Genomic DNA, 57,671 nt, shown 5'->3' with positions numbered 1-57,671 from the left:
CAACTTATGTATTCTTATTACAAGATTATCTTTTTGTTTTTATTGCTTGTATCTATTCCGAAAAGTATACAAGCCCAACAAAACGTTATTGATAGTCTGAAAAATGAATTAAAAATTCATCTTCAAAAAGATACAATTCGTGTAAGAATACTAAATAATCTAGCCTATTACACCTATCGAAACAACCCAACTAAATCTTTAGAATATGCTGAATTAGCTGGAAAACTAGCAGACGAAATACAATCTACAAAAGGAAAAGCTCGTAGTTTTTATATGAAGGGAATCACCTATATGGAACGAAGTAATTACGAGATAGCTATTGGAAATTATGAAAAAGCTATAGAACTATATAAGTCAATAGGTGATTTAAGAGGGTTAGCGGGTTGTTATAATGCGATGGGAGTTCTAAATAACTACAGAGGAAATCTTCAACCGGCTTTAGAGTATTTTGAAAAAGCTTTAGAAATAGATCAGAAACTTGGTGAGAAAAAAAATATAGCGAATTATCTTTATAACATTGGTAGTATTTTTTCCAGTACTGGAAAAAATGAGAAAGCGCTCGCCAATTTCCAAGAAGCATTAGAGTTGTATACCAATACCAAGAATCAATATGGTATCATTACCTGTTTAAATGCTATCGCCATTGTACATCAGGATCAAGGTAATTATCTATTAGCTTTGGAGTATCAAAACAAGGCACTAGAAATTGCCAAAAAAAATAAAGATTACAGCAGTATTTTCCAGTCTTTTAATAACATTGGTAACATTTATAGGCAACAGAAATTCTACGATAAGGCATTAAATTTTTACAATCAGGCACTGGCAATAAAAAATAGTAATAGTGATACCAGAAGTATTTATGCGATTAAAAATAATATAGCAGCTATCTTTATTGATAAAAAAGACTTTGCAAACGCGATCCCTTATTTCAAAGAGGTTATTGAATTTAGTAGAACGATCAAAAACAATGAACAGTTAGCCGTTAGTCTTAATGGGTTAGGGCATGCTTATATAGGAATTAAAAACTATCCAAAGGCTTTAGCTAATTTTCAGGAAGCACAGAAAATAACTACGATTAGCCAAAAGCAATATGATTTAACTGAATCTTACATTGGTATGTCTCTGACATATTACTATATGAAAAAATACAAGTTAGCCTTAACTAATGCCGAAAAAGGAGCTCAACTATCCCAAAAATATAAATTCTTAATTCATGAAAGAAATGCTTATGAATTACTTTCCAAAATAAACAAAGAATTAGAACAGCACGAAAAAGCGTATATCAGCAACCAACAACTAAAAGTACTCGATGATAGTCTTTATAACAGAGAAAATATTCAGAAGATGACAGAAATAGAGTATGAATACAAATATAAAAACGAATTAGAATCCGCTGAAAAAAGAGAACTCAAGCTTACGCAAACTGTAAAAACCACCACCAACGATTTAGAGAAATCGCAACGAAATTCTTTTATCGCGATTATCATCATCCTATTAATATCCATCGTTTTAGGAAGTATTATCTTCATTTTGAAATTAAGACATGTAAATGCTAAAAATCAAAACATACTAATCGAGCAAAAGTTATTGAGATCTCAGATGACTCCTCATTTTATTTTTAATTCATTGTCCGTTTTACAAGGGATGATTTTGGATAAAGAAGAAAAAAAATCAATTACTTATCTATCTAAGTTTTCTAAACTAATGAGACTCATCTTAGAAAACTCTAGAGAAAAAACAGTCTCCCTTTCAGAAGAATTAAAAGCTGTAGAAAACTATTTGGCACTTCAAAATCTAGAGAACTCTTTATACCAATATAGTATACATGTTGAGAACACCATTGATCCTTCTGAATTTCAAATTCCACCAATGTTAATTCAACCATTTGTAGAAAATTCAATCGAACATGCTTTTGAAAATCAACCTGAAAAAAGAGTCATTGAAGTAGAGATACTCTATAAAGATGAAGATCTGATTTGCAAGATTATAGATAATGGTATTGGAATCGATGCAAAAGAACCTAGTACAAACCAACGTAAAAACTCGGTATCCACGACTATAACTTCTGAACGATTGAAGATGCTATCCAAAGAATTCAAAAAACGAGGTGCTGTAGTGATAGAAGATCGAAAGAAATATAATGAGCAAGGAACAATCGTTATTTTGGTTATACCATATAAAACAGTAATAGACTTATGAAAGCACTAATAGTAGAAGATAAAGAATTTATCAGAAAAGGCTTATTAAACCTATTACGACTTATCGAAACACCTGTAGAAGTCATTGGAGAATGCGGATCTGTAAAAGATGCTGTAGTTGTAGCAAATGCTTGTAAACCAGAGCTGATTTTTCTAGATATTAATCTTACAGATGGCACTGGATTCGATTTTTTAACACAGACGGAAAACTTGTCATTTAAAGTTATTTTTATTACCGCGTTTGAAGAACATGCATTACAAGCTTTAAAATTTGGAGCTGTAGATTATCTGCTAAAACCAGTTGATATCGAAGAATTGGAGATAGCTCTAGAAAAAGTCACTAAACTGCCCATCAATACCCAAAAGGAACAGTTAAAAATTGCCAAAGATGCTTTAAAAAATGAGTACTCCAAAATCATACTCTCCTTACACGATAGCTTTCAAGTTATAAATCTAGAAGAACTTTTGTTTTGTGAATCAGATAAAGGATACACCACTTTCTATTGTAACAATAACAAAAAATATGTGGTTTCTAAAACGTTAAAAGAGTTTGAGGAACGTCTTTTGCAAACTCATTTCACCAGACCACATCAATCATTTATTGTTAATTTAAATTTTATCGACAAATACGACAAGTCAGGTGTTATCTATCTGAAAAACGGAAAAAAGATACCAGTATCCACTCGAAAAAAAGAACAGTTCCTGGAGCTATTCTTACGCTGGAATAAAAGTTAACACCTCACATTTACAGATTTTTTATAAAAATCTACACTTATAGGTTCTAAAGCAGCGAAAATAGATTCTCTATTTTTTAACGCAACTCTACACTATACTTTTAGCAGTGTTAACCTAAAATAACACTACTATGAAAGTTATATACAATGCAGCTATCATCATTTCTATACTAATAATAATCATCTCTTGCGGATCTGGAGATGAATATACTGCTGATAAAAAAGGTTTTGCTGCCATAGAAAAAGAATTGAAAAACAAATTTGGCGACAATGCTTATTTCACCGAACTATCTATCACCCATAATACAGCTGTAGGAAATATTGTAGGTGTTACAGTTACTGAAGCACCAGAATCCTTAAAAATGGGACAATGGAATTTATTACAAGCTACTTGGAAACAAAACTCTGAAATATCCTTAGAAGTACCAGAAGGAAGTAAGGCAGCAGACTTTATGTTTCAATTAAATGACAAAATTAATCTACCAAAACTAGGAGAATTGGTCGAAAAATCCAGTATCCAATTGCAAAACGAAAAAGACATTAAAAACCCTTTGCTAAACATAGCTTTTATAAAGTTTCCTAAAAATGGAGATGCTTCTAAAACAGAATACCACGTGAATCTAAAACCCAAAGATGGGGATACCAACTTTAGATTCAACTATGATTTAGATGGAAACCTAATCGAAATGGATTATTAAAATAAACTTAAAAATGGAAAAAATAATTACAACCAAAAACGAATACATTTCTTTAGATGCTTTGTATGAAGTTATAAAGACGATATCCACACTTAGTGCTACTAAAGAATATGACTCTTGGGAAGTACGGAGAGATTCAAATGGACAAATGGCGCAATGCATTGTAATCAAAAAAAGTGCAATGCATGCTATTAAACTCTACTTAACAAACACTAATGAAGTTAAAATTAACTATATTATACCAAACAAAATGATGCACGCATATTTTGGAAAAAGTGTGAAAGTAAGAAGAGATATTATCGAAATACTGACGGGAAAAATAAAAGATATCATTCTTGCTCCTTCTCAGAAAAAGGTTTTTGAAGAACTGCAAACAATTGTATGTAAAGTAATAACTTAACCTAGATTAACTTATAATAATGTGCAATTATTAAATCGTTTTTACAAAAGATTGAAAAATTACCTATACATCAATTAATGAAGATATTTAAACAAATAATAGCATACATTTTTTGGACAATTATATCCATAATGTTAGGTATTTGTTATATGAGAATTCTTGTTGGACCTTTTAACATTGCAAAAGAAGGAATAGGATATATACTATACATCTTCTATAACTTAGGATTATTTTATGTAGGACTTGCTGTGGGTATCGTTATAGCACTCTTTTTCATCCTGTTAGATGTTTTTTATCTAAAAGGGAAGTTACAAAATAACAAGAACGCTCAGTTAGTTCGAGTGGTATTACTCTTTTTTATCACAGCAATTGTGGCAGGTACCCACTTTTTATTAGAAAAAGTAATAGATATCATCTAAAAAAATGAATACAGAACAACTTAAAAAAATACTCTTGGAACATATTAAACAAGGGAATGCTTTTACACAAGAAGTTCGTGATATTTTGATGAATTATAAAAATAATGGAGGAACACAAAACAAAGTTGTAGCATTATTAAACCAAATAAAAACAAAAAATCCTGACAACCTATCTATCCAGGATGGAGCCGATGATATTTTAGATATAGCCACTGGTTATTGTGGACTTTCGATGCGTGTTTGGGATTAAAAATAGTGATATGAAATTACAACCTCTAAGAATCCCAGCAGGATGGAAAGTACATTGGAATTTGTTTTACGAGCAAGATATTAATGAAGAAAATTGTTTGCATGAGTTTTCGAGTTCAACTTTATTATCAATTTCTAATACACAAACTAATAAAAACATAGAGTTGATATGGCATCCAAAAGGTGATCTTAATGGCAGCTATATTTTGGAAGTTTATCAACTTATTGAGAAGTACAATACTAAAAAGAAAATAACTGAAAAAGTACCAGGAAATTTAATTCCAGAATTTTCTTTTGAAAGCAAAAACAGACTAGAAATAGCAGATAAAATCGAAACCTTAGTATTAGATCAGAATAAAGCGAAAAAGCACTAAAACAAAGAAGCATCAGATGGAAATAATACTAATTTTATTTGTGATCGCACTAATCATGACATCTCTGTTTTTAGTGTATCGATTATTAAAATGGTGTTTTGCAAAAAAACTAAGAGTAACCATAATATCATCGATAGTTCTATTCATATGCCTAAGTTTTGTTATCCATCGAATGTTTTTTGTGAACATGGAATTTATTCAATCTAAAGTATATCCAGATTTATATTTGGTAAAACACGCTGTTGAAGAAAAAGATAGTTTACACAAGGCTATAAAAAAAATTGTGAAACAAAATTTAATAGAACATCACCAAAAAGCAGATTTTAAAGATAGTTTTCAGTATTCCTTGCGTTTTTATACATACTATAAAAATTGGAATCCTCTAGCTTTTGGAGATTCTGGAACAGCATATTTCATAGATAATGAAGAAGATCTTGGAGGTATGATCGTTGAAGATTTATCCATGTATCCGCAATACAAACTTGCGATATTTACAATGACAGATTGTAAAAACACGAATACAAGCATTTGTGGGAAGCTAGATTATTATGAGAATGGATATGTATTGAAAACCGATATCATAAAATATAATTTCTAGAGAATAAAAATGTAATTTAAATAAAAGCAAAAGAAACCAATTCAGTAAACAACCATATACGATGAAAACTATTTATATACTATTCATATTTCTAATATTAGGTTGTACGGATGAACCAAAAGAAAAAACAAAAACCGAGAGTGAAGTTAAAGACACACTCGTGGAAAAAGTCCCCATAACAACTATACAAAAATCATTTACAGATCCCACTTTCCATAGCATTATCAAAAATTTATCTATCAGAAAAACACCCATTGTTGATAGTACAACCTTTGACAGCTATAAGGATGATTTCAAGATTTACACTAAAGAAGAAGTAACGGCTTTACAACTCGAGAAAATATATCCTAATTTTTATAAAGAAGGATATAATTATAAAGCTACTCCTTCTTACAAACTAGAATTTTCAGAAGAATTTTACTCGGCAGTGATTGTCATTTTTAAGGGAGAAAATGAAATGGAATCGCAGCTCATTAATTATAATATAGATGGAAACATCATAGATGCTAAAGTAATCGCTTATCATGAAACTGCTGAAGGAGTTTTTCAAAGAAAGTCAAAAATTGAAAACAACATCATCACTACCACCTATATAGATTGGATGGATGAAAAGAAAGAAACCATCGAAGTTTTTGAAATAACTGAAAATGGGAACATTAAACCAGTAATAACAGACTCAATTAATACAACATCACAAGAATCTGAACTTTTTGAAAAAGTAGTACAACAATTAGGATTAGAAAAAACTAGAGTGCATTTAGAAGGAACGAAAATTAGTTCCGCTAGTATTAACGAGCTTATTATGGTGTTATCTGAGCTTGCTGAAGAATACGATGATGACGATGAAGCGTATGGATTAAATAGTCATATTGTTATTGTAAACCCTAAAAATGGTAAGGTTATCAAAAAATTCTCTGAAAGTTCAAAAACAAATGGCTGGTTTTCGGATGCTGTATTTATTGATGGTATTTCTATAGATACTACAAACTACAGGTTATCTGAATCAAAAAGTGCTTTTGGTGTAATTCTAAAACACAGAACACAATCACAACCAAATCCTTATAATACCTCCACATTATCTCTTTTCATGAAAGATGAGTTTGGTATCCAAAAAATATTAGATAATTATACCATTTACGAAAGTATCGGAGAAGTCAATCTTAATGCATGCAATGCTGAATTCAGTATAATCGATAATTCATTGGTTGTTGACAACGTTACAACTAATGAGCTTTTTGATTTAGTAATTAAAACTAAAAATACACAACGCATTTTTGCCGAAGATAAAAACGGAGAATGCAATCCAATTGATTCCATTCTTTCTCAGAAAGATGTGATTCTAAAATTTGATGGAAAAATCTATAAAGAAATTAAAAGATGAAGTTAAGTGAATCCTTTAGCGGAGCCTTACGAACCTTTGCTTATTTTATGGCAAGCGGTACGCATTATCAATTGAAAGATATTGATTACCTTAAATTATACGGAGAAGAACCAAGCGCTATAGAACAAGCATATGCCATATTTGCTAATGTCATTGAATTAGATTCAGAAGGCAATGTACTGAACGCAAAATATGCTGAAAAAAGAGCCGCAGACTATATTCGATCCTATTGTGATCCTAATTTCAAAGTAGCACCTCCATATGAGGATTGGGAAATCGAATTATACTAAAACAATATCAACAAGAAAAATGAATCTATTGTATACTATTACGAAAAATAAAAACTTCCTCTTAACCATGTTATTAGGCCTATGTTTTTCTTTTGGATTTTCCCAGAAAATGAAAAATCATTTACATAAAAAATTGATCGCAAAAGTTGGTGGTATCTATGAAGAAACTCCAGATGATAATCCTTGCGCTGGAAGTGAAATCTATTTAGTACTGAGATTTGAAGAAACACAAATACATATAATCCAAATGGAAATCTCCTCTTGTAATAAAGAATCTCATCACAAAATAGGAACCTATAATTGGAAACTAGCATCTAATGGTGCTATACAAGTGGATTTTATTGCAAAGGAAATAGAAAACACATATGCAAACCAATTACAATTAAAACTAAAAGATGAAAATATCATAGGAAACATTACACACCAAAACGGAAAAGTAGTAGCGTACATTTTTAAAGAAGCGGCAGCATTATGAAATCGGAACATCCAAAGGATAACTTGAGATTTGAAGATGAGGAAGAGATTGTAATCTTTAACCATTACTCTTTCTGCGAACTGATTAAACATATTATGGTACAATATGGAAAAGTTACGTATGCCGAAGCTCAGGAAAAATTATATGCTTCTTTTTTAAAAAAAGCTCCTCAATCTCGCACTGAAGTAGAGCTTTTAGGACATGAATTAGAATACCATTGGGCTATGAATTGTCTATATGGTCATATGTATTGGTTAAAAGGAATCCCAAGTGATTTCAATGATTTTAAAGAGGAGTACCTTTCTTGGGAAAAGGAAATTATAAAAAAACATAACCTTAAAGAGTCTTTCGAGTATTATGAAAACAAATAAGAAGAATCTTCCATTCTTAGTGATCTTTTTGTTGCTTACTGCGGCTTGGCTGATCTATAACCAATATAGAGCGTTAAAAGAAGTTAGAACATATTACAGTCCTGATCGGAAGTATCAATTAATTATTACTAAAGAACCGAATATTTTTTCATCTACCATGCCTGGCGATGGTGGCACAAGTTCTGAAGTTACTGTTGTCTTAAAAGATGCCAAAGGCAATATCATTGGGAAAAGTAGTGACAACGAAAATTGTTCTGTATTACTTTTTAGTATAGATGTAACTTGGGATCTTGAAAACATGGAAGTATCCTATGCAAAAGCACGAACAATTAATCTAAAAACAGGTGAAGTACAATGTTAATAGCAAACAGGATTAAATAACTAATAATGGAAAAAGGTTGCAGAATAGCAGATGCTATGAATACATATAATTTGGCACTAAGCATCGTAAAATCCAAAGGCTATAAAATATTTGTGCTTCCACATGCCGATGAAGAGAATTTTGATTTTTGGGCTATTAAAGGTACAAGGCAATTTGCAGGAGGTGATCCCTTACGTCTATTAGGATTGGTTAGTATTTGGGAAAACACAGGAGACGATTGGCAAAAACATATGCCAGAAGAAGATATTTATGATCAAATTTTGTCACGAGCATTTCCTGATAGTGTGGAAGATTTTGATCAATTAACGAAAGAAGATTTTAACCAACTAGTTATTGATTACAAAAAATTTTTCCATGAAATTTTAGACAAAAAATTTCCAGAAGATCCAACCAGACAAGAAATGTTCGACTTGATCGATTCGTTTTACAAAGAATGATATGTTATTAGATAAAATGATATTTATAAGAGTATTTACGATAACCATATGCATATTAACTTATGTGAGCGGGAATGCACAAAACGATTTTTTCGTCACTGCAAAAAATGGATTAAATGTACGCTCCGAAGATAATTTATATGCAAAAAAAGTGGCTAAGATTCCGTATGGAGTTGTAATAGAGAAAATAGCAGATACCAATAAAGAAATGACCATTATGGATAATGGCATAGAAATCACTGGAAAATGGGTTAAAATAAAGTACAGAAACTATCCATATATAGTTTTTAAGGAGACCGACATCGATACAAAAGAAGGATATGTCTTTGATGGGTATTTACAACCATTCAAAAATAAAGACGCAATTACCATCTCTTCAATAAGTGAAGCGCAGTATAATGATTTAAAGAAAAAAGTATCGAAACAAATCGAAAAACCTAACAAAATTAATGATTTAGATTCGATTAAGATGTTATTAAAAAATCGAGTAGAATGGGTATCTCAATTTAAGAATGAAGACTACAAAAGAGAAGATCAAATTAAAAGCATAATTATTGACAATGGGCAAAAGTTACTAATGAATGAAAGTTATAGCGAAGAATATTATTTTTCACCAGATTCAAGTGGATACTATCCCGAATATGGTATTTTGGTTTTAGAAGGAGGACATTCAATGGATATGTCTTTTTCAATTAAAACAGGAGAAACATATATCACCGCAGGAAACCCTGAATATATACATCACTCCCCTCAAAAAAACTTTCGTTTAAATGGATCTTATGATGGACAAGAATGTATAAACTACTTCTTTCAGAAAAAGATAAATGGAGAATTTGTCTACTTGGTAGACTTTTATTGGGATTATGAAACTTGTTATTTTAATGAGTTTTATTGGATTAGCGAAACCGCATTTATTTATAAGAATGCAAGAGCTCTGGGCTTAGAAACCATGCCTGGATATTTTAAGGGGAAAATAAAATAGAATTAGGATATCGGTTATTTCGAATAAGAGAAATCTTTTAAATAATTTAAAATGTCTAAAGCTGAAAAACATCGACAAAAATTAGAAAAAGAACTTGCTCATAAAGCAAGCTTTATGAATACCACAAAATGGAAAGCTTTATTTGCTATATTGAAGGGTATAAATTTTCAATTTGAGTCCAAAGTGAAACTACTTTTAGATGCGGAAATCAGAACACTCTCTATACCTAACCCTAATAATTTGATTAAAGAAAAATACATAGAAGAATATTGGGGTGTGTTTGAATTGAAAGAAATTGAATGGATATTAATTTCATTAAAAACTGAATTTCAAAATATTGAAGAATTAGAACAAAAGCTTCAAGAAGGGAAGCTATTTGAATATGAAACATCCAAAGCTGAATTAAAAATCTATGGATATAAATAAAGAAGCATGAACATAAAATTACAAATACTTTTTCCTATCATCGTTGCTTTGAGTATCTGTCTAAATGCCTGCAAAGACAATTCCGAAACTTCCGAAAAAAACATCACTAATCCAGAGCTAACAAAAAAACAAACAAAAAATGACAGCTTGACCAATTATCAACCAGAAAACAAAGAAGATAAGCTTACCCTCTTATCCAGTAAACTGAGACCTAACGAACATCTTGAATTAGGTAAAACCTATACTGATACAATTCGTTTTATAAGCTTTGACGATAATTATGATTACTGGTATTTTTTAGCAGAGAAGAATAAGGATACGATAGACATATACTACACTATTGATGGTATTTCTCAACTAGCTACAGGAGATACATTAGAAATCCAATGGGAACTAAAAATCCTAGAAGAAGCAGGAGATCCCGAAATCACCTACACAAAACCATTTTTGATCTCATTCAAAAAAATCAATGCTGAACAATTCACCAATCAAAAAATAAAAGTTTTATGGAGAGAAACATTGTATGATGAAGCGCTAGAAACGGACATCAACACCATTGTTTTAAACGATGAATATCTTGGGAGGATTACCGAACCCGAAAGAGCTGCTTTGGGCTATGTTACAACCTTTATTGGAAATGAATGCGAATGGGATGGAAAAGCAAATGAAGACAGAAGTAATCTTAACTGTAAATTATTAACTCAGTTAAAACTAGGATATCAATGTTCAGAGAAACATCTTGGATTTTTGAGGACATGGTTTTCAACAGATACCTTAGCATTAAAAAAATTACAAAGCTGTCCAACAATTCCAAATACCGCAACCATACAAACAACTTTTGATGAGATTTATATAACTACAGATAGAACAGAGCAAATCATAAAGATAGCTTATCAATTTACAGGCATCAATACACGAAGAGGAAGTGTAAAAGAAAATATGTATACCGATACGTTTTCTTATAATGACCAGAATATTAATTTAATATCTTCTAAAAAAACCAACAATTCCTTTGTTATTTCTTGTGGTTCTGGTTGTGCCATGATCTATTCTGAACACCAAATAGTATCCAATCCAGATAGTGGTAAGATAACCTTTAAAGTAGAAATGTTTGTAAACGAACAATTATCTAATGAATATTATGAAACCTATATCTATACCTGTGATGAATCTATAGATAAAACTATGATCAAATTAGAAGGAACAAAGAACTTTAGCATAGAGATCTTACACGAAGACATGCAAGAAAAATTAAAATCATATGCATCAACGTTTTGTAAGAAATGAAGTTAATCATCCAGGATATAACGAAACAACAGATGGCAGAAATTAAAGTAGAAAGCCGTACGGATAACCTAGTACAAGGAATCATACTTTCTCATTCTTTTGATACTGAATTACTAAGTATTCTAACCGAATTCGAGGATCTGGTCAATAATTTTGTTATTGGGGAATTATTGGATAATATCACAGAAAAACTGGATGCGTATAATTGGAGTGTTGAACATAAAGATTGGATTATACATGATTTTCAGATCTTTGGCCTCAAACATATTTCTTTCAGGATAAAAGATACCTCTGTTTTTTCTACTAATGATTTCATCGCCGAATTGAAGTTTTTCCATCCTAATGAAGGTGGCAGAAAAACCGCAGTAACATCGGGCTATCGACCTCATATAAAATTTAATGAATATCCAGATCATATAACTACTGGGCAACAAATCTATGTAAATCAAGACACCGTTCAGCCAGGAGAAAAAGAGGTGATGACCAAGATTTCTATTGTAAATAAAGAGGTATTTAAAGGAAAGTTATGTAAAAATGTTTGTTTCGAATTTTGTGAAGGCAAACATCGTATAGGTTTTGGAAGAATCACAGAAGTTATTAACGACGATTTAAAAGTAAATTGGGATATTATCAAAAACAATCATACCATCATTTATCCTGAGAAGGATATAGCAATGTATACCTTGTCTAATCCAGAAGTAAGCAAACTTTGCTGGACCGATATTAGTTATGCTTTCTATAAATTTAGAAGTTTTTGTAAATATCATTTTGTCATTCAGTCGGAAGAAGTTGATTTACGAACAATGCGTTTTAATGATGTCGAAGCATATTTTAAAGAAAAACTTCGAGAAGTATGTGTAGCGCATATAGTAATTATAAAAAAAGCAGATAGAGGTTTTGAAACTAAATACAAAGGCTTTAAAACTGATATCTATGTAGATAATTTAGAAAAAGTAACCGAAAAGCTACATCAAATGCAAAACGAAACTTCCAGAATTTTTGATTTCGAGTATACGGTGTCTGAAGATGATAATTGGGAAGATTTGGGGATACTTTTATATTAATTTGATAACACTATAGAAAAGTGAATATACCACAAATAGAAATATGGGATAGCGTTGGATTAGGAATCATCATAGAATACCCCACAGGAATTATTATTTCAAATCAAACAGGTGGAACAGCTTGTGTACGTACAAAAATTGAAGGTGTTTTTTTGCCTTTGGCCAATGATTATCATGAAGAAACCAAAGAATTCTTAAGTCCAGAAATTAAATTATCTGATTATTTTAAAGGTGAAAAATATAAAGGTAATGGCGCGATAAAAGGTATTGATTTAGAAGATGTCCAAAATATAAACGAGATACTTAACAAAACAGGATTAGATAAATTAATAGAAATAGATGTGGAACGGTTAAAAGAATCTCATGAAGCTTGGATACACATAAAAATTAATGATAATAATGATTTTGGATTAATAAGTGGCTTTGACAATTATCCCTTAAAGGGAGTATTGACTTGGTCTAATAGCGATTAAAGTAATTGAAAGAATGAAAATAGAAGACATAAAAAAAGAAGCCGCTGCATATAGGTTTAAGGATGTAAAATCTCTTTCTGAAAAAGTTTTAGAATTAAAAAACAAAGGAGTTTCCTTTTTAGGATGTGTAGCTTTTGTGCAAACGAATCAGAATATTCCTTTAGATAAAGCTAGAGAACTAACCGCGAATTTAGACACTTATAATGAAGAAGAAAAAGAACGAATAGAAGCGGCATACCAATTAATGTTAAGTGAATTTAAAGAGGAAGAATAGAGCTTTATTTTAAAATAAAAAGCAATTGACAAAAGAAAGCAACATAAGGGTTTTAGATTGTATAAAAGTTCAAGATGCATATCTTTTAACATATGAATCTGAAGAGGTTTTGAAGTATAACAACTTTGATATATTGATGGCGAGAGATTCTCAAAATCAATCTTTTATCATTACGCTAAAATCTTTAGAAAAAAATGTCTTAGAAGTCTATATGAGTGTACAGTATGAAAAATCAATATTGGGTAATATTAAAACTCAGCTACTTTTTTCTCCCTTAACTTCGATTGAAGGAGCTTTAGAAGTAATTAAAATCACAAAAATGTTTCCTGCTTGTCATTATGATAGGATTATAGCATTTCAAGAACAAAATAACGACATCATCTTAGTAATTGAGCTCACTCATGTAAACAAAAAAATGAAACTAACGTTATGCGTTATAAAAGAAAACCAACTAACGAATTATAAAGAAAATAACACCATACTCCAACTCGATTTTCGGAATCATCAAGATGGGATTGAAGTTGAAATTGATAGTATGGAAGGATTACATGGTATCGTAATTTGCAGCAATGTAAAAGCTGAATTCGTGTCTGATGACTTAGGATACTAAAAAAGAACCCAATATTACATTCGAAATAACAAATGAACAACCCAGTACAGTATATAGAAGAACAATTAGGGATTAGTCTAGAAAAATATGATTATAACAAGAAAGATCAGGTGCACACCTATAGGGTTTGGCAAAAAGATCAAACCATACGCGAACTGGTCATACAAGACATTGTTATTGAAAACATTAATGTGTTGTACCCACTATCAGAGCATTTACATACCATTAAACTAATTAATTGTACGGTTCATAATATAGTGGCTATGTATTCTTTTAAAGGGTTGTGCAATCTTACATTAGATAATGTAGTCATCAATGATCTAGATAAATTATACCCTCGTACTGATCATGAAAATTTCGATGGGTATTTACGGCAAGTAAACCTACTTAATATGGAAGTAAGACACCTAAGCATGTTTTTTCCATTAGCTCATAAATTAGATCATGTGTTTATTACCAATTGCACACTTCATAATTTCTACGAGGTCAATTTATTTCCTAAACTATATGATTTACGCTTAACGAATGTAAAGATCAAACCGTCTGAAAAAGATGTCATCTATACACCTCAAGCCGACAGAAACTTTACCTGGTTGTCACTTACCAAAATGGAATTCGAGGATATTGATTTTTTCCTTCCAATAGTAGAAGGTATTCATGGAATTCACCTGAATGGTTCTCAAATAGGAAGTATTGCAAGTCTTGTACAATTGCCTTATTTAGAAGTGTTAGAGATGGATTCTAAAACCAGAATTATTGATCAAAAACTTCCTATAGATTCAGCTACTACATTTCGCATTAAAGAATGTACTGTGGGAGAAAGTCATGAGAATGAAAAAGCAACATTCGATCTAAATAATCTCCTATCCTTAGCTCCTTATATTCAGAGCATCAGTTTTTCTCAATATGTGAGTTATATGAACGATGCTCTAATTTACTTTTCAAATGTAGATAAGTTAGTATTTCATTATAGTTCTGTTTTTTTGGAAGATTTCATTCCCATAGCTTCTCAAATAAAAACGATACGATTTGAGCAATCTGGATTTACAGATAGTTCAGTACTAAAACATTTTAGCGCATTAGAGCAATTAGAATTTTCGATAGATCCACATCAAAAGGGTTTACAAGATTTTAAAAAATTAAGCCATTTAAAACATCAATTAAAAAGATTAGACATTGATGAAGATAATGTTGAGAATATTGAAGTTATTAAGGACTTTACCGCGTTAGAATCCTTAAGGCTTTGGGAAGTAACATCTCTACAAGCTTTGCAAAACATTTTGAGTTTATCAAGCCTATCCAAACTCTTTGTTTGGGTGAGTATTGAACCTGAACTGACTGAAACTATTACTCTTTCGCTAAAAGCATTACAAAACATTAAAGAACTAAGTTTTAGTGGAAGTGATAGCTATGAATTTATTGATACAGCGTTTCTAAAACAACTAACAAGTTTAACTCTTTTAGGAGATTGTAAGATTTCCAATATGAGCACCCTACAGCAACTAGAATATTTAGAAGTAGGAGAAAGTATTGATGTAAATACCTTACCTTCTATTCCATCTTTAAAAACATTGAAATTAGAAGTAATACCGGATTATGAAATTTACTCATTAGCACATTTTCCGAATTTAGAACATTTAAAAATTGAAAATACTTCTAAAATACATTTAAAAAATTTACCGAAACTAAAAATATTATGTATTCAATGTAATGGTGACACTATATCAGAGGATGCATTTGATGGAACTCCAAATTTAGAACAGCTAGACCTTAGTGATTCTTCTTTACATCATCTAAAAAGTTTAAAATCATTACAAAAATTGAGAGTATTAGATCTATCTGGAAATTATTTGGAAAATATAGAAGGATTAAAACATTTACAAAATTTAGAGCTTCTTAATTTACATGCCAATGAACTTAAAAAGGTTGATGTTTTAAACAAATTGTCGAGTATCAAAGAAGTAAATCTATCTGGTAATAATATTGAAGATGAAGCCTTTTTAGATCAGTTAGAGAAACCAGAAATAGCGGTTTTTATGGGAGTTCCCAGATCACCATTTTACATTTGGGGAGATCGACATCATAAATTAGAATAGGATTTCAATCCGCAGATATCAATTCATCCTCAGCGAATATTGATTGACTATTTCACCGATATAAGTGCTATGCTTACCTTAGTACAAAAGAATAATATTGATGCTTTAAGAGACATGCAATTACCATCACCCATAGAAATAGATCTGTTAGAGTTTTTTAAAACTGGAAGATTCGATTGTTTACAATTAGGACAAACCAAAGAATGGATTATCCATAATTTTCCAGATCCAGATGATTATGATGCTGATTTCCTAACGGAAAAAGTAAACATTTGGACGTATGGAGGTATCGAACTACATTTTAAAAATAAAGAATTATATCTCATATTTTCTGATCATTGGTATGAAGGTAAATTAGAAAGCAGTCATCAAATACAACTTAACAAATGGGTTTTTGAAGATATCGATAAATTAAACCTTATGTATATGATGACTGAACTAAATCGACACCATATTGACTTTAAAAAGAAAACAGATGAACTGGGAGTGCTATTGCGATTGGATAGTGGTATAGAATTAACTTTTGATAATGTAGATGATCTAGAAGATTTAGATACTAATGATTTTCATTTGAGATCATTTAGCTTAGTAATGGAAAATCCATATCGCTGGAAAAAGCAAAAACAAAGGTAATTATGAATATCAGGGAAAGCTATACGGAAATCATCAACGGAATGAAGTCCGAAGATCGACTCGTACAATGGGAAACCATGGTAAAATGGTGTTCATTATGGATTGAAGTTGAAAATAAAAAAATTCAACCCTTATTAGATCTGATACATACGTTTAAAACATTAGGATTTTGGAATATGTATTACCCAAGTCAATCACATAACGCTTTAGGACTTTCCTTAAGTAAAAATTATGACGAACGATGTCGTTTGCCAATGGTATATATAAACTATAATTCAACAGATCATCAATTTGCTATTCAGTATCAAAAAGTGCAAGCTGGAGAAACTATAAGAGAAGTGTATGGTGAGCGACTTTCTTCCGTAGAATTTCAAAAAATAACAGATTGGTTAACTAGCAAAAAAGGAAAAAATGAAGTTTAAATTACTAACAATCTTATTTGCCATTTCAACAATACTGCTAACAGGAGTAGTATATGTAAATTATTTGGATTCCAATTTTCTTAAAAAGAAAATTAAAGATAGAGAGTTAACTATCACTAATTATCAAAAGGTAATCAATGCTATGGGAAAAAGTAGTACTATTTCCGTTGATCAATTAAAAAAAGAACTACAACTGGAGTTTAAGATCGATGATAACCTCGGATACAATGATTTTAGCAAAGAATATTATCACATCTTGTTTCCAAAGGATCACAAAGTGAATTCTGCGGGAATATGGAATTTTATGGGCCTAGAATTAATCCTTGATGATCAAAAAGAATTCAAAACAGTACAGATGTATAAACCCTGATATCATTATGACAAGAAATGTATTATATAAAATAAGCTTGATTTTTGTGCTGTTGTTCTCTATTACAAATAGTGCAGCACAAAATGATATCATACGTTTTGAAAACGACAGCATTGCTATAAAAAAGCAAAACGACTCTATTTACTTTTACAATCATCAGGGAGAACTACGACAAATCATTAGCCTACAAAATAAAAAGTCTACGCCTTATGGATTGCCCAAAGAAGTAGAAGAAATTATCTATAGTGGTGAGGTTATTGGAAGAATTGAAATTTCAGCAGAGACCTTCCCTACTTACCTATATACGCAGAGATATGTAGATGCCGGAATTGTACTTTGCTCCTTGAACGTTTACTACAACGAATTAGGGTTGAAAACAGGATATAAAGAAGTGTGCCCTAATGATATCGCCGATGGAGATGAGTACCATTTTGGAGATAAAAACCTCTATAAATACAACAAACATGGGTTCTTAATAGAAACCGATGATACGCTATATACATACAATGATAACGGACAGTTGATTGAAAAAAAGAATCGAAATTTTGGCACTAAAAAAGTGTATCGCATTTCCACATATGAATATGATAAACATAAGTTGGTAAGATGCTCTATACAAAAGATCAATTCCAATCAAGTCTATAATAAAACCAAAGTATTAGAATATCATTACAACGACAAAGGATTACTATCAGAAATCATACAAAGTAAGCGAAGTAAAATAATTTTGGAGTACAACGAACATAATCAAATCCATAAAGTAAGTGAAGTAAAAAAATGGAGTGAAAAAGAGCGTAAACATACCTATCTAACCTATGATTATGATACTGACAATAGAATTAAAAAGATTAAAATTAATCATCAATCTAGTTACTCCGATCAAGATCTAGGTTTCATCTATGACGATCATGGTAATTTGACACAAGAAACATTGAATGATAAAACCTTAGAAAGTTATCGGTATGACAGCAAGGGAAAGCTAATTTCTATTGAACGAAACAAAAGATGGGGAGAAAATAAGATAGCTGTAAAATATGAATAAAAAAACTATTGGTTACATGTTCACAATCATCATAGGAAGTATTACAGCGTTCTGTATATGGATATATATCGAAAAAGCTAAACTTCCGTACGATGCAAACGGCACCTACTTTTCAGAAGAAGGTATCGTATATCATGAGCAAGCAAAAGAAGTATACGGATTGTTATCCATTATTGGGCTACTAATAACTAGCATACTAGCATATAAATTGATCAGGAAATGACAGTAGAAGAAGCGAAAAAATTAATACATAAAGAATATAATTCACAAAACGGATTAGATACCTTATTCAGAATGAGTGCTGATGTAGAAGAAAAACGAATTGAAAAATTCATAGAAGCCCTACGAGCTATAGAACATTATTATGCGGATAAAAAAACCATTTCAAAGGAATTAGTATATCAATTATTCACTATGTATAATACCTTAAGAGCAAGTATGGGACATTGGAAAGTGGAACATCCAAAAGGTTTGGACAAAGATACTTGTTGGAAAATTTTTGATGGAATTCGAAATGTCTTTACTCGATAAGTATGGCACTAGATTTTCATAGAATAGATACGAATGAATATCAATTTGGGATAAATGATACTGAATATGGCCATTTGGAATCTGTATTTATAGAGTTTACTCAGCAAACTGGAATTTTTATCGATCCTTATGGAGATACCCTATTAAAAGTAACACATCTAAAGATGATTATTCAGATGATAGATACTAACCTTACTACTGAATCAAATATGGATAAAGAAAAAACCAAAGTTATTCATAAGTTTAGAACGCGAATAGCATATTTTTCAGATAAAGGAATAACACTAAAAACTTTAGGAGATTAATTCATGGGATTCGAATATAAAATAATAGTGAAGTTGAATCAGAAACAAATTTCTGAAGTTCAACTATTATTAGAACAGAACAACATATTTGATAAAAAATATGAGTTTGACAATAAGCTGTTTTGGGATTTCAGAAAGACTGACAACACAGGAAAGATGCCGAATATTAGTATCACTTTTGAAAATGATGGAATTTACATTTGCAGACATGAAGGAGGTTTTATTTGGAAATACCTGGAAGATTTAAAGACATATATAGAGTCTGAAAATGTGAGTTATAAAATACTAGATTATCAGGAGTAGTAAATAATCATTTTGATTAATGGAAAATAATGATAGGAATAATGACTTGTACAGAACAGTTGATGCGCTAGGATTTAACCTCTACGAAAAATATAAATATCTCACAGAAAACGATATCGATATTATAAAACTAAAGGAACAAGTAGCAACAATTGTAGCTCGTAAAAATCTATCTTCTGTAATGAATGATACTAAATGGTTAGAACTGCAAGAGGGTATAGCCACATTACCTTTTCCACCTGCTTATAACGAAAAATTAATTCAGTGGGATAAGGCTCAATTTACATTTCATGATTTTCCTAGCCCTCCAAAATATCAAGGTGACTGGTCTAGTTTTTGGGAAGAAGGATTACCTCTTTTTTTTACCATCGAATGGTTAGAAATAAGAGGAACTCATCAAATACCTCAAGGTCGTTTGGTATCGCAAAAAATTCTAGATGAAACAGAAGAAATACATCAATTGCTGCTTAAACTGAATATCCCTTTTGAGCAAGAAAAAGATGTTTTTACCATTTATGGATATAAATAATAACCTATGGACCAATTGATTACAGAGTTAAAAGGATATTTTCCGAAAGCTACGATTCATAAATTAGATGAATCAATGATAGAGGTGCAGATGCCCAAAGCCATAGAATCAGTAGTTATTCAGCAGCAGGAAGAAGAAGAGCGTTATACAGTATCCTATCCAAGATTAGAAGTAGATGAAGTTCGCAAAATTAAAAAAGTGATTACCCATACAAACGTTAATATTTTAAAATCAGGAATATTCTGGATATTAAAAGGAATTCAAAAAAATGGCAAAGTAACACCCGAGTTTTAATTAAGATACACTATGATAAAATTTACCGAATGTTTAAATGATACTTGGGATTATTTTTTTCTCACAGATCCCGCCAATTTACTACGTTTTAAAAATGATCATCATTTGGGTGACGATCTTATAAACGAATTTACTACGAATGAAAGTGCTGAAGTAGCAGTTCAAAAAGGAGTTATGATTCCGATGGGTGGTATTATAAATCAACCGTATACTATTTTTTTTAATATCGATCATGAACCTTCTGTTTTTACAGAAGATACAAGTTTGTTAGTATTCGAAAAAACAGGATACATCCTCGAAGTTATTCATAATGAAATTTGTGTGGTAACAGTACCCTATTTAAAGAATTGGACAGAAGATGGCGGTTTACATCGTTTAAAAGAAGCTACCGAATTAGGAGTTCGACAAAAAATACAAATAGCAAATGGCATTTATGCTATTACTATTCTAGGAGGCTTTACATTACAAGATGGTATGGAAGAAGCTACGTTCGAATTTCAGTGTAAACCTGTTTCAGCAGACACATCTCACACCGTCAAAGACATTGGTTTTTCTTTTACAATTGAAAAATAGCAGATATGAGACATTACAAAACTACATACCAAGATAAAAGAGGAACAGAACAGATCGTCATAAAATCTGATGGTAGTGAGATGGTAACCACTATTAGAGGTATCAATTTTGACGGACCTGATTTTGATCAATTAACCGCTGATAAAATTGATCATGAAAAATTCGATTATCAGATGTTTTCAGATGGTTCCGGAGATGTTACCAATTGTTCATTCTTAATTACAATACCCATAAAACTCTACAACACTACCTCAAAAGAACTATTTGAAGAAAATCTAGATGCTTATATAGTAGTAGGTGATGATACTACCATCGATGGATTAGACCATGAATTAAATAGTTTGACCTTACATACTTCTTTTGGAAAATTTACTGTAGAAAAGAAGCTGGAATGGATGGAAGATGCTTTGATAGCTTTACAAAACCAATTACCAGCACATATTTATATCAATACGTGTTTAAGTTGTAAATATTCTAATTATAGTCCTTATGGCAACGGTATGTTTGGTGATATCTACTGTTTTAAAAAGATAAAAGAACAACTAATAGCATTACAGGATAAAACAGATTTATTTTCCATCTGGACAAAAGAAGCTATGGATCGAGGTGATATTTTTTCTGTTCAGGAAACTTTTGATTGTGAAGAGCATCAGCTTTTAACGGATAATGATTGGGTATATAAAAGCTGGACTAAAACGATTTAACATGTCAGCATTAGCATTAGCATTTGTAAAAGAAAGTCTGTTTTATAGAGAAATTAATACTTTAATGAGAGAACAATTTCCTTTAATTAAGGAAACTATCGCTCCTATATTTGAACAAATTTTAACAGAAAACAAATGGTCTCACCCACTTCTTATCGAACATTATTTTGAACACGCAGCTTGGGAAGCAAATAGACAATGGCGACTAGAATTAGATTTTGATGATTACCAATGGTCTAACGTTACTATAAAACCTCACTTTTTAACGGCTTTAGTTAGCATTGAAATTGGCAAAGAAGTTATCCATTTTAAATATCAGTTGTGTAGTTCTTTTAATGAAGAATTAGCACCTATGGAGACAGAAAAAATAGAACTTAGTAATTTAAATAATGACAATTTTGTAACTGAAAAAATAGCTACACTCAAACAGTTTTTAAAACAATTACCAGAAGCTTTTTTGAAAGAAATAGAACAAATAGACTTTAACGAATTAGAATATACGATGCACCCGAAAATACAAGAAAAATGGAAACAAGGATATTTACCAGGCTATGATGCTATCATTATGGGAGAAGGAGATATCATCATAGCAAATGCATACAGTACTTATAACCCGAATAATGGTGAAACAAAACAGTATTGGTCTCCAACATGTGATACTACTTTAGAAAGTCTTGAAAAATATAATGATGATATCTGGGTCGAGTGTGATATTTTTCATGGATCCTTTGAGTACCAAAATCAGAAGTTTGTTTTTGGAGATGGAGGCATGGGTAATGAAGGATTTATTGCATCTACTTCTCTATCAGGAATCTTGAATTGGGCTATCTTTTTTACATTTTCAAATCCGATTTGTAAGGCAGAAATAAAAAATGAACATTTAATTTGTTATGGAGATTCTGGTATCATCATCACTATTAACTTGAAGAATATTACCAAGATAAAAATTGAACTTTCTACAGATTAAATTTGGATATAAAATCACTTCAACACAAACAAAAAAAGAACAAGAGTAATTGAAACATAGTTGTCCATTTGATACGACAGAGAAGATATTAACTTTGTTGATTCCCTGAAGCTCACTCCTCCAAATAAAAAACCTACGGTTAGCCTTCTTATTCTTTATTTATTCCAAAACTGCAACCTATGTTTTTGAATTAACTACGTTGATCCCATTATGCTCACGACTGCAAATACAAAACTAGCAAAGCTAACGCTTTACAGTTTTTGTGCTTGATGTGACCCAGAGTGAACATATGTCGAACCCCTTCGAAAATGAACTTCTGAAAATCAAAGAGTTAGCAGAGCACTTTAAAGTTGCTTAATAAAAATTAGTAGAATGACATGACTTCACTTCGAGTCCAAATCTTATCCTACTATACCTAGCCAGGATGTTTAAACTTCTACATACTAAAAACCATAAACTTAAATACTATTTTGTCTCATATTTAAAAAATCCCCGATAAACATCATTTTTTACGCGGGATTTACAATGTTTAATGACCTAGCTGGGATTAAGTCCAAATCCTTGGGTTCTACTAATTTTATTAGGAAATATGGTCTTACAAAATGCGATTGAGATATTTGTTAAAGGTCTATTTGATTGTAAATGATGTCATTTGGCTTTCTACCTTAAAATAACAAATCTTCAGAATTTAGTTTTATGCATCGCTGAGTATATTTTTAACGGTTAATTATTTTGATAACCTCCATAATATTTTATCGGAGACCAACTTGGGATAGGTTCGGGAATTGAAGGACTCAATTCACTAAAATCTTCTGCTCCATAAACAATGTTACCTCCAACTACTGTTAGAACTGATTGTAAATTATTGATTTCTTTTTCAGGAATTGTGAAATAATCATCTGAGAGTATTGCAAAATCAGCATACATTCCATTTTCTAAAGTTCCCTTTACGTCTTCTTCATTGGAAACCCAAGCACTACCTTGTGTATATAGATGTAAAGCCTCCTCACGAGTTAATTTATTTTCTTCCGAAGCCAATTGAAAATCACCTACTGTTTTACCCGTTATTAACCAATATAATGCTGGCCAGGGATTGTAACTGGCTACACGAGTGCCATCGGTGCCAGCACCCACGGACAACCCCATTTCCATCATCTTTTTTACTGGAGGTGCTTCATGGGCTTTTTCTGCTCCATAACGTTCTACAAAGTATTCTCCTGCATAAGCCATACGTGCTTGTATTGCAATTCCTCCATTGAGGGCTTTAATACGTTTTAAATCTTTTTCTTGTACCGTTTCAGCGTGGTCAAATAACCATCTTTTTGAAGCTAGTTTGCCGCCTGTTTCTTCGTCTACTTCTTCAAAGACGTCCAACATCAATGAAATAGTTTCTCCATACGTTGCGTGTATTCTAAAAGGCCAACCATTATCAACGTGCAGTCTGACAATACGTTTAATGTCTTTTCTCCAAGTAGGTCTATCTCTATTTAACAGAGGTTGTGGAGCTAAGAAATTTTCATAATCACCTGCACTCCAAGCTAAAAATTCGCCCCCACCTTCTAATTCATAACCGTGGTCTAAATGAATTTCGCCATTATGCCCTACTTGATTGGTGGCCATCCATTCTTGAAATTCAGCATATTCCTCTCCTTTATTTTGCGGAAAGAGATAATACGATAATCGTAAAGGCATTTTTCCAGAACTAGCTAGTAATTCAGTCCCTGAATAGTCTTTGGGAAATTTATGTCCACCGCCACCTGCATCAATACCAGAGGTAATCCCAAATGAATTCAATTCTCTGTAAAACTGCTTGGTCGAATTGACCATTTCTTCCTGAGTTAATGGCGGTAATGCTCCAATACTCATATATAGAATGGTTGGATTAGGTTCGGCCAGTAACACGCCTGTCAATTTACCGTTGGCATCTTTTTCAAAGGAACTTCCCTTAGGAGGAACTGTATTTTCATCTATTCCTCTTGTTTTTAAACCTGCCTTATTCAACCATCCTTTGCTATACAGGAATGAAATAAAGGTGGGTACATCTCCTGTTGCTTCTTCAATTTCTTCTGGGGTGGGCAAACGTTTTTCTTCAAACTGATATGGGCTCCATCCGCCGATAACCCTTACCCATTGCCCTTCTGGAGTTCGCTGTGCTTGCTCTTTGAGCATTTGTAATGCACGTTTTAATGAGGTGACACCATCCCATCTTAATTCTGCATTATAAAACCTACCACCACGTGTCAAATGCAGGTGGGAATCATTCAATCCTGGTATTATTGTTTTTCCGTTTGCATCTATAACTTTAGTGGAATCTCCTTTTGATTCAAGAATTTCTTCATTGCTACCTGTTTTCAATACCTTTCCATCTTTAACAGATATAGCTTCTGTATAGATTTGTTGTGCATCCATTACAGCGACTTTGGCATTGATTACTATCATATCTGCCTTAACGCTATTTTTATCGCTACCGCAGCTTATCAAAAAGCTAAGTAGCACACTGTAAATAAGTTTTTTCATTGTGTTCTATTTTTTGTTGAAATAGCCATCTAGAATTTCATAGGTACTTCCATCATCAAAACTTTACTTGGCTTTCTGGATTTTACTTGAATGGTATCGGTATCCCAAATTCCAAAACCATCACGTTTTGTTAATGTTTGCCCTTCAATTTCCACTTCACCCTCTAAGACGAAGACATAGACACCATTTCCTGCTTTTTTGATTTCATAGGATGCTTCTTTGCCATTATTAAACTTTCCTAAATGAAACCAGGCATCTTGATGAATCCAAACACCTGCGTCTTCCTCATTTGGGGATAATATTTGATAAAAAGCATTTTCTTTTTCTAAATCTCGAATCGAAATTTGGTCAAACTTTGGAATAACATTTTCTTCATTAGGAACTACCCAAATCTGTAAAAACTTTACTTCCTTTTCCTTGTTCTTATTGTATTCACTATGATAAATGCCCGTACCCGCGCTCATAGCTTGAACGTCGCCCTCATTAATAATTACAGTATTTCCCATACTGTCCTTATGCTCTAAATCACCTACTAAGGGTATGGAAATAATTTCCATATTTTGATGTGGATGTGTGCCAAAACCCTGACCTCCAGCTACTACATCATCATTCAAAACCCTGATGGCACCAAAATTCATCCGATGTGGGTTATAGTAACTAGAGAAACTGAAAGAGTGGTGTGATTGTAACCAACCGTGATTTGCATATCCTCTTGTATCTGCTTTATGTAATACTGTCTTGCTCATAATCATTTATCCTTTAAAATTTGAACTTACGTGGGTGCCATCACAATACGGTTTATTATGGGATTGCCCGCACCTGCAAAAAGCAGTTGTTTTATTCTTGGTTTCAGTGTTTCCTTCTTTGTCTGTCACTTTTAATGTTCCATAAACTAATAATGGTCCATTTTCAAGAACTTCAACTTTGGTTTCCAGTGTTTCCGATTCCTTGTTTTCTTCTCCATTCATATAGTAACTCAAGGCACCAGAAGGACACTTGGCAATTTGTTTTTTTAGTTCTTCAGTTGTTGCATTTTCGATGGTTATCCAAGGTTTTTCATTTGGATTATAAACCTTTGGTAATGCCTTTATGCATTCAGCCGCGTGAATACAGGTTTTTGGTTTCCAAACAATGGTCAATTCTCTATTGGTGTATTCTTTTTTTATTTCCTTGTCCATATTTTATGTTTTTGATTCATTCTATTTGGAATGCTATTTCAACGATTTCGCCTTCTCTTTGATTTTTAAGGCTTCCGATGGTATGGTCAAACAGTCCATTCAGATTATTGCCCGATGGGTCTGCTAATCTGGAGTTTATCTTTGCTAGATATTTGCCTTTGTTCCAGTCATTTTCAGGAACAAACTCCCAGGTTTTCTCTTGATTTTTAAGATGGATTTTCCCTTGTACCATCTGGTCTTTGTCATTATAAATCTGAATTCTTATTAAAAGTGACATTTTATCTACGGCATCCAAAAAGTTTATTGTCAATGGCTTATTATCATTAGATTTTGGTAACATAAATTCCCAAGAATCAGGACTAGGAGATATGATGTCTTCTGCGACTACTTTAAAAGTCTTTGTAAAAGGATGTGCTAACTTTTTGCCATAGATATTTTCTAACTCATCGATAACCAAATGAAATGTTTTTTCTGGTTCTAAAGCGCGACCCAAGGTCTCATTAGCTCGTAAACCCGTTTTTACCCTAGCAGGGTCAAAGATGATGGTCAACTGCGTTTGCGAATCGTCCCAAAGTTCATAGACATTATTGAAAATTGCTCCTTTAACTTCCTCTCCTTGCTCATTAATTAGTTTGATGTGCTCCAAGTTTCCAACGGTTTTCATTGGGCTTGAAAACTGTATGTACATCCTCAAAAGATTTTCTGGTATTTCATCTGCTGTTGGATACACAGCTGTTATTATAGGAACATTATTATTGCTGGTTTTAAGGGAAAAACCAATATCTCCTTTTTCAGTTTGCAGCAGATAAGGCACGTTTTCTAACAAAGAAAATTTAGGGGTAAAAATGAGGTCGCCATCCTTTTTGACAAAACTTCCAATAATGGGTATGCTTTCAGTTTTATTCTTTTTGGAATCCACCAAAAACACTTTTATGTTTGAAGTAGATGTATTCCAATCGTGAAATTTTACACGGTCTTTATGTACCGTAACAGAAGTACCCTGCGCAAAAAAATTTGTGCAGAACATCATCAAACTGAATATTAAAAGAAAACATCGCATAAATCAAGGAAGTTTTGAGACAGATAATCTTGAGATTACCTGTCTCTTTTTTAAAATCACTATTGCTCTTTGACCAATTCAGGGAACCCTTCTATGGGCTTTACCATATTGTGGAAATCTTTCCAAGGTTCAGTTTCTGTATACTTATAATCTGGGAATTCGTACTCACTATCAAAATTGCTCAATCGGAAATAAGCTCCTTTTAATTCTGATACCAAATCCACATTCCCTGAATCAATATCACGCTCCAAGTTGGCTATCATCATTTGATTTTGCTCTGCAATGTGCATTGTTCCTGACATTGGCACTGGGAAGATTTTCATTCCTTCTGGACCAAGGGAAAATGCTTTCATTCCCTCTCCTTTATTGGCCTGTTCAAAATCTTTCAATGAAATTAAACTTGCACTTCGTTCTTTATTGATAATCAAAAGTTTTTTATCAAAACTGCCATCTTGCTCTTGAGCAGTAAATGTTATCATATCAATAGGGGTGTTGCCAAAGCCCAATTCAGCCAAGGTCTTTGCCTTGATATGATTACCTGCCTTAATTTCAGAAGTAGGAATACTAACTAAAGGGGTACAGGTGTAAGCGGCAATCAAGGTAGACTCTCCGTTGATTTCTTCAAATTTCATAGTGCGGATAGGTGCTCTAGTCTCTTTTTGATTGTGTACAGCGTGGTACATTTCTATTCCCGCTACCGCCTCTTGTGAGTTATTAAACGGATATGCTATTTTTCGTAGCGTGGATGCGAACTCCCCATTGGTCAGTCCTGCCACATATAGAAACCCATCGTTATAATCAATATCTGTAATATTTAATCGTGAAGACGACCTTCCATAAAGTTCAAATTCATCAGTCCTGATATTTTTAATACTTACTTGTGTTTTTTTACTTACATCGACCAAACGAACCTCTCCATTAGTAGGACTTACGGCAACGATGACCGATTGTGCATCGGGAGCATATCCTCTTTTGACGGCAATATAGGCTTCCTGACTAACAGGATGGACTTGCATATCGTTAAAAATTAAATCGGATGCAGTTACTCCCAGTACTTTTGCAATTTTTTTATCGACATCCCTTAGATTAAAAGCCATTGGTTCTTTTACCTCATTGACCTTGGTTGGTATGGCATAGACTACCCCTGCTTTGCTATCGCCTACAAACAATACATTTTCTGGGCCAAAAGCCATTACAGAAGCTCCTAGCAGTGCATTCACTGCTGTTGTCTCCACTACTGCTGCTATTTCATCAGTACTTGAATTGGGTCCTTTTTTTTGCTGTGCGTAACAACTGTACAACGTCATTACGAGCATCGGTACTAGTGATAATTTACTTCTGATTCTCATTTTATTTAAATATTTAATAATTAATGATTTAGTTTTTATTTACTCTTCTTTAAAAATCCATCGTTTGAATAGTTTCACAATGTTTGGCATTAGCACCCACGTTAATAGTGGCACCAATGTTATAGTCACCAAAAAAGTTATCAATAATGAAGGGCTATTGGGTAAAAGGAAATGGTATAGCATTGACAATAGAACTACTCCGGAATAAACAGCTAACCAAGTCAAAATCGACATTTTCCATTTTGGTGGTGTAGAGAGTATCGTTTTTTCTGGACCTTCAAACCAAAAGTCAATACCTCCAACGTGCTTTAAATACGCGTCTTTTTCAGAAAACAAATGAAGTTTTTTTATTTCTGCTTTTCTAACTTCAGAGTTCATCCAAGCTTGTAATGCAGGTATCGATGTAAATTTGAAAACTGTAATATACTCGTTGCTATCTTCGGGTGGGGCTATACTTTGCAAACCTAGAAAACCTTCAAAACCACTTGCTATTTTTTTGATATTCAAGCTCCATTCTTCAAATTCTTTTTGCTTCTCTGGCTTGATATAATGTCTAACTACAGTAGTCAACTGTATGTTCTTATCCATAGTTTTCTTTTAAAATTTATAACTCAGTGTAGGAGCAAAATGAAAAATACTTTCGTCCTCTCCGCTAGCTTCTTGAAAGGCCCCTGCTATGAAATAGCTTAAATCAAGTTCGAAAGCCAGATGTCTGGTAAATTCATAAGATGCCTGAAATCCTAGTTGATTTCCTGAGCTCCTTTCGGATAATCCGTCAGCCGACCTAAGAATAAATCTGGGTGGTTGATATAAACCATCATTTTCAGAGGCTCTCCAGAAAATATTCCACTCCACATATAAGTGTAGCCTTTCTGTTGGTTGCATACTTAAAGAAGGATGAATGGCAATGACATTGATGGGAGTTATCGTTGCAGCTAGACTGTAAAATGTAGGATTGACAAATAATGGACTAAAAGAATTGATTCGTCCATCTCCAATATTTCTATCCCCGCTGGTATATTCTAGCTTAAGACCTGGGCTTATTTTCCAAGCCGTATCAATTAAATCATAATGCCAATCGGTATCAATATTAAAAGCACTGATAGTACTATTACCTATATCTCCAAACTGATAGGTTAAAGATGAGTTATAACGCCATCGCTTTCCTATTTTTCCAAAACGTCTTAATCCAATGCTATGCCTTGTTTCCTCTCCTGTAACATCATTGAATGTGGCTTGGTTGGAGTCAAATCCTAAATAGTATAGTTCATTGAGTCCATTAAGTCCTTTAATTTTAAACTGAGAGTAAACTCCCCAAAGAGAAGGGTTTGAAGCATTGGAATCAAATAAACTGAAATCGTTATCAAACACCCCGAAATTGGGACGCACTTCTTTACCAAAAAAGGCTTGAATGTTAGTTTTACCTTTGCTGTACACCAGTCTTCCAACATCAAAAGACCTTCGAATATTTGGACCTTCCCGAAACCCTACTAATCTACCTGTTCCAAAACCTAATTCTTGTCGTCCAAATAATAATGAGACATTACCCTCTGTTTGGTTAGATAATTTGATTTCAACAAACGCTTGGTGGACGTTCAGTTCATCAAACTCTACGAACTCCTCTTCGTGACTCGTATATCCGTGATAAAGTTCTCCAAAAAACCGAATGTGCTTTCCAAGTACGAGATTGGAATGTAAAACCAATCGTTGCGAATAAAATGTATCATCTTCTTCACCTTCCCAAAACCTATTGGAAAAAATTTCTAATCGGGGTCGTATTTCACCCCCTATCGATAAATAGACACTTTCCTTTTTGTTTAATGGAATAAACTTTATTGGGTCAAAAGTGTCTTCTTTGTAAAGGTTCTCTTCCTGTTTTTTCAGATACTCGTAATTCTCGGTGGCACGGAATAATTTATATCTTGGAGCTTTATCCTTTTTTCCTTTGATTTCCTCTTGCCCAAATGCAAATGAAAAACTTAAAAGTAATAGCCATGTGATAACATTATTTTTCATTAGTAAGGTGGTTAGTTATTTATAGTGTTTTCAATTTTCTTTTCTGGTATAAACCATAGCACCAATACTGCTAAATAGCAAGCTATTCCAAAGTACGGCTTGAAGAAACTCAGTCCTATGCCAATGGTGTATAATAGAAGAGATAGTTTTCTTTTTGTTGTATTGCCTAGTATGCTTTGAATAGAGGAATCGTGCCTATGTATTTTTACAATGGTATTTTGCAGAATGAAATATGCAATAGCGCACATCAACAATATGAAGCCATAAAAAGCCGATGGAATAGTGCCGTTATGGTGTTCTCCAATCCAAGATGTGGCAAACGGTATGAGTGAAAGCCAGAATAAGAGATGTAGATTTGCCCAAAGAATTTTTCCACTTACTTTATCTGTAATGTGGAATAAGTGATGATGATTGTTCCAGTAAGTTCCCAAATAGAGAAAACTGATAACGTAACTTGAAAGCACAGGAATTAAAGAGATAATAGCATCTAGTGTGATGTCTTTCGGTGCTTCCAGTTCTAGTACCATTATTGTTATGATAATGGCTAACACACCATCGCTAAAAGCTTCTAGTCGGTTAGTTTTCATTACTGCTTGTTTAACTTTTGTAAAGTTCAGCAGTATCTAACAGGAAGAAAATAAGGTATTTTAAAAAATAATATTAAGATAGTTTAACTTTTCAATTCCTCTGCCAATTGTTTTTTTATGGTGCTCAGGAATTCTTTAGTGATACCCAAATAAGATGCTATCATATATTGCGGTATTTGCTGTATTATTTCCGGATGGGTCTCACTGAATAGTAGGTATCGTTCTTTTGCAGGCATTGAATGGTTTTGTACTATTCGTTTAGTAGTATTCCCATAAGCTGCTTGAACTATAAGACGAAAATAGCGTTCCATTTGAGGGATTTCTCTATAAAGTTCCATCATATCCTCATAGTTTATTTGTACCACCACAGTTTCATCTAAACATTGGGTATTGAAGATGGCAGGGGTTCGAGTGCTAAAACTGCATAAATCTCCCACCCACCAATCAGCCATACCAAACATAGCAATATGCTCATTGCCATCATCACCCATATAAAACGTCTTGACCTTACCAGAAATGATGAAAGTTTGATACTTATAAATATCACCCTCTTGCACAATGTAATGACCTTTTAAATAACGTCGGCGCTTTAATTTTGACACAAAAAGTTCTTCTTCAGAATCTGTCAAAGAGATTTTACGCTTAATATGCGCTAAAATACTTTCAAAATACTGTCGGTCTTTGGTATGTGAATTACTTGGCAATAATTTTCTGTTTTAAATTTTGCTGGAAATATAACAAAATTTAAACACTATAGGCTGTGTTTTTAGGACTATTCGGTCTATACTTTTGCTGATTAAAAAATACTGTATAATTCGTTTCATTTTTGATTCATAACAATCCAAATCTTATTCTAAGTGACCGTGGAGGGATTAACTACGTTGATCCCTTGAAGTTCACTCCTGCAAATACAAAACTAGCAAAGCTAACGCTTTACAGTTTTGTTATTTTCCAAAACCTCAAAACTTGCGTTTTGGTTTTTTCCAAATAACAAAAACCTGCAATTTCATTGCAGGTTTTGTGCTTGATGTGACCGTGGAGGGATTCAAACCCCCAACCCTCAGAGCCGAAATCTGATGCGCTATTCAGTTGCGCCACACGGCCTATTAAATATCCTTAAGATAATTTAGCTTTTACAATAGTAGAAATTGTTTTACCGTCTGCTTTACCAGTTAACTGTCCAGATGCCATTCCCATAACTTTACCCATATCTTTCATTCCTTCTGCACCTGTTTTAGCAATAATATCAACTATTACTTTTTCTATTTCTTCCTCACTTAATTGCTCCGGTAAAAATTGTTCAATTACCTTGGCTTGATCAAGTTCGGGCTGTGCTAAATCTTCTCTTCCTTGTTCGGTAAAAATTGCAGCACTATCTTTTCTTTGTTTTACAAGTTTTTGAAGCAATTTTAACTCCTGATCTTCGCTTAAATCTTCTTTTGCTCCACTCTCTGTTTGTGCTAACAAAATAGCAGATTTAATTGCTCGCAATGAAGTTAAAGCATTAGTATCTTTTGCTTTCATAGCTTCTTTCATGGCAGTCATAACCTTGGCCTGTAAACTCATAATTACTGGTTTTAATCTTTTGGATTGCGAAGATAAAAAATAAACCGATAATCTATTTTAGATTATCGGTTTATCTGAAAAACATTTTCTATTTCTTAGTCTACATTATCATGAAGAAAAGAATTGTTTTTTCTCAATTGAATATCATCATTACTATCCGTTCCTAATGAAGTTCTAGACAATTCTGAAGATTCTGGTCGAGAGTCTACATCTAAACCTGCACGCTTATATGCTGGTTCTTTTTCGATGTCATCTATATGTGAAGCGTTATTTCTAAACTTATAATTAAACTCTTTCATTTTCGCTCTACGCTCTGCCGCTCTAGCTTTTAGAGTTTCAGAAATTGGCTGATCTATAGGATCTACATTTTCCTCAGGCTCTGCTGCTGGAGTAGGCTCTACAGTTTTTTTCTCAAAAATAACTTCCTGATCTTCTTCAATTACTTCTGCTGATGGTTTAGCTTCAGTTAATCTCTTCTCCTCTTCCATATATTCTTCTAGGCTATATCTGCGAACATCACCCGCCGTAGTTTCACTGGTAGGCACCACCTCTATTGGTTCATTTACCTCTACTTCTAAAATATCATCAGTAAGATCAAAAACTATCGGTTTTTCTTCCTCTTGCTTTGGAGTATCAAAAATCGTACTCTCCTGCTGTACTTTTGGTTCTTCGTTTCCGCCTACTGGCATATCAAATGCTAAGGTAAATTGATCTTCCTTTTCAGATTCAGCAGCAGCAATCTCATTCGCATCATTTACCTCGATTTGGTTAATGATTTCCTGAGCATTGATAATAACAAAATCATTATCTACAGAAAAAGGATTTACCTCTTCTGGTTCTACAACCTCTATGTTCTTTAAAAATTCTGTTGTAGGAAGCAACAAAGACTCACTTATATTTTCTTCCTCTTCCTCCTCGATCAACTCATGCTTAATAATAGCTGGTTCTTCTTTTACTTCCTCTTTTGGAGGTATCGAATTTATAACCGCAGTCGAACGTGATGTAGACTTAGGTGTTAAATCCTGAGTAGTCGTACGCTGTTCCTCTTCCAAAGTATGGATGATCTTTTTCGTTTCTGTATTTACGATTTCATCTTGCTGTTCTACGTCAAATCCAGTAGCAATTACAGTAACTGATATGGCATCTTCTAAAGATTCATCTTCACCAACTCCCATGATAATATTGGCACCATGACCAGCTTCTTGCTGAATATGGTCATTAATTTCTCCAATTTCATCGATTGTAATTTCTTCTTTACCAGAAACAATTAACAATAGTACATTCTTAGCACCAGTAATTTTATTATCGTTTAATAATGGTGAATCTAATGCTTTTACAATCGCATCATGAGCTCTTTTTGCACCAGATGCATGCGCAGACCCCATGATTGCAGTTCCACTATTACTTAATACCGTTTTAGCATCTCGTAAATCGATATTTTGAGTATAGTGATGCGTAATTACTTCTGCAATTCCTCGAGATGCAGTTGCTAATACTTCATCAGCTTTGGAAAAACCAGCTTTGAAACCTAAATTACCATATACTTCACGAAGTTTATTATTATTAATTACCACTAAAGAATCTACATGAGAACGTAATTTTTCAACACCTAACTGCGCTTGCTCATTTCTCATTTTACCTTCGAACTGAAATGGAATTGTTACAATTCCTACAGTAAGAATATCCAATTCTTTTGCCATTTTAGCAATGATAGGAGCTGCTCCTGTTCCGGTACCTCCACCCATTCCAGCAGTAATGAATACCATTTTGGTATTCGTATCCAACATTAACTTAATCTCTTCATAGCTTTCTACTGCTGATTGCTCTCCAATTTCTGGATTTGCACCAGCTCCTAATCCTTCAGTAAGAGATACTCCCAATTGTATCTTATTTGGTATAGGGCTATTTTCCAATGCTTGTGCATCCGTATTACAAATAACGAAATCAACTCCCTTGATTCCTTGTTGGAACATATGATTAATGGCATTACTACCACCTCCACCAACTCCAATAACTTTTATTACATTTGATTGATTCTTGGGTAAATCAAAAGAAATGTTTTCAAACTCCTCGTTGTTACTCATAACTGCTAATTTTCTTGTTCTCTTACTTTTTATTTTTAATATTTTCTAAGCTCAAAACCGAGCTTTACTTTTCTTTACTTTCTACGCCCCCTAAACGCTGGCAATTCAATAAAACATCCAATAGACATTTTCTTTACGTTCGATCGACCCTACTCTGCATTGTCTAGAAACTCCTTGAATTTCTCCGTCCACTTTTCAAGAATATTTTTTCTTGGCCTCGAATCTACTATTGGTTTTTCCTCTTCTATACCTTCTCCTTCAATAGTAGTGGTAGTAGTTTCTTGTTCGGTATTCAACGTATCTTCAACAACAGCTTCTCTAATCGCTGCTTTTTTCTGTTTTTTAATATGAACAAGGCTATCCATTACCAATCCTACTGCTGTTGCATACATAGGACTTGTAGTTTCTGGATCACTATTTCCTGCCAAATGTTCGTTTGGATATCCTATTCTGGTATCCATTCCTGTGATATATTCTACAAGTTGCTTTAGGTGTTTTAACTGTGATCCTCCACCTGTTAATACAATCCCTGCAATTAACTTCTTCTTTGGAGATTCATGACCATAATTCTTGATCTCTAAAAAAACTTGTTCTATGATTTCTACCACGCGTGCGTGAATAATCTTTGATAAATTCTTTAACGTAATCTCTTTAGGCTCTCTTCCTCTTAATCCAGGTATAGAAACAATCTCGTTATCCTTATTTTCTCCAGGCCAAGCAGACCCAAATTTAATTTTAAGTAATTCTGCTTGTTTTTCTATAATAGAACAACCTTCTTTAATATCTTCAGTAATCACATTTCCACCAAAAGGAATCACTGCGGTATGACGAATGATACCATCTTTAAAAATGGCAAGATCTGTAGTTCCACCACCGATATCGATCAACGCTACACCAGCTTCCTTTTCTTCCTGACTTAATACTGCATTTGCTGAAGCCAAAGGCTCTAGAGTAACTTCAGAAAGTTCTAATCCAGAACTTTTTACACATCTACCGATATTTCGGATCGAAGTAACCTGACCGACTACTACATGAAAGTTTGCTTCTAAACGTCCTCCATACATCCCTACAGGCTCTTTAATTTCAGCCTGACCATCCACTTTATATTCTTGTGGTAGTACATGTAATATTTCCTCACCAGGTAACATCACTAATTTGTGCACTTGATTACATAATGTGTCTATATCACCTTCATCAATTACCGCATCTGCATTAGGTCTTGTGATATAATCACTGTGCTGCAAGCTTCTAATATGCTGCCCCGCTATTCCTACAGTTACATCATTTATTTTTACACCAGAAACACTTTCCGCTTCTTGTACAGCTTGTTGTATAGATTGTATTGTTTGCGTTATATTATTTACTACACCACGATGTACACCCAAGCTTTTGGATTTACCTACACCCAATACTTCCATCTTCCCGTACTCATTATACCTACCGACCATAGCAACAATCTTTGTTGTTCCTATATCTAATCCTACCGCTATTTCACTTTCTGCTCTTTCCATATTGGCATTATTTTATTGTACACACAACTTGATTCCTAAACTGCAAACTAACTTTCTTATATTTTCCTAGGCTTTTATCTTTTAATGCCTTTTGATAAAATGCCTTAAAATTTTTAACCTTACTATTTAAACTTTCTATTTTTCCAAAAACAACTTCAAAATCATATACTCGTAATCCCAATTGATAATTACCAATATTGTTTTGATAAACACTTACTACATGTTTTTTTAAAAACTCATCTTCCTGAATTTTTCTTAATAATGGAAAAACTTCTGAAACTTCTCGTTCTGAAACATTGCTTACAAGAGGAACGTGAGCCGAATAATTATCCGATAATGGCATCGTATTACCTGTAACATCGACATAAAAAGGAACGACCGCGTTAACCCTAGCGATAGGTGTACGCTGCTTGATTCGTGCCTTAAGTTGTCCGCTAACAGTGAGATACACATCTGAATCTTCAATCATTTTGTGTGCATCCAGCCCCTTCTCTACATTATTCAAAACTAAAATTTCTTTACCTACATTCGTCACTCCAACTTGATTTTGTATTAACAATTTATTAACCGTTAATTCATTTATGTAAGGATTCTGTTCTTCAATGAATTCTATCTCCACTCCTTCAATTTTTCTTTTTTCGTTTCTGGTACTTGTAAACGCAAAAAGAAAGGCTATCAATCCAATGAGTCCAATATATTTTACATATGTCAATATCCGCTTCATACCTTTAACAATGCTTCTTTTATACTTGTAACTTCTTCTCCAATATCTCCAGCTCCAATTGTTGTGATAACTTCAGCTTTGCTTTTTAAAACTTCTTCAATTAAACTTTCTTTTGATACTATTTTTTTATCTTCCAAATCAACCATCTCCAGCAACCACTTAGATGTTACTCCTTCTATCGGGAGCTCTCTAGCCGGATAAATATCCAATAATAACAACTGATCAAACTGGCTTAAACTCCTTGCGAAGTCTACTCCAAAATCCTGTGTTCTACTATATAAGTGAGGCTGAAAAATTGCTAACACCTCTTTTCCCGGATGCATTTCTCTAATTGCCTGATGTAGTGCATCTATTTCTGTTGGGTGGTGTGCATAGTCATCCACATACACTAACGAATCTGATTTGATCTGATAGCTAAATCTTCTTTGAACACCCTTAAAACTATATAAAGCCTTTGCTAAGGCAGTGGTTGGGGAGCCATAAAGCAATGCCATAGCAAAGGCTGTGATAGCATTTAACAAGTTATGTTTACCTGGCAGGTTTAAATGCAAATCCTTAATTAGTTGAGAAGGTGTTTTTAAATCAAAAATATATGTGCCATTTTCTATTCTAATATTTTGAGCACAGTAATCAGAGTCATCATCGATTCCAAAAGTATTTCCTGAAAGTGGTAATCCATTACGAACCAAAAGATGATCTTTCACTTTTGAAGCAAATTCATTAAAAGAATCTTCTAAAGCGTCTGCTTTTTTATAAATATCTAGATGATCTGCATCCATAGATGTTACTGATGCGATATCAGGATACAATTGCAAAAATGACCTATCAAATTCATCAGCTTCTACAACAATCACTTCATCTCCTTCTAACACTAGATTAGAATTATAGTTTTCACTAATTCCTCCTAAAAAAGCTGTCACTTTTGCTCCACTTTCTTTTAATAAATGTGCTAAAATTGCAGTAGTGGTTGTTTTGCCATGTGTTCCTGCAACTGCTAATGTATATCGATCCTTGGTGATGAATCCCAAAATCTCAGCTCTCTTCTTAATAGAAAAACTTTGACTCTTAAAGAAATTTAATTCTATATGTGTATTTGGTATCGCAGGCGTATATACCACCAGTGTTTCTTCTTTTTCTAAATACTGTTTCGGAATCACACTTACATCATCCGTAAAGTGAATTTGAATTCCTAATGCTTCCAGATCTTTAGTTATCTGAGTTGGTGTTTTATCATACCCAGCTACATTTTTACCCAAAAACTTAAAATATCTTGCAAGGGCACTCATACCGATACCTCCGATACCAATAAAATAGATGTTATGTATACTATTTAAATCTCTATTCATCCCTTTAATCTCAATTCCTTCTTATCAATAATTCAATCTCGTTTACAATATCTTTTGTAGCATCTGGTAATGCAAGCTTTTTTATCGCATGTGTCAACTTTATCTGCATAGCTTCTGACGACAATAACTGCGTAATCGTTTTCTCAAATTTCTCATCAAGCTCGCTCTCTTGGAGCATTTTAGCACCATTCTGACTTACAATTGCATTGGCATTTTTTGTTTGATGATCCTCAGCTACATTCGGAGATGGTATAAACAATGTAGGTTTTGCTACGATACACAATTCAGACACTGAACTAGCTCCAGCTCTAGAAACAATTACATCAGCTGCAGCATAAGCCAAATCCATAGTATTCAAAAACTGATGAACCTGAATCCCTTTACTACTATCATATTTTTTATACTCCTCATAATACAACTTACCACATTGCCATAATACCTGAATATCATTTTCATCAAAAAAAGTCAACTCTTTTTCTATAAGCTGATTGATTCTTCTGGCTCCTAAACTTCCTCCAATAACCAAAATCGTTTTCTTTTCTGGATCAAGATTGTATTTATTGAGTCCTTCATTTCTTTTACTATCAATTTCCAACAAATCCTGACGAACAGGATTTCCAGTTTTGATGATCTTATCTTCCGGAAAAAACCGATCCATATCATCGTAAGCGACACAAATTTTATCTGCTCCTTTAGCCAACCACTTATTGGTAATTCCTGGAAAGGAATTTTGTTCCTGAAGTACCGTTGGAATATTTGCAGAATTTGCCATTTTTAATAAAGGCCCACTCGCAAAACCTCCCGTACCAATTACCACATCTGGCTGAAATTTTTTTATAATCTTTTTTGATTTCCAAAGACTACTAATCAACTTTAAGGGAAACATCAAATTGCTCAATGATAGTTTTCTCTGAATACCACTAATCCATAAACCTTCTATAGGATACCCTGCTTCTGGAACTTTTTGCATCTCCATACGATCTTTAGCCCCAACAAATAAAATAGAAGCTTCTGGATACCTACGTTTCAATTCATTAGCTATGGAGATCGCAGGATAAATATGTCCTCCTGTACCTCCACCTGATAATATAATCTTAGGTTGCTTTATCATATTGCTTCACTCAATACCTCTAAAGGATTTTCTTCTGTGGTTAATTCTTCTTTTTTTGCATTTATAGGATTAGACTCGTCTTCATTTATATCAACACTTCTTTTACTACTTACACTTAACACCATTCCTAGTGCCATACAAGTCATCCATATAGAGGTACCTCCACTACTAACTAAAGGAAGTGTTTGTCCAGTAACTGGAAAAAGCTCTACAGCAACAGCCATATTGATCAATGCCTGAAATACAATGGGCAAACCTACACCAACTACCAATAGTTTTCCGAATATATCAGAACTCTTATGCGCCACAATTACCAACCTAAACAACAGCATTAAATACAAAAACATTAGAAAAACTCCTCCTATCAATCCCCATTCTTCTATAATAATCGCATAAATAAAATCTGAAGAAGATTGTGGTAAAAAGTTTCTTTGCACACTTTTACCAGGTCCCTTTCCGATAACTCCTCCTCTTGCAATAGCAATTTTAGCGCGCTCTATCTGATAATCCTCAGAAGTATCTTTATCATTAAAGAAGTTTTCTGCTCTACTAACCCATGTATCAACCCTATTCGGAAATGCATCTGGAAATGCCTTTGCCGTTAGAATAAAAAAGGTAAGCACCAGTAATCCCGACCCCAATATTACCGAGATATATCTTATGGGATAGCCACCTAAAAACACTAACATAATTACCATAGAAAAGATAATTGCAGCTGTGGAGAAATTAGCTGGTAATATCAACATCAATACTAAAAAGACAGGTAACCATAATGGAAGTAAGGATTCTTTAAAGCTGATTTTTTTATCTTTTATTTTAGAAAGATATCTAGCTACATAAGCCATTAAGACTACCGCAGCTAATGTAGATGTTTGGAAAGTAACTCCTACAAAAGGTAAGCGAATCCATCGACTGGCATTTGCTCCTCCTATAGTATTATTTTGAGCCATTGTAAACAACAACAATACTATGACTACAGGTATCATAATAATAGAAAGCCCTTTAAAATAATGGAAAGGAATTTTATGCACCCAATACATAATACCAAAACCTAAAAGCAAGTGTGCAAAATGTTTTACTAGATACACAAAGGTATTTCCATCTCCGTACAAATACGCTAAATTACTACTAGCACTATATACAGGAAGGAACGAAAACAATGCCAACAGAGCTACGATAGCCCATATAACTTTATCTCCCTTTATATTTTTTAAAACTTTGGTCACTCTACTAAATTCTTATTCTCTATTTCTTTTATGTAAAACAATGTTATAACTCTCTTACAGCTTCTTTGAATTGCCTTCCTCTATCTTCGTAGTTTTTAAATAAATCAAAACTAGCGCAAGCAGGTGACAACAATACATTTTCATTACGCTCTGCTATCTTATAAGCTATGTTAACAGCATCTTTCATTGATTGTGTTTCTATGATATTATCTACACAATTACCAAAAGCATTGATAATTTTGCTGTTATCAACACCTAAACAAATAATTGCTTTTACTTTTTCGTTTACCAGCGGATACAACTCTGTATAATCATTTCCCTTGTCTACACCTCCTACAATCCAAACCGTAGAAGATTTCATAGCATCTAACGCATAAAAAGTGGCGTTAACATTGGTCGCTTTGGAATCGTTCACATACTGAACGTTATTAATTTTTAAGACATTTTCTAGTCTATGTTCTACCCCATGAAAATTTTCTAGACACTCTCTTATAGTAGTCTTTCTTATTTTCAATAATTGTGATACTGTGGCTGCTGCCATAGCATTTTTAACGTTGTGATTTCCTTTTAATGCTAAATCTTTTGTCGGCATGGTTAATTCGTTGTTGTCTATTATTATTTTTATATTATCTTCTTCTAAATACGCTCCATTCTCTACTTTTTCCTTTAATGAAAAAGGCAGCAATTTTGAACGAATAGGATGCTCTTTCAAATACTTTGTAATCACTTTATCATCGGAATCATAAATGAAATAATCATTTTCATTTTGATTCATTACAATCCTGAATTTTGAAGCTATATAGTTTTCAAATTTGTGATCATATCGATCTAAGTGATCAGGAGTGATATTAGTTAACACAGCAATATGTGGCGCAAATGTTTTGATTCCATCTAACTGAAAACTACTTAGCTCTAACACATAATATTCAGCATCATTTTCTGCAACCTGCTTCGCAAAACTATCTCCAATATTACCTCCCATGTTTACATCTAAATCTCCATGACTTACCAAATGATGCGTAAGCATCGTTGTGGTGGTTTTTCCATTACTACCTGTAATTCCAACAATAATAGCGGAGGTAAACTGTGATGCAAACTCAATCTCTGAAATCACTGGTATTCCTAATCCATTTAGCTTCTGTATTAAAGGTACTTTATCAGGAATTCCAGGGCTTTTCATGACTACATCAGCATTTAGAATTTTATCTTCTGTATGCTTTTCTTCTTCCCATTCTATTTCAAAATTTCTAAGAACCTTTTTATAATCATCAGTTATCTTTCCTTTATCAGAAACAAAAACCTGACACCCTTCTTTTTTACCCAGAATAGCCGTTCCTACACCACTTTCTCCTGCTCCTAAAACAACTAATCGCTTCACACTACCTTACTTTAAGAGTAATCACTGCCACAATTGCCAGAATAATTCCTATAATCCAAAATCTTGCAACTATTTTACTCTCATGAATCCCTTTTTTCTGATAATGATGATGTAATGGCGACATCAAAAATATCCTTCTTCCTTCTCCATATTTTTTCCTAGTATACTTAAACCAACTTACCTGCATCATTACAGAAAGGGTTTCTATAAAAAATATTCCACAAACAATAGGAATCAGAAGTTCCTTTCTAATAGCAATAGCAATTACTGCGATGATCCCGCCAATTGTCAAACTACCTGTATCGCCCATAAAAACTTGTGCCGGATATGTATTGTACCATAAAAACCCAACGAGTGCCCCAGCAAAAGCAGCAATATAAATGGTCATCTCTCCCGAATTGGGTATATACATTACATTGAGATAATCTGAAAAAACGATATTACCGGACACCCAAGCAAACAGCGCCAGTGTAAGTACAATTATTGCTGAAGATCCAGCTGCCAGACCATCTATCCCATCCGTGAGATTCGCTCCGTTCGAAACCGCAGTTACTATAATAATTACAATAGGAATAAAAATCAACCACGCATATTTAGCTAAGTCTGGATTGATCCAGGTGATCAAACTGGCATAATCAAACTCATTATTCTTAGAAAACGGAATCGTAGTTTTAGTAGATTTCACCGCAGGGTTAAAATCTGATTGCTCTTCACTAGATTCTATTTGAACGATATCAGAATTTAACTTCTCTTCTTTTATCGTAATATCATCATGGAAATACATAGTGCAACCAACAATAAGACCTAATCCAACCTGACCAATTACTTTAAATTTACCCGCCAACCCTTCTTTATCTTTCTTTTTAATCTTTAAATAATCGTCTGTAAAGCCAATTACTCCCATCCACAAGGTGGTAATCAATAAAAGGATGATGTATATATTATCGATTTTAGCAAAAAGCAATGCAGGCACCACAGTAGCAAGGATTATAATAATTCCTCCCATTGTTGGAGTACCAGCTTTTTCCGCTTGTCCTTCTAAACCTAATTCCCTAATACTTTCGCCCATCTGCTTAGTTCTTAAGAAACTGATAATTCGTTTACCATAGATAGTAGATATCAATAACGATAAGATAATCGCCATCGCCGCTCTGAAGGTGATAAACTGGAACAAAGATGCTCCAGGGAACTGATATTCATTTTCTAAATATTGAAACAAATAATATAACATACTCATCAATACCTTTCCATTACATCCAAAAAACTTTGGAATGAAAAGGGTTTATTTATTTTCCTATTTTTTTAAGTTCTTCTTTTACTATTTCAAAATCATTAAAATCGATCCTCTCACCATTTGTCTCTTGATATGTTTCATGACCTTTTCCAGCTATTAGAATGATATCATTCTCTTCTGCAAATTGACAAGCAGTTCTGATTGCCTGTTTACGATCTGTAATGGATATGATTTTCTTATAATTTTGTGGCTCCACTCCTTTTTCTATATCCTCTATAATCTGTTCCGGATTTTCAGTCCTTGGGTTATCACTTGTAAAAACCACCTTATTACTTAGAGCTGTTGCAATATTTCCCATTACAGGTCTTTTTGCCTTATCTCTATCTCCTCCACAACCAACTACTGTAATCAATGTTTCGTTATTGGTACGGATATCATTGATCGTCTCCAAGACATTTTTTAAAGCATCAGGAGTATGTGCATAATCGACTATGGCTGTTACTTTTTTATCAGAAATCAAATACTGAAATCTACCACTCACACTTTCTAAATCACTTAGTAATTGTAAAATCTCTAAGGTTTCTAGACCTAACAATTCAGCGGTTCCAAAAATTGCCAAAAGGTTATACGCATTAAAACTTCCTATCAACTTTGTCCAAACATCATTATCATTTATTTTTAATAAAAGACCGCCCAAACTATTTTCAAGAATTTGCCCTCTAAAATCTGCATATGATTTAAGTGCATACGAATATTGCTTTGCCTTCGTATTCTGAAGCATAAAGCTTCCATTTTTATCATCTTTATTTGTTAAAGCAAAAGCTTTACTACCTAACTGGTCAAAAAATCGTTTCTTAACATCACGATACTCCTTAAAAGTGTTATGATAGTCCAAATGATCATGAGATAGATTCGTAAAAATACCTCCTTCAAATTCCAATCCTTCAGTCCTTTTTTGATCAATCCCATGAGAGCTGACCTCCATAAAACAATACTCAACACCAGCATCATTCATTTCTTTCAGATAATGATTAATTGTAAGCGAATCTGGTGTTGTATGAGTAGCCTTAAATTCTACATCATCCACTAGTATTTTTACGGTTGAAAGAAGCCCAACTTTAAATCCTGCTTTTTTAAAAAGCTGATACAATAAGGTTGCTATGGTAGTTTTTCCATTAGTCCCTGTTACTCCAACCAGTTTCAAATTCTCAGACGGAGATCCGAAATAGTTATTTGCTATTATTGCTAATGCTTTTTGAGTATCCTCTACTTGAACATACACCAAACCATCAATCAAAAACTCTGGCATCTCCTCACAAATAATTGCGATTGCTCCATTATTAGTTGCCTTCTCTATATAATCATGCCCATTAACAACCGTCCCCGAAATTGCCACAAAGACATCATCTTGTTTGATTTTTCTAGAATCAAATTCAATCTTATTGATAGTTGTTGCAGTATTTCCAACAACAGCATTAATAGGTACCTTATATAAAATATCTTTTAACTCGATCACGATAATTCTATCCTAATAGTTTGATTGTTCTTAACTTTTGTTCCTGGTTCTATAGACTGACTTTTCACAGTTCCCGAACCTTTGATTTCAACTTTTAGTCCCATATTTTCTAAAAGAGAAATCACATCCATTGCAGGCATTCCTTTTACATTAGGCATTATAGTTTTATGCTTTCTTGCTTTTTGAAAATACCCTTCATAACTCTCACTTATCTCTTTACTTTCAACAATATCTGCACTTACTTCATCAACCACAGGTATATCGTTATATACTTTTAGTGCGATAGTTTTAAAAACCGGTGCAGCTACTATATTCCCATAATATCCTTTCTCCTTATTCGGCTTATGAATTACAACGATACAAGAATACCTCGGATCTTCTGCTGGAAAATATCCAGCAAAAGAGGATATATATTCTCTTTCTTTATCTTTTCCATAATTACCCCAACAAGTACCAGTTTTCCCAGCTATCTGAAAGTTATCTGTATGTATATTATCAGCTGTACCTCTGATAACTACATTCTTCATCATTTCCTGAACTATTTTAGCAGTCTCTTTGGAACAGATAGCAGGATTCAAAACCTCTTTATCATATTTTTCTTGAGTTTTATCCCAAGCTTTTACTTCTTTAATAAATCTCGGTTTTACCATCTCCCCATCATTTGCTATCGCATTATAAAATGCTAATGTTTGCAAAGGTGTTACGGCAACCCCATATCCATGAGCCATCCACGGAAGCGTAGTTCCGTACCAATCTTTATCACCTGGATATGGTATTTTAGGCTTCCCTTCTCCTTTAATAGACAATCCTAATGTTTTATGTAAGCCCATATTCATCAATCGGTTTACAAATTTTTTAGGATCCTCTTTATAATTTTCATCTATGATTTTAGCAAAAGCTGTATTTGATGATAACTCGAAAGCTTTAGCTGCCGAAATTTTCCCATATCCTCCCCATTTCGAGTCTTTCACTACACGATCATAGAATCGAACTCTTCCATTCTCTGTATCCACAACATAACTAGAGTCAATTACTTTATCCTCTAGCGCCGCGACCATTGCCATTAACTTAAAGGTAGATCCAGGTTCATGAGATTCTCCCACCGCATAATTTAATTTTTCGTAGTATTTTCCTGATTTCGTCCTACCTAGATTAGAAATTGCTTTAATCTCACCAGTCTTAGTTTCCATTACTACAACTGTTCCATGTTCAGCCTCAAACTTTTCTAATTGTGCTAACAATGCATGATGTGTAATATCTTGCACATTTACATCAATTGTAGATATCACATCAAATCCATCTTGAGGTTCTACTTCATTTGCGTCTCCAATAGGTTTCCACTGGTTTTTTGCAATTTTTTGTTTTTTACGTTTTCCTTCTTTACCTCTCAAAAATGGACCGTAAGCTCCTTCGAGCCCTACTCTGGTATAATATCCTTGGTCATCACGTCGCTCATAACCTACAGTTCTCTCAGCTATCTTTCCTATAGGATGTTCTCGAATCGTACGTTGCTCCACAATCAGTCCGCCACGATTAGCTCCATATTTAAACAAAGGAAATTTCTTTACTCTCATATACTGAGAATACCCTAAATTCCTTTTGACTAAGAAATATCTATTTTTATTGTCTCGAGCCCTTCTTAATGCACCATCATAATACTCTGCCGATTTCCCAAATTCTTTAGACAAAGCCTTAGATAACTCATTTATATTTTCTCTAAAATCTTTATCGGTTACCGTTACCGCATCAAATCGAATATCATATTTAGGAACTGAAGTAGCTAACAAATTCCCTTTACTATCATACAAATTACCTCGATTGGCTGGTATATCAAATGTTTTAAAAACTCGTTGCTCTCCTTTAGCACGATATGTATCCCCTTCGACAAATTGTGTTTTTACCAGTTTTACCAACACCAAAATAGCGAAGATGAACATACATCCTGAAATGAAGTACAACCTATTTAATATGTTCTTATCTTTTACTGCCAAAACAAATTATTCTTTTACTATTATTTTCTGTGGTGGTCTTGTTGGTCTTTTAATTCCTTTCTTCGTCATCTTTTCAATTACTGAAGACTCCATTTTTAACTGCATCAACTCAGTTCTTCCATCTACGAATTGCGTTCTCAATTCTCTTACTTCATTATTCAACCTAGCAATTTCATGAACCTTACTTTCTGCATTGTGAGAACTTGCAATCATAATAATGGCTAAAAATGAAAGAAAGAGAAGCATACGCCAATTTTTCATCGCATCATCAGCGATCAAAAACTTACCTTTTAATATATCATACACTGTCTGCTTCATAACTTTTTATCAAATTCTCTCTGCCACTCTTAATTTTGCACTTCTAGCTCGATTATTTATTTTAATCTCCTCTTCGGAAGGAACAATTAACTTTCCCACTCTTTTAAAAGGAACCGACACATTACCATACAAGTCCTTCTCTGGTTCTCCTTCGAACATCCCATTACGAATAAATCGTTTTACCAATCTATCTTCTAAAGAATGATAAGAGATAAAACTCACTCTCCCTCCAACACCTAGTATCTCCTGTGTCTGCATTAAAAATTCTTTCAATACTTCAATTTCCTGATTCACCTCAATCCTTATAGCTTGGTATATCTGAGCAAGTATCTTATGCTCTTTATGCTTTACCATAAAAGGCTTTAATATCTCCTTTAGCTCTAAACTTGTTTTGATAGGCTGCTTATTTCTAGCTCCCACAATAGCCCTTGCTAATTTTGGAGCATTTCTTAACTCCCCATATTGCAAAAACATCCTTCTTAAATCCGACTCATCATATTCATTAATCACATGATAGGCGGATAATTCGTGATCCTGATTCATTCTCATATCAAGATCTGCTTCAAATCTGGTTGAAAAACCTCTTTCGGCCACATCGAATTGATGTGAAGAAACCCCAAAGTCTCCTAAAACACCATTAACTTTGCGAACCCCATGAAAACGAAGAAATCTTTTTATGAACCTAAAATTTTCATTAATCAATACAAACCTATCATCATCAATAGTATTTGTTAAAGCATCTTTATCTTGATCAAAAGCATATAGCTTTCCATTCGGACCAAGTCTTTTCAAAATCTCTCTAGAATGACCACCTCCTCCAAAGGTCACATCTACATATATCCCATCTGGTTTTATATCTAGTCCATCTACAGTTTCTTTTAATAAAACTGGATTATGATATTCCGTCTGCTTCATCGTCGAATCCCATTACTTCTTCTGCCAGGTCTGCAAAATCAACAGCGGCATCATCAATTGCTTTTTCGTATTGAGTCTTATCCCATATCTCAATAATATTAACAGCAGATGACAGCACTAGCTCTTTGGTAATCCCAGCAAAACTCACTAAATCCTTAGGTATCAAAAGACGTCCTGTTGTATCAATTTCCACAACCTTAACTCCTGCTGTAAACCTTCGGATAAAATCATTATTCTTTTTTTTAAAGCGATTCAGCTTATTCATTTTTTGCATTAGCAGATTCCATTCTTCCATTGGATACAGCTCCAAACAAGACTGAAACACTGAACGTTTTAATACAAAACCCTCTTGCAAAATTGACGAAAGCTGTTTTTTAAATGCTACAGGCAACATCAGACGACCTTTCGCGTCAGCTTTACACTCGTATGTACCTATAAGATTTACCACTTTTTCCTTCTTACTTCTATAATTAGTCAAATATATTGAAAATTTTACCACTTTTTACCACAATCTACCACATTGTTAATAAGTTGTCTCCAAAAATCTTCAAACCTCAACACTCTCACCCTACTATTTTGCTTATCAATGAAATATCGTTTTAGGTATAAATTCTTGGTTTTGACCTATTCAGGAAGAAAAAAAATGAAGGATTAAAAAAATCTAAAAAAATACTGTCGCAGTATTCATAAAAAATCTTCAAACTAATTATGAAAATGCTATATTTGCTTTTAATTCTTGTAAGAAGTATTAATGAAGCACGAATTAAAAAAAGACGGAAAATTCAGTTATCTAGAGCTTGGGGAAGGCACGCCAATCGTGATTTTACACGGATTGATGGGTGGACTAAGCAACTTTGATGGCGTTAGCAATTATTTTCCAAAAAATGGATATAAAGTATTGATTCCAGAGCTTCCTCTGTATGAAATGCCTTTAATAAAAACTAGTGTTGGCACATTTGCCAAATATCTTAGAGATTTTATTGACCAGCTTGGATATGACGAAGTAATTTTACTTGGTAATTCTCTTGGTGGTCATATTGGACTTCTGTGCACCAAAATGTTTCCGGAAAAAGTAAAAGCGTTGGTAATTACTGGTAGTTCTGGATTGTACGAAAGTGCCATGGGAGAAAGCTACCCAAAACGAGGTGATTACGAATACATTAAGGCAAAAGCCGAAAATGTATTTTATGATCCAGCAATTGCTACTAAAGAAATTGTAGACGAAGTTTATGCTACCGTAAATGATCGTAACAAATTAATCAGAACACTTGCTATTGCTAAAAGTGCCATAAGACATAACATGGCAAAAGACCTTCCTAACATGAAGACACCAACGTGTATCATTTGGGGTAAAAATGATAATGTAACTCCTCCTGAGGTTGCAGATGATTTTAACAGGTTATTACCTGATTCTGACCTTTATTGGATTGATAAATGTGGTCATGCTGCCATGATGGAACACCCAGAAGAATTTAACAAACTATTACATTCTTGGTTACAAGAGCGTAATTTCTAATCCCAAGGATCTAATGAAGATTAGCAGCGCTGAATTTGTAATGAGTAACAGCGATGTGGCAAAATGTCCTAAAAACAATTTGCCAGAATATGCTTTTATAGGAAGATCCAATGTTGGAAAGTCTTCTTTGATCAATATGTTGACAGGTAGAAAGAGTCTTGCCAAAACTTCTGGAAGACCAGGAAAAACACAACTAATCAATCATTTTATTATAAACAAAAACTGGTTCTTAGTAGATTTACCTGGCTATGGTTATGCAAGAGTTTCTAAATCGTCAAAAAAAGTATTTCAGAAATTTATCACTGCATATTTTTCGAAGCGTACTCAATTAGTATCAGCTTTTGTACTTGTAGACTGCAGACACGAACCCCAAAAGATTGACTTGGAATTTATGCAATGGCTTGGAGAGAATCAAATACCTTTTTCAATCATTTTTACAAAAGCAGACAAACTTTCGAAAACGAAACTACCGCAAAACATTGAAGCATACACCAATGAAATGCTGAAATATTGGGAGGAGATGCCTAATTATTTTATCACGTCTTCTTCTAATGGTTTAGGCAAGGATGATGTTTTGAATTATATTGAAGAAATCAATCAACAGCTTGCTTCTTCTTAGCCCATTTTATTCTTCACTTTTTCTATTAATTCGTCTAAAGAACCTATTTTATTCAGCTCATCTGAACTAATTAGAATGTCATAATTACCCTGATTTTCTTCTACAATAACTGGAAAATGAAACGTCTGATTATGGTTATTTTCTAACCGTTTCAAAAACTCATTTTTATATTCAAAAATCAGTGTATGGGAAGTCGTCTCTCTAAATATCTTCCATTTTTTTCTTTCAGAAAAACTTCCATGTGTTAAGCTGCATAAACTGCAATTATATGTAGAAGGGCTTATAATTTTATGAGCAAAATCCAAGGATTTACTCCAGGAGTCAGATTGAGCATTATACACGAAGATTATTCGCTTCATAATTAACTTAGTTTAGCATATATCTATCCTAAACTACTTTCTTTTTAGATCAAGTTTTTCCGCAAAATAATCACAAAAATCCTTCATTGTAGCCGTCATTTTCTCATCCTGAGTTGCTCTATTAAAAGTTTCGCTCATAGACACCAATGTCTGATGAAAAAACACTTTCATTTCATCCACTGGCATATCTTTTGTCCATAGATCAATACGAAGACTTTCTTTGTTTTTATTGTCCCAAACTGACAACAGTAATGCCTTTGTCTCTTCGTTTTCCACACCACCATCTTTTGCTGTCCAATTTAATTTTTCAGGAACCCTATTCTCATCAAGTTCAATTTCAATTTTGATTTCGGATTTATGAGTATTTGCCATTATCTCGCTGGTTTATATTTCGATGCACTAAAAATTGTTTCGGCCTCAGTTAATAATAATTGGCGCAAAGATACATTGTTATTTTTCATATACGCACTTACAATTCTCCAACCTATATACCGCCCCACTCTGTCTGGCGATTCTTGATCGATCTCCTCTAAATAAAATTTAGAAAAAGGTCCTGGATAAAGAAATCTTGGTGATAAATCTGCTTCAGTACTGTATAATAATTGTCGATCAATAAAATATCTCCAGATCTCCTCTTCGTTAGCTTTCACCCAATCGAATTGGCTTTCTGTGTACGCCATTTTTTCACTATCCAAAAAATCAGGAAGAAATAGATCTTTTAAGTATAGCTCTTTTCCGTAATAAATCATATTTGCCAAAAATGTTCTGTCTTTAGGCAACTCTACCAATTGTCTCGCATAGGTAGTTGCGATATCTGGTAACATCTGACTTCTTACGAAACGATCTTTCAAATACGCTTGAATCCCACCATAGAAGCGATGATCAGCTCCTAAATAGGTATCCAAAGAAATGATTAACAAATCATCCGATAAAATGATTTTTTTTTGATAGTTAACATTAGAAGTAATCGTAATCACTCTTGGAACAGTGGCTTCTGGAAAATAATACTTAATATGCTGCAATAAAGACTCTAATTGCTCTCGTTCTACCGAAAGATCAGTAAATGCTTTTTCAACTTCCTGATTAATCTCTATCTGTAACGTATCTTTTGTCTTTTGGATCCAAATGCTATCATTATTCTCACCTGGAAAAAAGAAAGGATACTTATCTTTTACAGATGCTAGATTTTCTTCCGTAACATCTGCAAAAATCCTATCAAAACGTTCTATTCCAATTTTTACGGGTATTGCAGCAATTTCCTTTTCAATTTTACTTTCTTTAGAACAAGATATGATTATGCAAAAAACTGCGACTATTTTTAAAAACTTACTATACTTCATTCAAATATTATAATATCTACACAAATAATTACTCTTCCTATTTAACGCTAGCTTTTTTTATTAATTTTATATCGCAAATTTACTATTATCATATATTGTAACTGTAATAATAGTTTATAAATGTAACATAGATATAAATTAAAACTACTATAAAAAATAGAATATGCAGACTGAAAAAGTAATAGACCACATTGTAAACTGGTTAAAGGATTATGCTAATAATGCAAATATTAATGGTTTTGTTGTGGGAATTAGTGGAGGTATTGATAGTGCAGTAACTTCAAGTTTGTGCGCTAAAACAGGATTGAATGTTTTGTGCGTAGAAATGCCGATACATCAGGCTCAAAGTCAGGTAAACAGAGCTCAAGAACATATTACTCAACTAAAAGAACGTTTTGACAAAGTATCTGACACTAGAGTGGATCTTACACCAGTGTTTGAAGAATTTAAAACTGTAGTTCCTAACGGCGACTCTGAAGCCCGATTAAATCTATCGTTAGCCAATACCAGAGCCAGATTACGAATGACGACTTTATATTATCTAGCTGGGATAAATAGCTACTTAGTAGCAGGTACAGGAAATAAAGTTGAAGATTTTGGTGTAGGTTTTTATACTAAATATGGTGATGGCGGCGTTGATATAAGTCCAATTGCAGATTTATTAAAGAGTCAGGTATATGAATTGGCTAAAGTACTAGAAGTACCCGAATCGATACAAAAAGCTACTCCTACAGATGGTTTATTTGGAGATAGTAGAAGTGATGAGGATCAGATTGGAGCGAGTTATGACGAACTGGAATGGGCTATGAAAATGAAGGATTTAGGTAAGAAAAGTGACGATTTTTCTGGCAGAGAAAAAGAAGTTTTTACAATTTATTCTCGTCTAAATGCCGTAAATCAACACAAAATGGTCCCAATTCCAGTATGTGAAATACCCGTTGATCTGATTTAAATAACATTTTATCGATAACTTGGTAAAAAAAAGTTTACAACTAGTAGTTCTTAGTAATTTTGCACAAAGACAAATATCAGAATTACCCCTAGAGATGTTAACCCCATTAAAATTAAAAATTAACATTATCAATTGTAAACAAGAATGACAAACGTACTAATCGCAGATCATCATCCTATTACTAGAAAAGGGATTGTTTCTCTACTTAGAAACTCTGAAGATTTCGAAATCATCGGAAAAGTAAGTAACGGAAATGAAATGTATGATATTTTGAAATCTAATACCCCAGATATACTAATCATGGAATTAGACTTGCCCCAGATTAATGGTATTATGGCTTTGCGAACCATAAAAAAAGAATTTACTGGAATAAAGGTTATTATATTTAGCTCTCACCCAGAAGAAATGTATGCACTAAGTGCAATTAAGGCTGGAGCTTCTGCATATCTATCCAAGACCGTTGCTACCAAAACTCTTAAAAAAGCTATTGAAAGAGTTGCACGAGGTGGTATTTATCTTAATGATAATCTTACTCAGCAGTTAGCAAACGGGAATACCAATGAAAATAACATGGTAGTTAAATACAAGAAACTTTCTTCAAGAGAGATAGAAGTATTGAATTTATTATCCTCTGGTAAACGTAATAAAGATATTGCAAGCACCTTGTCTATAAACGAAAAAACTGTAAGTACTTACAAAACAAGATTGTTAAAAAAACTAAAGGTTGATAATCTAGCAGATCTTATACATCAATCTAGATTATTACACATAAATTAAATCACTCTATTTAGTTTTTGATATAATAGTTTTTTTAACGTTTGATAATCTCTAATATCCTCTAAAATATTAAGATTATTTTCAAAATTTTGGGCTTTTACTTCTTGTGAAAGCTCATTTATTTTTTGGTTAATTAAGAATCTACGTAAGTTTAAGATCGTATCTGAAACATACTGAGAAACAGTGTGTTTTTTCTGTTTCACATGAATTTCTTTATCATACCATCGATGTAATGCATGACGTTCTTCATCCATCATAATTTCGGTGATCTCGTAAGCTACTTCTGGTGGTATTTGATTTATGAAATGCTCTATTTTAAAGTCTTCTTCCTGATTTAGCTTTTCTATCAATATGGTATATACTTCTCTGAAGATACTTTGTGTAAATTCTATTTCGTCTTCCTGAAGATCTAAATATATTTTTTCAAACACTTTCGTTGTGTAAAGCTCTGGCTCCAAATACAACTCTCCTTCTTCATTTTCTTTCATCACCAGATCTTCGAACTCTTCTTCCTGGGTACCATAGAGTAGCAAAATCTCGATAATCTTTTTTTCTAAACTATTAAGCTCATTTACCTTCGGTTGCTTTTGTATCTTTTGATCTACAACTTCCAGAGGTTTTTTAGCTTCTTTTTCTTGTTTCCGAGACTCTTTATTATCAACATTTCGAATTTGAGCTAACGTATCAAAAAGTACGTCTTCAGAAATATCCATGATTCTAGAACATTCTTGCACATAGATTTCACGCTTTATCACATCCGGAATCTTCGAAATACTAACCACCATATCTCGTACCAACTCCGCTTTTTTAATCGGATCTGTTTTAGATTCTTCTTGCAATAATGAAGCTTTGAATCGAATAAAGTCCTGAGCATTTTCCTTTAAGTACGCTGTAAGTTCATCTAAAGTATTTTGCTTCGCAAAACTATCCGGGTCTTCTCCATCAGGAAAGCTACATACCTTTACATTCATTCCTTGCTCGAGAATAAGATCTATTCCTCGAATAGAAGCTCTCATACCAGCAGCATCTCCATCAAATAAGACCGTAATATTTTTAGTAAGCCTATTAATCAATCTAATTTGATCTGAAGTTAAAGCTGTCCCGGATGAAGAAACTACATTCTTTACTCCAGTCTGATGAAACTGAATAACATCGGTATACCCTTCTACCAAAAAGCAATTATCTTCTTTGGCTATAGACTGCTTAGCATGATAAATACCATAGAGCACTTTACTTTTATGATAAATATCACTCTCTGGTGAGTTTAAATATTTAGCTGCTTTCTTCTCGTTTGTTAAAATCCTTCCTCCAAAACCAAGAACACGACCAGACATAGATTGAATAGGAAACATGACTCTTCCCTTAAATCTATCAAACTGCTTTTCTTCTTTAACAATAGTAAGCCCTGTTTTTTCTAGAAACTCTAATTTATAGCCTTTTTTAATTGCCTCTTTAGTAAATGCATCCCAAACATCAGGAGAGTATCCTAATCCAAATTTCTGCATCGTCTCCGTGGTAAACCCTCTTTCTTTAAAATACGTCAGACCGATAGCCTTGCCTTGTTCTGTTTTATGTAACGTATTCTGAAAAAAGTCGTTAGCAAACTCGCTCACCAAGTACATACTCTCTCGCTCGTTTGCCTGTTCTTTTTGCTGGTCCGTTTGTTCGGTTTCTTCTACTTCAATATTATACTTTTTAGCTAAGTATTTTATTGCTTCAGGATAGGTGAAATGCTCATGCTCCATAAGAAACGCCACTACATTACCTCCTTTACCACTAGAAAAATCTTTCCAAATCTGCTTTACTGGAGATACCATGAATGACGGTGTACGTTCTTCACTAAAAGGACTCAATCCCTTAAAATTACTTCCTGATTTTTTCAGTTGCACAAAATCGCCAATAACCTCCTCCAATCTGGCAGTTTCGAATACAGCATCTATGGTCGACTTATGAATCATGAGGCAAAAATAATATAATTCTTGAGACTCTTTCTTTGGTTAACATATATAAAAAAAGGCTGCCTTTTCAGACAGCCTCCTTTGGCTAAATTATAACTTCGTTATAGATTATTACTCTGCTATAACAAACTTTCTTGTTATTAAAAGTTCTTCCTTATCAGAAGTAAAACGAACAAAATATGTTCCTGAAGCTAAATTACTAATATCAATTTGGCTCTTATTTCCTTGATCAGAGATCTCTCTAACCAATTGACCATACATTGAGAAGATTTTAAGATTATCGATAGTTCTATTACCAACAGTAACGTTTAATACATTTGTAGCTGGATTAGGGTAAATCGTAAATACGTTATCATCACTAGAACGAAGATCATCTAATGGATATGTATCTAGTCTTGCTCCTGCTCCTTCTACACAGAAATCAGTTACTTCAGAACTTCCAAACTCTCCACCACTTGCGATGACACCAGAATCACTTGATAACGTATAAGAACCATTACCAAATCCGCAACAGATACCATCTCCAAAAGAATCAGAAATTGTAAACGTATATGTTCCATTTCCTAAATCTGAAATCGTTTCTGTAACTGTTGATCCATCTGGATTAGCAGTAGTATAGCTTTCAGAAGCTACAACACTTCCTTCAGAGTCAGTAAGTGTCCAAGAAGTTTCCTGAGGGTAATCATCAAAAGTGATACTAAGTGTTACATCTCCAGAAGCACAATCTGATCCTCCAGGTCCGCCATCTGCAGTTACTTGTACATCATCGATAGCAGCATCTGCTCTCCAAGTTCCACCAGTTACTCTATTAAATCGTAATTGAACTCCTGTACCTACATACGCAGCTAAATCAATACTTGCAGACTGCCAAGAATTACCTTGGTTTCCACTTCTGCTCCAAATACTTGTCCAAGTTACTCCTTCGTCATTACTTGCTTCCACATCTAATGACCCAAAGTTATTTGCTCCAAACATGTGATATTGGAACGAGAAAGAAGCAGAAGAAGCTCCTGAAAGGTCGATACATGGAGAAGTAATGATTGCTTGTTTATTAGGGAATCCTACTCCGTTTCCTGAAGCTTCCACATAAATATAATTAGAACCATCAGCGGCACTAGAAGGCCCCGTTCTATTAGACGGTGTTCCATCTGCATCTACTGTCCAATCTAGGTCATCATCAGAGCTCTGAGTCCAATCTCCTAAACCAGTTTCAAAACTTTCTGCGTAAGGTGGCACTAAACCAGCTAAACAACCTGAAGCTGCAGGTGTAGTAACCGAAAGTGGATCACTAGCTACCGACTCGTTTCCTGCCGCATCTTTTGCAATAACAGTAAACTCATACGTTGTTTCTGGTGCTAAACCAGTAACTATTACAGTAGTATCAGAAACGGTAGCAACGATCTCACCATCTTGTAACACATCATATGCTGCAACACCTACATTATCTGTAGAAGCATCCCAACTAAGTGTAGTTTGTCCAGCAGTAGTGCTAGAAGATGTAAGATTCGTAGGAGCTGTTGGAGCTTCTGTATCTGGAGCTTCTGTAGTTACTGATAACGCCGCACTAGCAGGAGACTCATTACCAGCTGCATCTTTTGCTACCACCGTAAAATCATAAGATGTAGAAGGAGC

67 protein-coding genes and 1 tRNA gene (1 of these 68 only partly in view) are annotated in these 57,671 nt (G+C 33.5%); 39 read left to right on the top strand and 29 right to left on the bottom strand.

Annotation, left to right across the window (positions count from 1 at the left end; all coding sequences use genetic code 11):
• Positions 1–6 precede the first annotated feature (6 nt).
• The 35 genes from Q1B37_RS03695 to Q1B37_RS03525 all read left to right on the top strand — a co-directional run bounded on the left by Q1B37_RS03695 (position 7) and on the right by Q1B37_RS03525 (position 22,891).
• The gene (locus Q1B37_RS03695; protein ID WP_299895569.1) at positions 7–2,199 is read left to right on the top strand and encodes a tetratricopeptide repeat protein; all 2,193 of its coding nucleotides are present in this window, start codon (positions 7–9) and stop codon (positions 2,197–2,199) included.
• Positions 2,196–2,933, top strand: coding sequence for a LytTR family DNA-binding domain-containing protein (locus tag Q1B37_RS03690; RefSeq protein WP_299895567.1), 738 nt, complete (start codon positions 2,196–2,198; stop codon positions 2,931–2,933). The genes Q1B37_RS03695 and Q1B37_RS03690 overlap by 4 nt, the downstream gene beginning before the upstream one ends.
• Before the next feature lie 130 nt (positions 2,934–3,063).
• The gene (locus Q1B37_RS03685) at positions 3,064–3,630 is read left to right on the top strand and encodes a hypothetical protein (RefSeq protein ID WP_299895565.1); all 567 of its coding nucleotides are present in this window, start codon (positions 3,064–3,066) and stop codon (positions 3,628–3,630) included.
• Positions 3,631–3,643: 13 nt separating this feature from the next.
• Positions 3,644–4,030 carry a hypothetical protein gene (locus Q1B37_RS03680; RefSeq protein ID WP_299895562.1) on the top strand — a complete coding sequence of 129 codons (387 nt, stop codon included), beginning with the start codon at positions 3,644–3,646 and terminating at the stop codon, positions 4,028–4,030.
• 149 nt (positions 4,031–4,179) lie between these two features.
• On the top strand, positions 4,180–4,449 hold the full coding sequence (locus Q1B37_RS03675) for a hypothetical protein (RefSeq protein ID WP_299895559.1): 270 nt from the start codon (positions 4,180–4,182) through the stop codon (positions 4,447–4,449).
• A 4-nt stretch (positions 4,450–4,453) separates the two neighbouring features.
• Complete coding sequence (locus Q1B37_RS03670) at positions 4,454–4,699, top strand: hypothetical protein (protein WP_299895556.1); 246 nt, start codon at positions 4,454–4,456, stop codon at positions 4,697–4,699.
• Positions 4,700–4,709: 10 nt separating this feature from the next.
• Positions 4,710–5,072: a hypothetical protein gene (locus tag Q1B37_RS03665; RefSeq protein ID WP_299895554.1), complete on the top strand. Its 363-nt coding sequence runs from the start codon at positions 4,710–4,712 to the stop codon at positions 5,070–5,072.
• Between the two features lie 16 nt (positions 5,073–5,088).
• Positions 5,089–5,670: a hypothetical protein gene (locus Q1B37_RS03660; protein WP_299895551.1), complete on the top strand. Its 582-nt coding sequence runs from the start codon at positions 5,089–5,091 to the stop codon at positions 5,668–5,670.
• Positions 5,671–5,731: 61 nt separating this feature from the next.
• Positions 5,732–7,051: a hypothetical protein gene (locus Q1B37_RS03655; protein WP_299895549.1), complete on the top strand. Its 1,320-nt coding sequence runs from the start codon at positions 5,732–5,734 to the stop codon at positions 7,049–7,051.
• Positions 7,048–7,341 (top strand): hypothetical protein, encoded by a 294-nt coding sequence (locus Q1B37_RS03650; protein WP_299895546.1) that lies wholly within the window; start codon positions 7,048–7,050, stop codon positions 7,339–7,341. The genes Q1B37_RS03655 and Q1B37_RS03650 overlap by 4 nt, the downstream gene beginning before the upstream one ends.
• Positions 7,342–7,450: 109 nt before the next feature.
• Positions 7,451–7,816, top strand: coding sequence for a hypothetical protein (locus Q1B37_RS03645; protein WP_299895543.1), 366 nt, complete (start codon positions 7,451–7,453; stop codon positions 7,814–7,816).
• On the top strand, positions 7,813–8,187 hold the full coding sequence (locus tag Q1B37_RS03640; RefSeq protein ID WP_299895541.1) for a hypothetical protein: 375 nt from the start codon (positions 7,813–7,815) through the stop codon (positions 8,185–8,187). Before Q1B37_RS03645 ends, Q1B37_RS03640 begins: the two co-directional genes overlap by 4 nt.
• Complete coding sequence (locus Q1B37_RS03635) at positions 8,174–8,548, top strand: hypothetical protein (RefSeq protein ID WP_299895539.1); 375 nt, start codon at positions 8,174–8,176, stop codon at positions 8,546–8,548. The genes Q1B37_RS03640 and Q1B37_RS03635 overlap by 14 nt, the downstream gene beginning before the upstream one ends.
• Before the next feature lie 26 nt (positions 8,549–8,574).
• Positions 8,575–9,006, top strand: coding sequence for a hypothetical protein (locus Q1B37_RS03630; RefSeq protein ID WP_299895536.1), 432 nt, complete (start codon positions 8,575–8,577; stop codon positions 9,004–9,006).
• Between the two features lies 1 nt (position 9,007).
• Entirely contained in the window at positions 9,008–9,988 is a 981-nt protein-coding gene (locus Q1B37_RS03625; protein WP_299895533.1) for an SH3 domain-containing protein, read from the top strand.
• Between the two features lie 51 nt (positions 9,989–10,039).
• Entirely contained in the window at positions 10,040–10,414 is a 375-nt protein-coding gene (locus tag Q1B37_RS03620) for a DUF6678 family protein (protein WP_299895530.1), read from the top strand.
• A 6-nt stretch (positions 10,415–10,420) separates the two neighbouring features.
• Complete coding sequence (locus Q1B37_RS03615; protein ID WP_299895527.1) at positions 10,421–11,701, top strand: hypothetical protein; 1,281 nt, start codon at positions 10,421–10,423, stop codon at positions 11,699–11,701.
• Complete coding sequence (locus Q1B37_RS03610; RefSeq protein ID WP_299895524.1) at positions 11,698–12,765, top strand: hypothetical protein; 1,068 nt, start codon at positions 11,698–11,700, stop codon at positions 12,763–12,765. The genes Q1B37_RS03615 and Q1B37_RS03610 overlap by 4 nt, the downstream gene beginning before the upstream one ends.
• 20 nt (positions 12,766–12,785) lie before the next feature.
• Complete coding sequence (locus tag Q1B37_RS03605) at positions 12,786–13,238, top strand: DUF6210 family protein (protein ID WP_299895521.1); 453 nt, start codon at positions 12,786–12,788, stop codon at positions 13,236–13,238.
• A gap of 13 nt (positions 13,239–13,251) precedes the next feature.
• Positions 13,252–13,512, top strand: coding sequence for a hypothetical protein (locus Q1B37_RS03600; protein WP_299895518.1), 261 nt, complete (start codon positions 13,252–13,254; stop codon positions 13,510–13,512).
• A 25-nt stretch (positions 13,513–13,537) separates the two neighbouring features.
• Entirely contained in the window at positions 13,538–14,122 is a 585-nt protein-coding gene (locus tag Q1B37_RS03595) for an Imm50 family immunity protein (RefSeq protein WP_299895516.1), read from the top strand.
• A 32-nt stretch (positions 14,123–14,154) separates the two neighbouring features.
• Positions 14,155–16,218 (top strand): hypothetical protein, encoded by a 2,064-nt coding sequence (locus Q1B37_RS03590; RefSeq protein ID WP_299895514.1) that lies wholly within the window; start codon positions 14,155–14,157, stop codon positions 16,216–16,218.
• A gap of 69 nt (positions 16,219–16,287) precedes the next feature.
• Complete coding sequence (locus Q1B37_RS03585) at positions 16,288–16,851, top strand: hypothetical protein (protein ID WP_299895512.1); 564 nt, start codon at positions 16,288–16,290, stop codon at positions 16,849–16,851.
• A 2-nt stretch (positions 16,852–16,853) separates the two neighbouring features.
• Positions 16,854–17,273: a hypothetical protein gene (locus Q1B37_RS03580; RefSeq protein ID WP_299895509.1), complete on the top strand. Its 420-nt coding sequence runs from the start codon at positions 16,854–16,856 to the stop codon at positions 17,271–17,273.
• Positions 17,263–17,643 carry a hypothetical protein gene (locus Q1B37_RS03575; protein ID WP_299895507.1) on the top strand — a complete coding sequence of 127 codons (381 nt, stop codon included), beginning with the start codon at positions 17,263–17,265 and terminating at the stop codon, positions 17,641–17,643. The genes Q1B37_RS03580 and Q1B37_RS03575 overlap by 11 nt, the downstream gene beginning before the upstream one ends.
• Before the next feature lie 7 nt (positions 17,644–17,650).
• On the top strand, positions 17,651–18,685 hold the full coding sequence (locus Q1B37_RS03570; protein WP_299895504.1) for an RHS repeat domain-containing protein: 1,035 nt from the start codon (positions 17,651–17,653) through the stop codon (positions 18,683–18,685).
• A 16-nt stretch (positions 18,686–18,701) separates the two neighbouring features.
• Positions 18,702–18,908 (top strand): hypothetical protein, encoded by a 207-nt coding sequence (locus tag Q1B37_RS03565; protein ID WP_299895501.1) that lies wholly within the window; start codon positions 18,702–18,704, stop codon positions 18,906–18,908.
• A complete protein-coding gene (locus Q1B37_RS03560) occupies positions 18,905–19,216 on the top strand; it encodes a hypothetical protein (RefSeq protein WP_299895498.1) in 312 nt (103 codons plus the stop codon). The genes Q1B37_RS03565 and Q1B37_RS03560 overlap by 4 nt, the downstream gene beginning before the upstream one ends.
• A 2-nt stretch (positions 19,217–19,218) precedes the next feature.
• Positions 19,219–19,521, top strand: coding sequence for a hypothetical protein (locus Q1B37_RS03555; protein WP_299895495.1), 303 nt, complete (start codon positions 19,219–19,221; stop codon positions 19,519–19,521).
• Positions 19,522–19,524: 3 nt separating this feature from the next.
• Complete coding sequence (locus Q1B37_RS03550) at positions 19,525–19,824, top strand: hypothetical protein (protein ID WP_299895492.1); 300 nt, start codon at positions 19,525–19,527, stop codon at positions 19,822–19,824.
• 19 nt (positions 19,825–19,843) lie between these two features.
• Entirely contained in the window at positions 19,844–20,353 is a 510-nt protein-coding gene (locus Q1B37_RS03545; protein ID WP_299895489.1) for a DUF6678 family protein, read from the top strand.
• 6 nt (positions 20,354–20,359) lie between these two features.
• Positions 20,360–20,647 (top strand): hypothetical protein, encoded by a 288-nt coding sequence (locus Q1B37_RS03540; protein WP_299895487.1) that lies wholly within the window; start codon positions 20,360–20,362, stop codon positions 20,645–20,647.
• Between the two features lie 12 nt (positions 20,648–20,659).
• The gene (locus tag Q1B37_RS03535; protein WP_299895484.1) at positions 20,660–21,220 is read left to right on the top strand and encodes a hypothetical protein; all 561 of its coding nucleotides are present in this window, start codon (positions 20,660–20,662) and stop codon (positions 21,218–21,220) included.
• 5 nt (positions 21,221–21,225) lie between these two features.
• Positions 21,226–21,924 (top strand): DUF6304 family protein, encoded by a 699-nt coding sequence (locus tag Q1B37_RS03530; RefSeq protein WP_299895481.1) that lies wholly within the window; start codon positions 21,226–21,228, stop codon positions 21,922–21,924.
• A gap of 1 nt (position 21,925) precedes the next feature.
• Entirely contained in the window at positions 21,926–22,891 is a 966-nt protein-coding gene (locus tag Q1B37_RS03525; protein WP_299895478.1) for a hypothetical protein, read from the top strand.
• 723 nt (positions 22,892–23,614) lie between these two features.
• Here the strand turns inward: Q1B37_RS03525 and Q1B37_RS03520 are convergent.
• From Q1B37_RS03520 to mraZ, 24 genes are all read right to left on the bottom strand, one after another.
• Complete coding sequence (locus Q1B37_RS03520) at positions 23,615–25,408, bottom strand: amidohydrolase (RefSeq protein WP_299895476.1); 1,794 nt, start codon at positions 25,406–25,408, stop codon at positions 23,615–23,617.
• Between the two features lie 29 nt (positions 25,409–25,437).
• Positions 25,438–26,154, bottom strand: a complete 717-nt coding sequence (locus tag Q1B37_RS03515; RefSeq protein WP_299895473.1) for a pirin family protein — start codon at positions 26,152–26,154, stop codon at positions 25,438–25,440.
• 6 nt (positions 26,155–26,160) lie between these two features.
• A complete protein-coding gene (locus Q1B37_RS03510; RefSeq protein WP_299895470.1) occupies positions 26,161–26,586 on the bottom strand; it encodes a (4Fe-4S)-binding protein in 426 nt (141 codons plus the stop codon).
• A gap of 16 nt (positions 26,587–26,602) precedes the next feature.
• Complete coding sequence (locus Q1B37_RS03505; protein WP_299895467.1) at positions 26,603–27,616, bottom strand: hypothetical protein; 1,014 nt, start codon at positions 27,614–27,616, stop codon at positions 26,603–26,605.
• Between the two features lie 89 nt (positions 27,617–27,705).
• Positions 27,706–28,995 (bottom strand): hypothetical protein, encoded by a 1,290-nt coding sequence (locus tag Q1B37_RS03500; protein WP_299895464.1) that lies wholly within the window; start codon positions 28,993–28,995, stop codon positions 27,706–27,708.
• A 39-nt stretch (positions 28,996–29,034) separates the two neighbouring features.
• A complete protein-coding gene (locus Q1B37_RS03495) occupies positions 29,035–29,583 on the bottom strand; it encodes an antibiotic biosynthesis monooxygenase (RefSeq protein ID WP_299895461.1) in 549 nt (182 codons plus the stop codon).
• 9 nt (positions 29,584–29,592) lie between these two features.
• Entirely contained in the window at positions 29,593–31,011 is a 1,419-nt protein-coding gene (locus tag Q1B37_RS03490) for an alginate export family protein (protein WP_299895458.1), read from the bottom strand.
• An 11-nt stretch (positions 31,012–31,022) separates the two neighbouring features.
• Complete coding sequence (locus tag Q1B37_RS03485) at positions 31,023–31,598, bottom strand: TMEM175 family protein (RefSeq protein WP_299895456.1); 576 nt, start codon at positions 31,596–31,598, stop codon at positions 31,023–31,025.
• A gap of 83 nt (positions 31,599–31,681) precedes the next feature.
• A complete protein-coding gene (locus Q1B37_RS03480; protein ID WP_299895454.1) occupies positions 31,682–32,302 on the bottom strand; it encodes a Crp/Fnr family transcriptional regulator in 621 nt (206 codons plus the stop codon).
• 326 nt (positions 32,303–32,628) lie between these two features.
• Positions 32,629–32,702: transfer RNA gene (locus Q1B37_RS03475), tRNA-Arg, on the bottom strand.
• 12 nt (positions 32,703–32,714) lie between these two features.
• Positions 32,715–33,164 carry a GatB/YqeY domain-containing protein gene (locus Q1B37_RS03470; RefSeq protein ID WP_299602995.1) on the bottom strand — a complete coding sequence of 150 codons (450 nt, stop codon included), beginning with the start codon at positions 33,162–33,164 and terminating at the stop codon, positions 32,715–32,717.
• 95 nt (positions 33,165–33,259) lie between these two features.
• Complete coding sequence (gene ftsZ / locus Q1B37_RS03465; RefSeq protein ID WP_299895452.1) at positions 33,260–35,248, bottom strand: cell division protein FtsZ; 1,989 nt, start codon at positions 35,246–35,248, stop codon at positions 33,260–33,262.
• Positions 35,249–35,397: 149 nt separating this feature from the next.
• Positions 35,398–36,759 (bottom strand): cell division protein FtsA, encoded by a 1,362-nt coding sequence (gene ftsA / locus Q1B37_RS03460; RefSeq protein ID WP_299895449.1) that lies wholly within the window; start codon positions 36,757–36,759, stop codon positions 35,398–35,400.
• Between the two features lie 7 nt (positions 36,760–36,766).
• On the bottom strand, positions 36,767–37,483 hold the full coding sequence (locus tag Q1B37_RS03455) for a hypothetical protein (RefSeq protein ID WP_299895446.1): 717 nt from the start codon (positions 37,481–37,483) through the stop codon (positions 36,767–36,769).
• Positions 37,480–38,829, bottom strand: a complete 1,350-nt coding sequence (murC, locus tag Q1B37_RS03450) for a UDP-N-acetylmuramate--L-alanine ligase (protein ID WP_299895443.1) — start codon at positions 38,827–38,829, stop codon at positions 37,480–37,482. The genes Q1B37_RS03455 and murC overlap by 4 nt, the downstream gene beginning before the upstream one ends.
• A gap of 10 nt (positions 38,830–38,839) precedes the next feature.
• Positions 38,840–39,940, bottom strand: coding sequence for an undecaprenyldiphospho-muramoylpentapeptide beta-N-acetylglucosaminyltransferase (murG, locus tag Q1B37_RS03445; RefSeq protein WP_299895440.1), 1,101 nt, complete (start codon positions 39,938–39,940; stop codon positions 38,840–38,842).
• Positions 39,937–41,166: an FtsW/RodA/SpoVE family cell cycle protein gene (locus tag Q1B37_RS03440; RefSeq protein WP_299895438.1), complete on the bottom strand. Its 1,230-nt coding sequence runs from the start codon at positions 41,164–41,166 to the stop codon at positions 39,937–39,939. The genes murG and Q1B37_RS03440 overlap by 4 nt, the downstream gene beginning before the upstream one ends.
• Before the next feature lie 43 nt (positions 41,167–41,209).
• Positions 41,210–42,544, bottom strand: coding sequence for a UDP-N-acetylmuramoyl-L-alanine--D-glutamate ligase (murD, locus tag Q1B37_RS03435; RefSeq protein ID WP_299895436.1), 1,335 nt, complete (start codon positions 42,542–42,544; stop codon positions 41,210–41,212).
• A 1-nt stretch (position 42,545) separates the two neighbouring features.
• On the bottom strand, positions 42,546–43,775 hold the full coding sequence (mraY, locus tag Q1B37_RS03430) for a phospho-N-acetylmuramoyl-pentapeptide-transferase (RefSeq protein WP_299604647.1): 1,230 nt from the start codon (positions 43,773–43,775) through the stop codon (positions 42,546–42,548).
• A gap of 55 nt (positions 43,776–43,830) precedes the next feature.
• Complete coding sequence (locus Q1B37_RS03425; RefSeq protein ID WP_299895435.1) at positions 43,831–45,294, bottom strand: UDP-N-acetylmuramoyl-L-alanyl-D-glutamate--2,6-diaminopimelate ligase; 1,464 nt, start codon at positions 45,292–45,294, stop codon at positions 43,831–43,833.
• Entirely contained in the window at positions 45,291–47,285 is a 1,995-nt protein-coding gene (locus Q1B37_RS03420; protein ID WP_299895433.1) for a penicillin-binding protein, read from the bottom strand. Before Q1B37_RS03420 ends, Q1B37_RS03425 begins: the two co-directional genes overlap by 4 nt.
• A 6-nt stretch (positions 47,286–47,291) precedes the next feature.
• Positions 47,292–47,603 carry an FtsL-like putative cell division protein gene (locus Q1B37_RS03415; protein ID WP_299603019.1) on the bottom strand — a complete coding sequence of 104 codons (312 nt, stop codon included), beginning with the start codon at positions 47,601–47,603 and terminating at the stop codon, positions 47,292–47,294.
• 9 nt (positions 47,604–47,612) lie between these two features.
• Positions 47,613–48,518: a 16S rRNA (cytosine(1402)-N(4))-methyltransferase RsmH gene (rsmH, locus tag Q1B37_RS03410; RefSeq protein WP_299895431.1), complete on the bottom strand. Its 906-nt coding sequence runs from the start codon at positions 48,516–48,518 to the stop codon at positions 47,613–47,615.
• The gene (gene mraZ / locus Q1B37_RS03405; RefSeq protein ID WP_299895847.1) at positions 48,496–48,966 is read right to left on the bottom strand and encodes a division/cell wall cluster transcriptional repressor MraZ; all 471 of its coding nucleotides are present in this window, start codon (positions 48,964–48,966) and stop codon (positions 48,496–48,498) included. The genes rsmH and mraZ overlap by 23 nt, the downstream gene beginning before the upstream one ends.
• Positions 48,967–49,269: 303 nt before the next feature.
• Between mraZ and Q1B37_RS03400 the strand changes: the two genes are divergently transcribed.
• Both Q1B37_RS03400 and yihA read left to right on the top strand, forming a co-directional pair.
• Positions 49,270–50,034 (top strand): alpha/beta hydrolase, encoded by a 765-nt coding sequence (locus tag Q1B37_RS03400; protein WP_299603025.1) that lies wholly within the window; start codon positions 49,270–49,272, stop codon positions 50,032–50,034.
• A 13-nt stretch (positions 50,035–50,047) separates the two neighbouring features.
• The gene (yihA, locus tag Q1B37_RS03395; protein ID WP_299895429.1) at positions 50,048–50,653 is read left to right on the top strand and encodes a ribosome biogenesis GTP-binding protein YihA/YsxC; all 606 of its coding nucleotides are present in this window, start codon (positions 50,048–50,050) and stop codon (positions 50,651–50,653) included.
• On the opposite strand, the gene Q1B37_RS03390 is transcribed toward yihA, so the two are convergent.
• The 3 genes from Q1B37_RS03390 to gldB are packed head-to-tail and all read right to left on the bottom strand — an operon-like array spanning position 50,650 to position 52,352.
• A complete protein-coding gene (locus tag Q1B37_RS03390; RefSeq protein ID WP_299603029.1) occupies positions 50,650–51,012 on the bottom strand; it encodes a GTPase in 363 nt (120 codons plus the stop codon). The two genes, yihA and Q1B37_RS03390, sit on opposite strands and share 4 nt — an antisense overlap.
• Before the next feature lie 33 nt (positions 51,013–51,045).
• Complete coding sequence (gene gldC / locus Q1B37_RS03385; RefSeq protein ID WP_299603030.1) at positions 51,046–51,384, bottom strand: gliding motility protein GldC; 339 nt, start codon at positions 51,382–51,384, stop codon at positions 51,046–51,048.
• On the bottom strand, positions 51,384–52,352 hold the full coding sequence (gene gldB / locus Q1B37_RS03380) for a gliding motility lipoprotein GldB (protein ID WP_299895425.1): 969 nt from the start codon (positions 52,350–52,352) through the stop codon (positions 51,384–51,386). The genes gldC and gldB overlap by 1 nt, the downstream gene beginning before the upstream one ends.
• Positions 52,353–52,515: 163 nt before the next feature.
• Here gldB and nadE point away from each other — a divergent pair, with 163 nt between their 5' ends.
• Both nadE and Q1B37_RS03370 read left to right on the top strand, forming a co-directional pair.
• Positions 52,516–53,304: an NAD(+) synthase gene (nadE, locus tag Q1B37_RS03375; RefSeq protein ID WP_299895424.1), complete on the top strand. Its 789-nt coding sequence runs from the start codon at positions 52,516–52,518 to the stop codon at positions 53,302–53,304.
• Positions 53,305–53,448: 144 nt separating this feature from the next.
• Positions 53,449–54,081, top strand: coding sequence for a response regulator transcription factor (locus Q1B37_RS03370; protein ID WP_091407582.1), 633 nt, complete (start codon positions 53,449–53,451; stop codon positions 54,079–54,081).
• Here the strand turns inward: Q1B37_RS03370 and dnaG are convergent.
• On the bottom strand, positions 54,078–56,039 hold the full coding sequence (dnaG, locus tag Q1B37_RS03365; RefSeq protein WP_299895422.1) for a DNA primase: 1,962 nt from the start codon (positions 56,037–56,039) through the stop codon (positions 54,078–54,080). The genes Q1B37_RS03370 and dnaG overlap by 4 nt on opposite strands.
• A 111-nt stretch (positions 56,040–56,150) precedes the next feature.
• Positions 56,151–57,671, bottom strand: partial view of a T9SS type A sorting domain-containing protein gene (locus Q1B37_RS03360; RefSeq protein WP_299895419.1) — the 3' end only. Its footprint extends 1,752 nt past the window's final position; only the last 1,521 of its 3,273 coding nucleotides appear in the window; its start codon lies beyond the right edge, outside the window — the gene reads right to left on this strand; its stop codon occupies positions 56,151–56,153.

The organism is uncultured Aquimarina sp., from assembly GCF_947492965.1.
Lineage (GTDB): Bacteria > Bacteroidota > Bacteroidia > Flavobacteriales > Flavobacteriaceae > Aquimarina.
Note: the sequence above shows the minus strand (reverse complement) of the source record. Positions and strands in the feature narration are given on the sequence as shown.

Coding starts and splice junctions, on each gene's coding strand:
- Q1B37_RS03620 (WP_299895530.1), top strand. CDS start 10,040: ATGTCTAAAGCTGAAAAACATCGACAAAAATTAGAAAAAGAACTTGCT.
- Q1B37_RS03675 (WP_299895559.1), top strand. CDS start 4,180: ATGAGAATTCTTGTTGGACCTTTTAACATTGCAAAAGAAGGAATAGGA.
- Q1B37_RS03685 (WP_299895565.1), top strand. CDS start 3,064: ATGAAAGTTATATACAATGCAGCTATCATCATTTCTATACTAATAATA.
- Q1B37_RS03565 (WP_299895501.1), top strand. CDS start 18,702: ATGTTCACAATCATCATAGGAAGTATTACAGCGTTCTGTATATGGATA.
- Q1B37_RS03650 (WP_299895546.1), top strand. CDS start 7,048: ATGAAGTTAAGTGAATCCTTTAGCGGAGCCTTACGAACCTTTGCTTAT.
- ftsZ (WP_299895452.1), bottom strand. CDS start 35,248: ATGAGTAACAACGAGGAGTTTGAAAACATTTCTTTTGATTTACCCAAG.
- yihA (WP_299895429.1), top strand. CDS start 50,048: ATGAAGATTAGCAGCGCTGAATTTGTAATGAGTAACAGCGATGTGGCA.
- Q1B37_RS03545 (WP_299895489.1), top strand. CDS start 19,844: ATGGAAAATAATGATAGGAATAATGACTTGTACAGAACAGTTGATGCG.
- Q1B37_RS03570 (WP_299895504.1), top strand. CDS start 17,651: ATGACAAGAAATGTATTATATAAAATAAGCTTGATTTTTGTGCTGTTG.
- murC (WP_299895443.1), bottom strand. CDS start 38,829: ATGAATAGAGATTTAAATAGTATACATAACATCTATTTTATTGGTATC.
- dnaG (WP_299895422.1), bottom strand. CDS start 56,039: ATGATTCATAAGTCGACCATAGATGCTGTATTCGAAACTGCCAGATTG.
- Q1B37_RS03690 (WP_299895567.1), top strand. CDS start 2,196: ATGAAAGCACTAATAGTAGAAGATAAAGAATTTATCAGAAAAGGCTTA.
- rsmH (WP_299895431.1), bottom strand. CDS start 48,518: ATGAAGCAGACGGAATATCATAATCCAGTTTTATTAAAAGAAACTGTA.
- gldB (WP_299895425.1), bottom strand. CDS start 52,352: ATGAAGTATAGTAAGTTTTTAAAAATAGTCGCAGTTTTTTGCATAATC.
- Q1B37_RS03530 (WP_299895481.1), top strand. CDS start 21,226: ATGAGACATTACAAAACTACATACCAAGATAAAAGAGGAACAGAACAG.
- Q1B37_RS03415 (WP_299603019.1), bottom strand. CDS start 47,603: ATGAAGCAGACAGTGTATGATATATTAAAAGGTAAGTTTTTGATCGCT.
- ftsA (WP_299895449.1), bottom strand. CDS start 36,759: ATGGAAAGAGCAGAAAGTGAAATAGCGGTAGGATTAGATATAGGAACA.
- Q1B37_RS03495 (WP_299895461.1), bottom strand. CDS start 29,583: ATGGATAAGAACATACAGTTGACTACTGTAGTTAGACATTATATCAAG.
- Q1B37_RS03455 (WP_299895446.1), bottom strand. CDS start 37,483: ATGAAGCGGATATTGACATATGTAAAATATATTGGACTCATTGGATTG.
- Q1B37_RS03665 (WP_299895554.1), top strand. CDS start 4,710: ATGAAATTACAACCTCTAAGAATCCCAGCAGGATGGAAAGTACATTGG.
- Q1B37_RS03470 (WP_299602995.1), bottom strand. CDS start 33,164: ATGAGTTTACAGGCCAAGGTTATGACTGCCATGAAAGAAGCTATGAAA.
- Q1B37_RS03630 (WP_299895536.1), top strand. CDS start 8,575: ATGGAAAAAGGTTGCAGAATAGCAGATGCTATGAATACATATAATTTG.
- Q1B37_RS03505 (WP_299895467.1), bottom strand. CDS start 27,616: ATGATGTTCTGCACAAATTTTTTTGCGCAGGGTACTTCTGTTACGGTA.
- murG (WP_299895440.1), bottom strand. CDS start 39,940: ATGATAAAGCAACCTAAGATTATATTATCAGGTGGAGGTACAGGAGGA.
- Q1B37_RS03400 (WP_299603025.1), top strand. CDS start 49,270: ATGAAGCACGAATTAAAAAAAGACGGAAAATTCAGTTATCTAGAGCTT.
- Q1B37_RS03520 (WP_299895476.1), bottom strand. CDS start 25,408: ATGAAAAAACTTATTTACAGTGTGCTACTTAGCTTTTTGATAAGCTGC.
- Q1B37_RS03370 (WP_091407582.1), top strand. CDS start 53,449: ATGACAAACGTACTAATCGCAGATCATCATCCTATTACTAGAAAAGGG.
- Q1B37_RS03535 (WP_299895484.1), top strand. CDS start 20,660: ATGATAAAATTTACCGAATGTTTAAATGATACTTGGGATTATTTTTTT.
- Q1B37_RS03645 (WP_299895543.1), top strand. CDS start 7,451: ATGAAAAATCATTTACATAAAAAATTGATCGCAAAAGTTGGTGGTATC.
- Q1B37_RS03575 (WP_299895507.1), top strand. CDS start 17,263: ATGAAGTTTAAATTACTAACAATCTTATTTGCCATTTCAACAATACTG.
- Q1B37_RS03490 (WP_299895458.1), bottom strand. CDS start 31,011: ATGAAAAATAATGTTATCACATGGCTATTACTTTTAAGTTTTTCATTT.
- Q1B37_RS03485 (WP_299895456.1), bottom strand. CDS start 31,598: ATGAAAACTAACCGACTAGAAGCTTTTAGCGATGGTGTGTTAGCCATT.
- Q1B37_RS03550 (WP_299895492.1), top strand. CDS start 19,525: ATGGGATTCGAATATAAAATAATAGTGAAGTTGAATCAGAAACAAATT.
- Q1B37_RS03655 (WP_299895549.1), top strand. CDS start 5,732: ATGAAAACTATTTATATACTATTCATATTTCTAATATTAGGTTGTACG.
- Q1B37_RS03640 (WP_299895541.1), top strand. CDS start 7,813: ATGAAATCGGAACATCCAAAGGATAACTTGAGATTTGAAGATGAGGAA.
- nadE (WP_299895424.1), top strand. CDS start 52,516: ATGCAGACTGAAAAAGTAATAGACCACATTGTAAACTGGTTAAAGGAT.
- Q1B37_RS03585 (WP_299895512.1), top strand. CDS start 16,288: ATGCTTACCTTAGTACAAAAGAATAATATTGATGCTTTAAGAGACATG.
- Q1B37_RS03625 (WP_299895533.1), top strand. CDS start 9,008: ATGTTATTAGATAAAATGATATTTATAAGAGTATTTACGATAACCATA.
- Q1B37_RS03615 (WP_299895527.1), top strand. CDS start 10,421: ATGAACATAAAATTACAAATACTTTTTCCTATCATCGTTGCTTTGAGT.
- Q1B37_RS03680 (WP_299895562.1), top strand. CDS start 3,644: ATGGAAAAAATAATTACAACCAAAAACGAATACATTTCTTTAGATGCT.
- Q1B37_RS03610 (WP_299895524.1), top strand. CDS start 11,698: ATGAAGTTAATCATCCAGGATATAACGAAACAACAGATGGCAGAAATT.
- Q1B37_RS03590 (WP_299895514.1), top strand. CDS start 14,155: ATGAACAACCCAGTACAGTATATAGAAGAACAATTAGGGATTAGTCTA.
- Q1B37_RS03515 (WP_299895473.1), bottom strand. CDS start 26,154: ATGAGCAAGACAGTATTACATAAAGCAGATACAAGAGGATATGCAAAT.
- Q1B37_RS03670 (WP_299895556.1), top strand. CDS start 4,454: ATGAATACAGAACAACTTAAAAAAATACTCTTGGAACATATTAAACAA.
- Q1B37_RS03525 (WP_299895478.1), top strand. CDS start 21,926: ATGTCAGCATTAGCATTAGCATTTGTAAAAGAAAGTCTGTTTTATAGA.
- Q1B37_RS03600 (WP_299895518.1), top strand. CDS start 13,252: ATGAAAATAGAAGACATAAAAAAAGAAGCCGCTGCATATAGGTTTAAG.
- Q1B37_RS03635 (WP_299895539.1), top strand. CDS start 8,174: ATGAAAACAAATAAGAAGAATCTTCCATTCTTAGTGATCTTTTTGTTG.
- Q1B37_RS03660 (WP_299895551.1), top strand. CDS start 5,089: ATGGAAATAATACTAATTTTATTTGTGATCGCACTAATCATGACATCT.
- Q1B37_RS03580 (WP_299895509.1), top strand. CDS start 16,854: ATGAATATCAGGGAAAGCTATACGGAAATCATCAACGGAATGAAGTCC.
- gldC (WP_299603030.1), bottom strand. CDS start 51,384: ATGGCAAATACTCATAAATCCGAAATCAAAATTGAAATTGAACTTGAT.
- Q1B37_RS03555 (WP_299895495.1), top strand. CDS start 19,219: ATGGCACTAGATTTTCATAGAATAGATACGAATGAATATCAATTTGGG.
- Q1B37_RS03560 (WP_299895498.1), top strand. CDS start 18,905: ATGACAGTAGAAGAAGCGAAAAAATTAATACATAAAGAATATAATTCA.
- Q1B37_RS03540 (WP_299895487.1), top strand. CDS start 20,360: ATGGACCAATTGATTACAGAGTTAAAAGGATATTTTCCGAAAGCTACG.
- Q1B37_RS03695 (WP_299895569.1), top strand. CDS start 7: ATGTATTCTTATTACAAGATTATCTTTTTGTTTTTATTGCTTGTATCT.
- Q1B37_RS03500 (WP_299895464.1), bottom strand. CDS start 28,995: ATGAGAATCAGAAGTAAATTATCACTAGTACCGATGCTCGTAATGACG.
- mraY (WP_299604647.1), bottom strand. CDS start 43,775: ATGTTATATTATTTGTTTCAATATTTAGAAAATGAATATCAGTTCCCT.
- Q1B37_RS03390 (WP_299603029.1), bottom strand. CDS start 51,012: ATGAAGCGAATAATCTTCGTGTATAATGCTCAATCTGACTCCTGGAGT.
- Q1B37_RS03510 (WP_299895470.1), bottom strand. CDS start 26,586: ATGGACAAGGAAATAAAAAAAGAATACACCAATAGAGAATTGACCATT.